The organism is Streptomyces sp. NEAU-W12 (genome assembly GCF_026242095.1).
In the GTDB taxonomy this organism is placed as follows: Bacteria; Actinomycetota; Actinomycetes; order Streptomycetales; family Streptomycetaceae; genus Streptomyces.
Genome location: NZ_JAPJDM010000005.1, coordinates 285,366 through 333,566, shown reverse-complemented (window position 1 = coordinate 333,566; position 48,201 = coordinate 285,366). Strand labels below are relative to the sequence as shown.

General features: G+C 71.6%; 35 protein-coding genes, 1 tRNA gene, 2 rRNA genes and 2 pseudogenes (1 of these 40 cut by a window edge). 29 read left to right on the top strand and 11 right to left on the bottom strand.

Annotated features, from left to right (window positions below; translation table 11 throughout):
• The 4 genes from ORI94_RS09140 to ORI94_RS09125 all read left to right on the top strand — a co-directional run.
• Positions 1-79: ribosomal RNA gene (locus ORI94_RS09140) — 23S ribosomal RNA — on the top strand; the annotation flags it as partial.
• Between the two features lie 99 nt (positions 80-178).
• A 5S ribosomal RNA gene (gene rrf, locus ORI94_RS09135) occupies positions 179-295 on the top strand.
• 114 nt (positions 296-409) lie between these two features.
• Complete coding sequence (locus ORI94_RS09130; protein ID WP_266073870.1) at positions 410-1,072, top strand: DegT/DnrJ/EryC1/StrS family aminotransferase; 663 nt, start codon at positions 410-412, stop codon at positions 1,070-1,072.
• Positions 1,073-1,162: 90 nt separating this feature from the next.
• Positions 1,163-1,235, top strand: a tRNA-Thr gene (locus tag ORI94_RS09125).
• A gap of 60 nt (positions 1,236-1,295) precedes the next feature.
• On the opposite strand, the gene ORI94_RS09120 is transcribed toward ORI94_RS09125, so the two are convergent.
• Positions 1,296-4,046 carry a SpoIIE family protein phosphatase gene (locus tag ORI94_RS09120; RefSeq protein WP_266073852.1) on the bottom strand — a complete coding sequence of 917 codons (2,751 nt, stop codon included), beginning with the start codon at positions 4,044-4,046 and terminating at the stop codon, positions 1,296-1,298.
• A gap of 445 nt (positions 4,047-4,491) precedes the next feature.
• On the opposite strand from ORI94_RS09120, the gene ORI94_RS09115 reads away from it, so the two are divergent.
• From ORI94_RS09115 to ORI94_RS09075, 9 genes are all read left to right on the top strand, one after another.
• Entirely contained in the window at positions 4,492-9,981 is a 5,490-nt protein-coding gene (locus ORI94_RS09115; protein ID WP_266073851.1) for a HAMP domain-containing protein, read from the top strand.
• Positions 9,982-10,316: 335 nt separating this feature from the next.
• The gene (locus ORI94_RS09110; RefSeq protein ID WP_266073850.1) at positions 10,317-10,994 is read left to right on the top strand and encodes a response regulator; all 678 of its coding nucleotides are present in this window, start codon (positions 10,317-10,319) and stop codon (positions 10,992-10,994) included.
• A 312-nt stretch (positions 10,995-11,306) separates the two neighbouring features.
• A complete protein-coding gene (locus ORI94_RS09105) occupies positions 11,307-14,096 on the top strand; it encodes a DNA translocase FtsK (protein ID WP_266073849.1) in 2,790 nt (929 codons plus the stop codon).
• A 250-nt stretch (positions 14,097-14,346) separates the two neighbouring features.
• Complete coding sequence (locus tag ORI94_RS09100; RefSeq protein ID WP_266073848.1) at positions 14,347-15,207, top strand: helix-turn-helix domain-containing protein; 861 nt, start codon at positions 14,347-14,349, stop codon at positions 15,205-15,207.
• 101 nt (positions 15,208-15,308) lie between these two features.
• Complete coding sequence (gene rimO / locus ORI94_RS09095) at positions 15,309-16,784, top strand: 30S ribosomal protein S12 methylthiotransferase RimO (protein ID WP_266073847.1); 1,476 nt, start codon at positions 15,309-15,311, stop codon at positions 16,782-16,784.
• Positions 16,781-17,671 (top strand): CDP-diacylglycerol--glycerol-3-phosphate 3-phosphatidyltransferase, encoded by an 891-nt coding sequence (pgsA, locus tag ORI94_RS09090; protein ID WP_266073846.1) that lies wholly within the window; start codon positions 16,781-16,783, stop codon positions 17,669-17,671. Before rimO ends, pgsA begins: the two co-directional genes overlap by 4 nt.
• On the top strand, positions 17,668-18,213 hold the full coding sequence (locus ORI94_RS09085) for a CinA family protein (protein WP_266073845.1): 546 nt from the start codon (positions 17,668-17,670) through the stop codon (positions 18,211-18,213). The genes pgsA and ORI94_RS09085 overlap by 4 nt, the downstream gene beginning before the upstream one ends.
• Before the next feature lie 109 nt (positions 18,214-18,322).
• Entirely contained in the window at positions 18,323-18,703 is a 381-nt protein-coding gene (locus ORI94_RS09080) for a helix-turn-helix domain-containing protein (RefSeq protein ID WP_042173101.1), read from the top strand.
• 215 nt (positions 18,704-18,918) lie between these two features.
• The gene (locus ORI94_RS09075) at positions 18,919-19,389 is read left to right on the top strand and encodes a Dps family protein (RefSeq protein ID WP_266073844.1); all 471 of its coding nucleotides are present in this window, start codon (positions 18,919-18,921) and stop codon (positions 19,387-19,389) included.
• A gap of 677 nt (positions 19,390-20,066) precedes the next feature.
• Here ORI94_RS09075 and ORI94_RS09065 read toward each other — a convergent pair.
• Entirely contained in the window at positions 20,067-20,891 is an 825-nt protein-coding gene (locus ORI94_RS09065) for an Fpg/Nei family DNA glycosylase (protein WP_266073842.1), read from the bottom strand.
• A 354-nt stretch (positions 20,892-21,245) separates the two neighbouring features.
• On the bottom strand, positions 21,246-26,207 hold the full coding sequence (locus tag ORI94_RS09060; protein WP_266073841.1) for an ATP-dependent helicase: 4,962 nt from the start codon (positions 26,205-26,207) through the stop codon (positions 21,246-21,248).
• A gap of 79 nt (positions 26,208-26,286) precedes the next feature.
• Here ORI94_RS09060 and ORI94_RS09055 point away from each other — a divergent pair, with 79 nt between their 5' ends.
• The 7 genes from ORI94_RS09055 to recX all read left to right on the top strand — a co-directional run bounded on the left by ORI94_RS09055 (position 26,287) and on the right by recX (position 32,352).
• Positions 26,287-27,291 carry an AraC family transcriptional regulator gene (locus ORI94_RS09055; protein ID WP_266073840.1) on the top strand — a complete coding sequence of 335 codons (1,005 nt, stop codon included), beginning with the start codon at positions 26,287-26,289 and terminating at the stop codon, positions 27,289-27,291.
• Positions 27,243-27,947, top strand: coding sequence for an AzlC family ABC transporter permease (locus ORI94_RS09050; protein ID WP_266073868.1), 705 nt, complete (start codon positions 27,243-27,245; stop codon positions 27,945-27,947). Before ORI94_RS09055 ends, ORI94_RS09050 begins: the two co-directional genes overlap by 49 nt.
• Positions 27,944-28,252 (top strand): AzlD domain-containing protein, encoded by a 309-nt coding sequence (locus tag ORI94_RS09045; protein WP_266073839.1) that lies wholly within the window; start codon positions 27,944-27,946, stop codon positions 28,250-28,252. Before ORI94_RS09050 ends, ORI94_RS09045 begins: the two co-directional genes overlap by 4 nt.
• Before the next feature lie 232 nt (positions 28,253-28,484).
• On the top strand, positions 28,485-28,679 hold the full coding sequence (locus ORI94_RS09040; RefSeq protein WP_266073838.1) for a DUF3046 domain-containing protein: 195 nt from the start codon (positions 28,485-28,487) through the stop codon (positions 28,677-28,679).
• A gap of 169 nt (positions 28,680-28,848) precedes the next feature.
• Positions 28,849-30,036 carry an AI-2E family transporter gene (locus ORI94_RS09035; protein WP_266073837.1) on the top strand — a complete coding sequence of 396 codons (1,188 nt, stop codon included), beginning with the start codon at positions 28,849-28,851 and terminating at the stop codon, positions 30,034-30,036.
• A 312-nt stretch (positions 30,037-30,348) separates the two neighbouring features.
• A complete protein-coding gene (recA, locus tag ORI94_RS09030) occupies positions 30,349-31,482 on the top strand; it encodes a recombinase RecA (RefSeq protein WP_266073836.1) in 1,134 nt (377 codons plus the stop codon).
• Positions 31,483-31,485: 3 nt separating this feature from the next.
• A complete protein-coding gene (gene recX / locus ORI94_RS09025; protein ID WP_266073835.1) occupies positions 31,486-32,352 on the top strand; it encodes a recombination regulator RecX in 867 nt (288 codons plus the stop codon).
• A gap of 20 nt (positions 32,353-32,372) precedes the next feature.
• On the opposite strand, the pseudogene ORI94_RS09020 reads toward recX, so the two are convergent.
• The 6 genes and pseudogenes from ORI94_RS09020 to ORI94_RS08995 form a co-directional block, all read right to left on the bottom strand.
• Positions 32,373-32,769: pseudogene (locus ORI94_RS09020) on the bottom strand (sulfurtransferase); the annotation flags it as partial.
• 1 nt (position 32,770) lies between these two features.
• The gene (locus ORI94_RS09015) at positions 32,771-34,450 is read right to left on the bottom strand and encodes an FAD-dependent monooxygenase (RefSeq protein ID WP_266073834.1); all 1,680 of its coding nucleotides are present in this window, start codon (positions 34,448-34,450) and stop codon (positions 32,771-32,773) included.
• Positions 34,451-34,754: 304 nt separating this feature from the next.
• Entirely contained in the window at positions 34,755-35,663 is a 909-nt protein-coding gene (locus tag ORI94_RS09010) for an amino acid ABC transporter permease (protein WP_266073833.1), read from the bottom strand.
• Complete coding sequence (locus ORI94_RS09005; protein WP_266073832.1) at positions 35,660-36,337, bottom strand: amino acid ABC transporter permease; 678 nt, start codon at positions 36,335-36,337, stop codon at positions 35,660-35,662. Before ORI94_RS09005 ends, ORI94_RS09010 begins: the two co-directional genes overlap by 4 nt.
• A gap of 118 nt (positions 36,338-36,455) precedes the next feature.
• Positions 36,456-37,304, bottom strand: a complete 849-nt coding sequence (locus ORI94_RS09000) for a glutamate ABC transporter substrate-binding protein (protein WP_266073831.1) — start codon at positions 37,302-37,304, stop codon at positions 36,456-36,458.
• A gap of 107 nt (positions 37,305-37,411) precedes the next feature.
• On the bottom strand, positions 37,412-38,188 hold the full coding sequence (locus tag ORI94_RS08995; protein WP_266073830.1) for an amino acid ABC transporter ATP-binding protein: 777 nt from the start codon (positions 38,186-38,188) through the stop codon (positions 37,412-37,414).
• 285 nt (positions 38,189-38,473) lie between these two features.
• Between ORI94_RS08995 and ORI94_RS08990 the strand changes: the two genes are divergently transcribed.
• Both ORI94_RS08990 and ORI94_RS08985 read left to right on the top strand, forming a co-directional pair.
• A complete protein-coding gene (locus ORI94_RS08990) occupies positions 38,474-39,160 on the top strand; it encodes a response regulator transcription factor (protein WP_042173066.1) in 687 nt (228 codons plus the stop codon).
• A gap of 14 nt (positions 39,161-39,174) precedes the next feature.
• On the top strand, positions 39,175-40,608 hold the full coding sequence (locus ORI94_RS08985; RefSeq protein ID WP_266073829.1) for a sensor histidine kinase: 1,434 nt from the start codon (positions 39,175-39,177) through the stop codon (positions 40,606-40,608).
• Here ORI94_RS08985 and ORI94_RS08980 read toward each other — a convergent pair.
• The gene (locus ORI94_RS08980) at positions 40,587-41,582 is read right to left on the bottom strand and encodes a TAXI family TRAP transporter solute-binding subunit (RefSeq protein ID WP_266073867.1); all 996 of its coding nucleotides are present in this window, start codon (positions 41,580-41,582) and stop codon (positions 40,587-40,589) included. The two genes, ORI94_RS08985 and ORI94_RS08980, sit on opposite strands and share 22 nt — an antisense overlap.
• A 135-nt stretch (positions 41,583-41,717) precedes the next feature.
• Between ORI94_RS08980 and ORI94_RS08975 the strand changes: the two are divergent.
• The 3 genes and pseudogenes from ORI94_RS08975 to ORI94_RS08965 all read left to right on the top strand — a co-directional run.
• Positions 41,718-42,050: pseudogene (locus ORI94_RS08975) on the top strand (hypothetical protein); the annotation flags it as partial.
• Between the two features lie 107 nt (positions 42,051-42,157).
• Positions 42,158-43,675 carry a tRNA (N6-isopentenyl adenosine(37)-C2)-methylthiotransferase MiaB gene (gene miaB, locus ORI94_RS08970; RefSeq protein WP_266073828.1) on the top strand — a complete coding sequence of 506 codons (1,518 nt, stop codon included), beginning with the start codon at positions 42,158-42,160 and terminating at the stop codon, positions 43,673-43,675.
• A 144-nt stretch (positions 43,676-43,819) separates the two neighbouring features.
• Positions 43,820-44,542 carry a class III extradiol dioxygenase subunit B-like domain-containing protein gene (locus ORI94_RS08965; protein ID WP_266073827.1) on the top strand — a complete coding sequence of 241 codons (723 nt, stop codon included), beginning with the start codon at positions 43,820-43,822 and terminating at the stop codon, positions 44,540-44,542.
• Positions 44,543-44,678: 136 nt separating this feature from the next.
• On the opposite strand, the gene ORI94_RS08960 is transcribed toward ORI94_RS08965, so the two are convergent.
• Entirely contained in the window at positions 44,679-44,948 is a 270-nt protein-coding gene (locus tag ORI94_RS08960) for an antitoxin (protein WP_266073866.1), read from the bottom strand.
• 243 nt (positions 44,949-45,191) lie between these two features.
• Here ORI94_RS08960 and miaA point away from each other — a divergent pair, with 243 nt between their 5' ends.
• The 4 genes from miaA to ORI94_RS08940 form a co-directional block, all read left to right on the top strand.
• Positions 45,192-46,130 (top strand): tRNA (adenosine(37)-N6)-dimethylallyltransferase MiaA, encoded by a 939-nt coding sequence (gene miaA, locus ORI94_RS08955; protein ID WP_266073826.1) that lies wholly within the window; start codon positions 45,192-45,194, stop codon positions 46,128-46,130.
• 107 nt (positions 46,131-46,237) lie between these two features.
• Positions 46,238-46,741 carry a hypothetical protein gene (locus tag ORI94_RS08950; protein WP_266073865.1) on the top strand — a complete coding sequence of 168 codons (504 nt, stop codon included), beginning with the start codon at positions 46,238-46,240 and terminating at the stop codon, positions 46,739-46,741.
• Positions 46,742-46,829: 88 nt separating this feature from the next.
• The gene (gene dapF, locus ORI94_RS08945) at positions 46,830-47,723 is read left to right on the top strand and encodes a diaminopimelate epimerase (protein WP_266073825.1); all 894 of its coding nucleotides are present in this window, start codon (positions 46,830-46,832) and stop codon (positions 47,721-47,723) included.
• A 299-nt stretch (positions 47,724-48,022) separates the two neighbouring features.
• On the top strand, positions 48,023-48,201 hold the 5' portion of the coding sequence (locus ORI94_RS08940; RefSeq protein WP_266073824.1) for a RelA/SpoT family protein. 2,032 nt of this gene lie beyond the right edge of the window; only the first 179 of its 2,211 coding nucleotides appear in the window; the start codon lies at positions 48,023-48,025; its stop codon lies off the right edge, out of view.

The window sequence follows — 48,201 nt, the reverse complement described above, 5'->3', positions numbered from 1 at the left end:
GACTGGGTTGATAGGCCGGATATGGAAGCACGGTAACGTGTGGAGTTGACCGGTACTAATAGGCCGAGGGCTTGTCCTCAGTTGCTCGCGTCCACTGTGTTGGTTCTGAAACCACGAACAACCCCGTATTCCGTCGGTGTGCCGGCGGGGTGTGGTGCGGTTGTCTGTTTCATAGTGTTTCGGTGGTCATAGCGTAGGGGAAACGCCCGGTTACATTCCGAACCCGGAAGCTAAGCCTTACAGCGCCGATGGTACTGCAGGGGGGACCCTGTGGGAGAGTAGGACGCCGCCGAACAATCTTTGACAGGGTTGGACCCCGAACTTCGGTTCGGGGTCCAACCCTTTTTTGTTCTGCGTCACTTGAAGTTCACGTTGCGCAACGAACATTCATCCCATGGGTACTGCTGCACTGCTCAGGGCCGCCGGTGTCGGAGTCGGTGACGAGGTGGTCGTGTCCGCCTTCGGGAACGTGGAAGTTGCCGAGGCCGTCACCCTCGCAGGTGCGTTGCCGGTGTTCGCCGAGATAGATCCGGTGACCTACTGCATCGCGCCGGCCGCTGTGGAAGCGGCCATCACCTCGCGCACGGCCGCCGTTGTCGCCGTGCACCGTTTCGGCAGGCACGCCGACATAGCCCGGTTGCACGCGCTCGGACAACGGCACGGCCTGCTGGTGCTGGAGCACGGGGAGTCCGAAGCTCCGTACGACGAGGTCGCCCGGCGCAGGGAGCGTGCCGCCTACCTCGACGCGAAGCTGCGGGGGGTACGGACGCCCGACGGAGGCGACGGGCACACCTACCAGCAGTACGTCGTGCGGGTCCCCGGCAACGGACGACCGGACCGGGACGCCTTCGCGCGAGCCTTGCGGGCCAAGGGAGTCGAGTGCAGGGTGCCGGTGAAGACGCCTGTGCACCGGCTGCCGGAGTTCCGGCGGTGCGTGTCTCTGCCCGAGACCGAACAGGCCGCCGACGTGACACTCGCCCTGCCCGTGGACGCATCGTTGACCAAGCGGGACATGCAGCGCGTCGCCTCGGCGTGCAACACACTGGGCGGGCTGCTGCAGCCGGCTGTCTGAACCGCGGTCGCGGACCGGTGGTTGGGAGCACGGGGCTGCTCAGGGTATGATCTATTCCGTTGCCGGGCGGGAAACCGCAGAAGGCAACAGGCCCCTATAGCTCAGTCGGTAGAGCGTCTCCATGGTAAGGAGAAGGTCAACGGTTCGATTCCGTTTGGGGGCTCCGACAGAAAGGCCCCGCCCTCCCGGGCGGGGCCTTTCTCATGCCCTGATCCGATCAAGCTCAGTTCTGGTGGAGTTCCGGGACGCGCATGGTGAGGATCGCCATGTCGTCGGAAGGGGCATCGGAGGCGAAGCGTTCCACTGCGCGCATGATGCGGGCGGCGACCGCGCCGGCGGTCAGGCCCGTACAGGTCGTGAGAACGTCGGCGAGCCCGTCGTCGCCCAGCATGCGGGTGCCTTCACGGCGCTCGGTGACACCGTCGGTGACGCACAGCAGGACATCGCCCGGATCGAGCGTGACCGTCTGTTCGTACAGCTCCAGGTCTTCCAGGACGCCGAGGAGGGGCTGCGGGTCGGCGGCCGGTTCCACGGTGCCGTCCTGGCGCAGGCGCAGCGGCAGCGGGTGGCCGGCGCACACCACCTTCAGTTCCGCGCTGCCGTCCTCCTGCGGGCGCAGCTCGCCGTAGAGCAGGGTGAGGAAGCGGCTGCGTGCGCCCTCGTCGAGGATGGCGGAGTTCAGGCGCTCGAGGACGGCAGGGCCGCTGAGGCCCTCACGGGCGAGCAGCCGGAGCGCGTGCCGGGCGAGGCCGGTGACGGCCGCGGCGTTCGGTCCTGTACCGCAGACGTCGCCGATGGCGAAGCCGTAGGCGCCGTCGCTGATCGGGAAGAGGTCGTAGAAGTCACCGCCGACCTCGTTGCCCTCGCCGGCCGCGCGGTAGATGACCTCCACCTCGACGCCCTCGATCACCGGCAGTTCAGGGGGGAGGAGACTGCGCTGGAGGGACTGGCTGATGGCCGTACGCTCCGAGTAGAGGCGGGCGTTGTCCAAGGCCAGGGCGGCTCTGCGGGAGAGGTCCTCGGCGAGTTCGAGGATTTCCTGGCGGAAGTGTTCGTCGGCCGGCTTGCCGAGTGTCAGCATGCCGATGACGCGGTTACGGGCGACCAGAGGGAGGACCACCGTCTCGCCGCCGACCGCGGAGGCCGTGGTGAGGGTGGGGCCGATGCCGGGAGCGACCCGGGTGCCCGGACTGCTGCTCAGCCCCAGACTGCGCATGGACGTGCGCAGGGCCGCCTGATGGGCCACTTCGCCGGGAGCCGACCAGACACGGGCGCCGGGGGTGGGGACCGGGTCGGGCGGGGCGATCTTCGAGAGCAGGGACTTGATGCCGTCGATGAGCTCCTCGTCCTCGTGCAGCACATAGGAGAGGTACGGCTCGGAGGCCTGGTCGGCGATCGTGTAGACGGCACACCAGGTGGCCAGGGTGGGAACGGTCATCTGGGCCATGAGGGCCAGGGTCTGGTCGCGGTCCAGGGTGCCGGCCAGCAGGTCGGACGCCTCGACGAGGAAACTCAGCGAACCCCGGCGCAGTCGCTCCAGCTCTCCCAGGCGGGCCGACTCGACGGCCAGGGCGATGCGGTCGGCGGCGAACTGCAGGCGCAGCGCTTCCTCGTTGGAGTACCGGCCCGCTCCCTCCGCGGCGACGCCGAGGGAGCCCGTGAGACGGCCCTCGACCTTGAGCGGGACGGTGACGACCGAGCGCATACCGGTGCCGTTGAGGAGCGGGACCGCGCCGGGCAGGGCGGCGAGGTCGTCGTGGACGGCCGGCATACGGGCGGAGCTGTAACGGCCGGAGCCGGCTTCCACCGGAACGCGGGCGAAGCGCTGACGGGTCGAGGGCAGACCGGTGGAGGCACGTACCTCGAGTTCCGTCTCGTCGTCGGTGGCGAGGAGCAGGAAGGCGGAGTCGCCGTCGAGCATGTCGCGGGCCCGTTCCACCGTGCGCTGGAGGAGGCTGTCGAGGTCGTCCGGGGCGGGCGAGCCGATGAACACCTCGAAGGGGTCGGTGCTCTGGCTCTCGGAGGAGGCGGCCGAATCGGAGGGGACGCGCAACGGGGTCTGCAGGACCGCCCGTTCGTGGTCCCTGACGAGGAGGCACACGGTTGACGGGTCACCGTCCGTGTCGCGGACGCGCAGGTGCGAGGCGTAGACGGGGATCACCCGGCCGGTGGTGTCCCTTATGCCGTAACTGCCTTCCCAGCGGGAGAGCTGGAGCGCCTCCGCGATGCCGGTGCCGGTGCCGGGAGTGTGCGGCCAGGCCGCGAGGTCGGTGAGCGGCTTGCCGATGACCTGGTCGACCGTATAGCCGAAGAGTTCCTCCGCGTCCTCGTTCCAGGAGGAGATCGCGCCGATCCGGTCGATCTGCACGACGGCGACGCGGACCCGGGCGTCGGCGATCGGGAGGAGTTCGGACGGCAGCACCGGTCCGGCCGAGCGGGCGCCCACCGGGCGTTCGGGGACGTCGAGCTGGAACCAGACGGTCTTGTGGGCCGGTGTGTACTCGACGCCCCACCGGCCGGCCAGGGCCGCGCAGAGCTGGAGGCCGCGTCCGCCCTCGCGGTCGGGGCCGCCCATGTCGGCGGCCGGACCCCGGAGCGGGACCTCACGCTCCGGATACCGGTCGGTCACCTCGATCCGTACACCGGCGTCGCAGCGCAGGCACAGCAGGTCGGCCCAGGTGCTGGTGTGGATCACGGCGTTGGTCACGAGCTCGCTGGTGAGGACCACGGCATCGTCGACGATGTCGGCGAACCCCCACCCCTGCAGGGTGTCGCGGACAAAGGAGCGGGCACTCGCGACCGAGCGCCCGACGGGCTCGAAGCTGGCGGCCGCACGCGCGGTGATCACAGAACTCCTCGGCCGGTTCTCGACGGGCATGATCCCATGGCCGACCGGCTCACGCCACTGGTGCGGCAGGCCGCTCGTCGGCCGAGGGTCCGGGGGCTGTTCCCCCGGGATCAGTCCGGTGGTCATGTGTGCGGCTGCCCTCCGATGCCCGCTCGTCTCCGTGCCACCGCCCAGACCGGACGGACCGGTGTGGCTGGACAGCCGGATGCAAGGTTACTTACCTTCGCGGTCCGAGCGGATGCCGGTCTGCCGTGTTTCCGTCGGGAGGTGTCCGACGGCCGGGGGGTGCGGACGGTGTGCGAAGCTGCCGAACTGTTATGGCCTGGTTCGGTGGGGGTGAAACACTGGGCGGGCAGGCTGTCGCGAAGGTCCGGACGGGCGGGTGCCCTCCGGCCGGACGCACGGCTGCCCGGGTAGCGCCCCGGTAGGCAGGGCAGGTATCGCAGTAGTACACGCGTGTGCACGAGTAAGCAGAGCAAGTACAAGCAGTCAGCAGTCAGCAGTCACAGGTACGCCCGTGCGGTGGTACCCGAGCACAGCAGTAACGGTCGACCCCTGCGGGAGGGACACAGTGGAGTCTGGCGCAGCGACGCGGGGCACGAACACGCGCGCGAAAGGCGGACAGTCCCCTGGCAAGCAGGGCAGGTCCCGGGGTGGGACCACCGCGGTGGACACCGCGGCCCTGAACCGCCTCATGGTCGCCCTGGTGGCGATGCGGGACGGCAACTTCCGCAAACGGCTCACGGTGTCCGGCGACGGCGTGATGGCGGAGATCGCGGCGGTCTTCAACGAGGTGGCCGACCGCAATCTCCATCTGACGGGCGAGCTGGCGCGGGTGCGGCGCATGGTGGGGCGTGAGGGGAAACTCACCGAGCGCCTGGAGACGGGGGCCTGCGAGGGCTCCTGGTCCACAGCGATCGACCATTCGAACGCGCTGGTGGACGATCTGGTGCGGCCCGTCTCCGAGGTCAGCCGGGTGTTGTCGGCGGTGGCCGACGGTGATCTGTCGCCGCGGATGGATCTGCGGGCGCAGCTGGGCGTGGGCGACGGGCAGGGGCAGCCGCTGCGCGGCGAGTTCCTGAAGGTCGGGCGTACCGTCAACAACCTGGTCGACCAGTTGTCGACCTTCACCGACGAGGTCACGCGGGTGGCCAGTGAGGTGGGCACCGAGGGCAAGCTGGGCGGTCAGGCCAGGGTGCGGGGCATGTCCGGTTCGTGGAAGGACCTCACGGACTCGGTCAACACCATGGCGGAACGGCTGACGGCGCAGGTGCGCGACATCGCGCTGGTGACGACGGCGGTCGCCCGGGGTGATCTGTCCCGCAAGGTCACCGTGCACGTCGAAGGCGAGATGCTGGAGCTGAAGAACACCGTCAACACGATGGTCGACCAGCTCTCGGCGTTCTCCTCCGAGGTGACCCGCGTAGCGCGCGAGGTGGGCACCGAGGGTGCGCTGGGCGGGCAGGCGCAGGTGTCCGGCGTGGACGGTGTGTGGAAGGAACTCACCGACTCCGTCAACACCATGGCCGGGAACCTGACGGCCCAGGTGCGCGGGATCGCGGAGGTGACGACCGCGGTCGCCAACGGCGATCTGTCACGGAAGGTGACTGTTCCGGCGCGGGGCGAGGTCGCGCAGCTCGCCGACACGATCAACCAGATGACCGAGACGCTGAAGATCTTCGCGGACGAGGTCACCCGGGTCGCCAACGAGGTCGGGGCCGAGGGGCAACTGGGCGGTCAGGCGAACGTGCCGGGTGCCGCCGGTACCTGGAAGGACCTGACGGACTCCGTCAACACGGTGTTCCGGAACCTGACGACACAGGTGCGGGACATCGCCGCGGTGACGACGGCGGTGGCCAACGGTGACCTGTCGCAGAAGGTCACCGTGGACGTGGCCGGCGAGATGCTGGAGCTGAAGAACACCGTCAACACGATGGTCGACCAGCTGTCCGCCTTCGGTGCCGAGGTCACCCGCGTAGCGCGCGAGATCGGGGTCGAGGGTGAGCTCGGCGGCCAGGCCCAGGTGCCGGGTGCCGCCGGTACCTGGAAGGACCTCACCGACTCCGTCAACACCGCGTTCCGCAACCTCACCGGTCAGGTGAGGAACATCGCACAGGTGACGACGGCGGTGGCCAACGGTGACCTGTCGCAGAAGGTCACCGTGGACGTGTCCGGCGAGATGCTCCAGCTGAAGAACACCGTGAACACGATGGTGGACCAGCTGTCGAGCTTCGCCGACCAGGTCACGCGCATGGCCCGGGACGTGGGCACGGAGGGACGGCTGGGCGGTCAGGCCCGGGTGGACGGCGTGTCGGGCACCTGGAAGGAGCTCACCGACTCCGTCAACTCGATGGCGTCCAATCTGACCGGCCAGGTGCGCAACATCGCCCAGGTCACGACGGCGGTCGCCCGGGGCGACCTGTCGCAGAAGATCGACGTGGACGCGCGCGGGGAGATCCTCGAGCTGAAGAACACGATCAACACGATGGTGGACCAGCTGTCGTCGTTCGCCGACCAGGTCACGCGGGTGGCCCGCGAGGTGGGTACGGAGGGCCGGCTCGGGGGCCAGGCGCAGGTGCCCGGCGTCGCCGGTGTGTGGCGCGACCTCACCGACTCGGTCAACGGCATGGCCGGCAACCTCACCGCGCAGGTGCGCAACATCGCCCAGGTGGCGACGGCGGTGGCCCGGGGCGACCTGTCGCAGAAGATCACCGTGGACGCGCGCGGGGAGATCCTCGAGCTGAAGAACACGCTGAACACGATGGTGGACCAGCTGTCGAGCTTCGCCGAGGAGGTCACGCGGGTGGCCCGCGAGGTGGGCACCGAGGGCATTCTCGGCGGCCAGGCCGAGGTGCAGGGTGTCTCCGGCACCTGGAAGGACCTCACCCAGTCGGTGAACGGCATGGCGAACAACCTGACCCTCCAGGTGCGCAACATCGCCGAGGTCACCACCGCGGTCGCGAAGGGCGATCTGTCGAAGAAGATCACCGTCGACGCCAAGGGCGAGATCCTCGAACTCGTCACCACGGTCAACACGATGGTGGACCAGCTGTCGTCGTTCGCCGAGCAGGTGACCCGGGTGGCCCGTGAGGTGGGCACCGAGGGCATCCTGGGCGGCCAGGCGCACGTGCCCGGGGTCACGGGCATCTGGAAGGACCTGAGCGACAACGTCAACCTGATGGCCAAGAACCTGACCACGCAGGTGCGGAACATCTCCCAGGTGTCCGCCGCGGTCGCCAGCGGTGACCTCACCCGGCAGGTCACCATCGAGGCGCGCGGCGAGTTGGCGCAGCTCGCCGACACCATCAACATCATGGTGAAGACACTGAGTTCGTTCGCCGAGCAGGTCACCAAGGTGGCCCGCGAGGTGGGTACGGACGGCATCCTCGGCGGTCAGGCGCACGTCCCGGGTGTGGCCGGTACCTGGAAGGACCTCACCGAGTCCGTGAACCGGATGGCGTCCAACCTGACCGGTCAGGTGCGCAACATCGCCATGGTGACGACGGCCATCGCCAAGGGCGACCTGACGAAGAAGATCGACATCGACGCGCGCGGGGAGATCCTCGAGCTGAAGACCACCATCAACACGATGGTCGACCAGCTGTCGTCCTTCGCCGAGGAGGTCACGCGGGTGGCCCGCGAGGTGGGCACGGAGGGCCAGCTCGGCGGGCAGGCCCGCGTGCGTGACGTCGACGGCACCTGGCGGGACCTGACCGAGTCCGTGAACGAGATGGCGGGGAACCTGACCCGGCAGGTCCGTGCCATCGCACGCGTGGCGACCGCGGTGGCGCGCGGTGACCTGAACCTGAAGATCGACGTGGACGCGTCCGGAGAGATCCAGGAACTGCAGGACTACGTCAACAAGATGATCGCCAACCTGCGCGACACCACGATCGCCAACAAGGAGCAGGACTGGCTGAAGGGCAATCTGGCCCGTATCTCCGCACTGATGCAGGGCCGTCGGGACCTGGAGGACGTGGCCTCGCTGATCATGAGCGAGCTGACGCCCGTGGTCTCCGCACAGCACGGCGCGTTCTTCCTCTCGATGCCCCTGGCCGACGGGGAGGACGTGAGTGCCGCCGAGGACGACCAGTACGAGCTGCGCATGCTCGGTTCGTACGGCTACTCGCTGGGTTCGATGCCGACGTCGTTCCGGCCCGGTGAGGGGCTCATCGGGACGGCCGCCATGGAGAAGCGCACGATCCTGGTGGAGAACGCGCCCAGCGGCTACCTGAAGATCTCCTCGGGTCTCGGGGAGGCGCCGCCCGCACAGGTGATCGTGCTTCCGGTGCTGTTCGAGGGGACCGTGCTGGGCGTCATCGAGCTGGCCTCGTTCACTCCGTTCACCCACATCCAGAAGGACTTCCTCAACCAGATCGCCGAGATGATCGCGACGAGCGTCAACACCATCTCGGTGAACACCAAGACGGAGCTGCTGCTGGCGCAGTCGCAGGAGCTGACCGAGCAACTCCAGGAGCGTTCGGCCGAGTTGGAGCAGCGGCAGAAGGCGCTCCAGGCGTCCAACGCCGAACTGGAGGAAAAGGCCGAGCTGCTGGCCCGGCAGAACCGCGACATCGAGGTGAAGAACACCGAGATCGAGGAGGCGCGGCAGGTCCTGGAGGAGCGCGCCGAGCAACTCGCGGTCTCCATGCGCTACAAGAGCGAGTTCCTGGCCAACATGTCGCACGAGCTGCGCACCCCGCTCAACTCGCTGCTGATCCTGGCCAAGCTCCTCGCCGACAACGCCGACGGGAACCTCTCCCCGAAGCAGGTCGAGTTCGCCGAGACCATCCACGGCGCGGGCTCCGACCTGCTGCAGCTGATCAACGACATCCTCGACCTGTCGAAGGTCGAGGCGGGCAAGATGGACGTCTCCCCGACGCGCATCGCGCTCGTCCAGCTCGTGGACTATGTGGAGGCCACCTTCCGGCCGCTGACCGCGGAGAAGGGCCTGGACCTGTCGGTGCGGGTCTCCCCGGAGCTTCAGGCCACGCTGCACACCGACGAGCAGCGGCTGCTGCAGGTGCTGCGCAACCTGCTGTCCAACGCGGTGAAGTTCACCGACTCCGGGTCCGTCGAGCTGGTCATCCGGCCGGCTCGCGACGACGTCCCCCAGGCCATCAGGGAGCAACTGCTGGAGGCCGGTTCGCTGACCGACCCGGACGCCGACCTGATCGCTTTCTCGGTGTCCGACACGGGCATCGGGATCGCCGCCAGCAAGATGCGGGTGATCTTCGAGGCGTTCAAGCAGGCGGACGGCACGACCAGCCGCAAGTACGGAGGCACGGGGCTCGGGCTGTCCATCTCCAGGGAGATCGCCCAGCTGCTCGGCGGTGAGATCCACGCGCAGAGCGAGCCGGGCCGCGGCTCGACCTTCACGCTGTATCTCCCGCTGCACCCGAGCGAGTTGCCACCGCACGGCTACCAGCAGTCCATGCCTGCCCTGGAGAGCGGCGGCCCCGCCGCGTCGACCGGTTCCTCCGGTGCGGGGGTGGAGGCGCCGGCCGAGGTGACGTCCTACCGGGAGCCCCAGAACGGCCCGGCCGCGCTGTTCCGGCGGCGCCGCAGGCCCCTGCCCGAGCTGGAGCAGCGGCCCGCGCGGCAGCAGCCGCAGCAGTGGCCCACGGCGCCGGGCACGGAGCTGGAGCAGGATTCGGCGCCCCGGTCGCAGCGCGGTATCCGGTTCGGCGGACAGAAGGTGCTCATCGTCGACGACGACATCCGCAACGTGTTCGCGCTGACCAGCGTCCTCGAGCAGCACGGTCTCTCCGTGCTGTACGCGGAGAACGGCCGCGAGGGCATCGAGGTGCTGGAGCAGCACGACGACGTGGCGGTCGTCCTGATGGACATCATGATGCCCGAGATGGACGGATACGCGACGACGACGGCGATCCGCCGGATGCCGCAGTTCGCGGGACTCCCGATCATCGCGCTCACCGCGAAGGCGATGAAGGGCGACCGGGAGAAGGCGATCGAGTCGGGAGCCTCCGACTACGTGACGAAGCCGGTCGACCCCGATCACCTGCTGTCGGTGATGCAGCAGTGGATGCGGGGGGTGTGACCGTGGCGCCCCGCGGGAGGGGGTGTGAGGGCGGCGGCCGGGGCCGTGCGATGGTGGAGGGGAACTTCGCCGTTCATGCGGAGTTGCCGACGCGGTACGCGCGAAGTCGTGTAGAGGTACGGGATTCGGGGAACCTTCTGGTCTCGTTCCGCGTTTCTGCTACATGCCCGGTGACATCACGGTGACAGGGTGTGTCGACGGGCGGGGTGCGGCTACGATGACCGGCACAAGGACGGGCGGCGCAAGGGTGCCGTCCCCCTGGGTCGGCACCCGCCGGTGTCCACCCGGGACCTGCGGACAGGGGAGGCCCCAAGCCGGGGCGAGGAGGGCGGGCCATGGTGCAGAAGGCCAAGATCCTCCTGGTCGATGACCGGCCGGAGAATCTGCTGGCGCTGGAGGCGATCCTCTCGGCGCTCGATCAGACGCTGGTACGGGCATCGTCCGGGGAGGAAGCGCTCAAGGCACTTCTCACGGACGACTTCGCGGTCATCCTGCTGGACGTCCAGATGCCGGGGATGGACGGCTTCGAGACCGCGGCGCACATCAAGAGGCGGGAGCGGACGCGGGATATCCCGATCATCTTCCTCACCGCGATCAACCACGGCCCCCACCACACGTTCCGCGGGTACGCGGCGGGTGCGGTCGACTACATCTCCAAGCCGTTCGACCCGTGGGTACTGCGCGCGAAGGTCTCGGTCTTCGTCGAGCTGTACATGAAGAACTGCCAGCTGAGGGAGCAGGCGGCGTTGCTGCGGCTCCAGTTGGAGGGCGACGAGAAGGACGCCGGGGAGCAGAAGGAGTCCGCCGGCCTGCTCGCCGAACTCTCCGCGCGGCTCGCGGCCGTGGAGGAACAGGCCGAGGCCCTGTCCAAGCAGCTCAGCGACGAATCGACCGACGCGGCCGCGGTGGCCACGGCGGCCCATCTGGAGCGCAAGCTCACGGGGTTGCGGCGGGCGCTGGACGCGCTGGAACCGGGCACGGGCAGCGCGTCGCCGATGCCGTCGCAGAACTGACCGACGGCGTACGGGCCTTGCGGCTCCTCCGGCACAGTTTCGGGCCGTAGGGCCTGTCCGGCGGATCGGGCCGGAGACACGAGGGGGGCCGGCACCGCCCTCCCAAGTTCTTCGAGCAGAGGTGCCTTCAGCGGCGTTGTCGTCACCCGCTCCCGCTCGCCCCAGCCGCGCAGATACCGCCGGTCCCCTTCGACGCGATCCGCCGGACGGGGCCCTCCCCGCGTCAGTTCGGAGCCTCCACGGAGGCGACACGAACGGGTGAAGCGGCCGGCACGCGTGTCCACCGGCGTCTCCACCGGTAACCTCACCCCCATGGCCTCACGTCCCCCCGCAGCCAAGAAGCCGCCCGCGAAGAAGGCGGCTGCTTCCGCGAAGGCTCCGGCGAAGAAGGCCGCTGCCAAGAAGCCGCCCCCGAAGAAGGCTCCGGCCAGGAAGCCTGCGGCGAGGAAGCCCGCGCCCAAAGCGGCTCCCAGCCCGACCGGAGGCCTCTACCGGCTCGTGCGGGCCCTGTGGCTGGGCCTGGCGCACGCCGTCGGAGCGGTTTTCCGGGGGATGGGGCAGGGAGCCAGGAACCTCGACCCCGCCCACCGCAAAGACGGCCTCGCGCTGCTCCTGCTCGGTATCGGACTCATCGTCGCCGCGGGCACCTGGGCCGATCTCGAGGGGCCCGTCGGCGACCTCGTGGAGATCCTGGTCGCCGGAGCGTTCGGCCGGCTCGACCTGCTGGTGCCGATCCTGGTCGCGGTCGTCGCGGTGCGCTTCATCCGGCACCCGGAGAAGCCGGAGGCCAACGGCCGCATCGTGATCGGCCTGTCGGCGCTCCTCATCGGGGTGCTCGGCCAGATCCACATCGCCTGCGGCTCGCCCGCCCGCAGCGACGGCATGCACGCCATAAGGGACGCCGGAGGGCTCATCGGCTGGGGCGCGGCCACGCCGCTGTCGTACACCATGACCGATGTGCTCGCCGTCCCCCTGCTGGTGCTGCTCACCGTCTTCGGTCTGCTGGTCGTCACGGCCACTCCGGTCAACGCCGTTCCGCAGCGACTGCGGCTGCTCGGCACCAGGCTGGGGCTCGTGCACGACCGTGAGCCGCAGGAGTTCGGTGAGGACGACGAGCGCTACGACGAGCAGTGGCGCGAGGCACTGCCCGCGAGCCGCCGGGGCCGCCGACGGGCGCCCCAGGACCACGACCCCGACCTCGCCGAGCAGGAGGCGCTGTCCCGGCGCCGCGGCCGGCCGCGCAGGTCCGCGGTGCCCCAACCGGACACGAACCGGCCGATGGACGCCGTGGACGTGGCCGCCGCGGCCGCCGCCGCGCTCGACGGCGCCGTCCTGCACGGGATGCCGCCCTCACCGGTCGTCGCCGACCTGACCCAGGGCGTGCGTGGGGGCGACCGCGAGCCGACCACCCCGACGCCGGTGCCGGCCGCGCGCCCCCAGCAGGACCAGCAGGACGGGTCGCGGCAGGACAGGCCGAGGCCGGGCGTCAGGCAGAACGCGCCGAAGCAGGGCGGACCGGCCGAGCAGGAACGGAAGCAGACGGACTCCGGCGTCCCGGACCTCACCAAGACCCCGTCCGTGCCCCGCGAACTCCCCTCGCGCGCGGAGCAGCTCCAGCTGTCCGGTGACATCACCTACTCCCTGCCGGCCCTCGACCTGCTCACCCGCGGTGGCCCCGGCAAGGCGCGCAGCGCCGCCAACGACGCCGTCGTCGCCTCGCTCACCACCGTCTTCACCGAGTTCAAGGTCGACGCCCGCGTCACCGGCTTCACGCGCGGGCCCACGGTCACCCGCTACGAGGTGGAACTCGGCCCGGCCGTGAAGGTCGAGCGGATCACCGCACTGACGAAGAACATCGCGTACGCCGTCGCCAGCCCCGACGTGCGCATCATCAGCCCCATCCCCGGCAAGTCCGCCGTCGGCATCGAGATCCCGAACACCGACCGGGAGATGGTCAACCTCGGAGACGTGCTGCGGCTCGCGGAGTCCGCCGAGGACGACGACCCGATGCTGGTCGCCTTCGGCAAGGACGTCGAGGGCGGATACGTCATGCACTCGTTGGCGAAGATGCCGCACATACTGGTCGCCGGTGCCACCGGCTCCGGCAAGTCGTCCTGCATCAACTGCCTGATCACGTCGGTCATGATGCGGGCGACGCCGGAGGACGTCCGGATGATCCTGGTCGACCCCAAGCGCGTGGAGCTGACGGCGTACGAGGGCATCCCGCACCTGATCACGCCGATCATCACCAACCCCAAGCGGGCCGCCGAGGCCCTCCAGTGGGTCGTCCGCGAGATGGACCTCCGTTACGACGACCTGGCCGCCTACGGCTACCGGCACATCGACGACTTCAACCGCGCGGTGCGCGAGGGCAGGGCCAAGCCGCCCGAGGGCAGCGAGCGCGAACTCCAGCCGTACCCGTACCTGCTGGTCATCGTCGACGAGCTGGCCGACCTGATGATGGTCGCCCCGCGGGACGTCGAGGACGCCATCGTGCGGATCACGCAGCTCGCGCGGGCGGCCGGCATCCACCTGGTGCTCGCCACACAGCGGCCCTCGGTCGACGTCGTCACCGGTCTGATCAAGGCGAACGTGCCGTCCCGGCTCGCGTTCGCCACCTCGTCCCTCGCGGACTCGCGGGTCATCCTCGACCAGCCCGGCGCCGAGAAGCTGATCGGCAAGGGCGACGGCCTCTTCCTGCCGATGGGGGCGAACAAACCGACCCGCATGCAGGGCGCGTTCGTGACCGAGGAGGAGATCGCCGGCGTCGTCCAGCACTGCAAGGACCAGATGACGCCCGTCTTCCGGGATGACGTCGTCGTCGGGACCAAGCAGAAGAAGGAGATCGACGAGGACATCGGCGACGATCTCGACCTGCTGTGCCAGGCGGCCGAACTGGTCGTCTCCACCCAGTTCGGGTCGACGTCCATGCTCCAGCGCAAGCTGCGCGTGGGCTTCGCGAAGGCGGGCCGGCTCATGGACCTCATGGAGTCCCGGAACATCGTCGGCCCGAGTGAGGGTTCGAAGGCCCGTGACGTTCTTGTGAAGGCTGACGAGCTGGACGGCGTGCTCGCCGTGATCCGGGGGGAGTCTGAAGGGTAGGCAGTCGGGACACGGTCGTCGCTCGGCGCACCCGGGTGGCCGATCGTGACCCATCCGTGAGGGAGCAGCGCGCAACCGTTTCCCCCGGTCGCACGTCACCTTGGGGAAACGACGAAAAGCAGTGTCGCCATCGGCGTGTCGGGCCCTTCCGATGGCGTACAGAGTCCTACCGCCCGGTTGCCCCACCCTTCTGTCGCCCCCCTAGACTGAATCTCCAGCACAGGTGGCTAAACGCTCGAAAGGCGTCCCCGTGTCCATCGGCAACTCTCCTGAAGACGAGCGTCCGTTCGGCGACGTGTCCGACGTGTCCCACGCATCCGACGACGTCTCCGAGGAAGTCCGTCCCTCCGTCGGACGTGCGCTGAAGCAGGCGCGCATCGACGCCGGCCTCACCGTCGACGACCTCACCACCGCCACCCGGGTCCGTATCGCCATCGTGCACGCCATCGAGGCGGACAACTTCGAGCCCTGCGGCGGCGACGTCTACGCGCGCGGCCACATCCGAACCCTGGCCCGGGCCGTGCACCTCGACCCCGCCCCGCTGATCGCCCAGTACGACGCCGAGCACGGCGGCCGCCCGGCGCCCACCCCGGCCGCCCCTCTGTTCGAGGCGGAGCGCATCCGTCCCGAGCGGCGCGGCCCCAACTGGACCGCCGCCATGGTCGCCGCGATCGTCGTCGTCATCGGCTTCGTCGGATTCACGATGGTCAACGGCGGCGACGGGGACGAGGCGAACGTCGCCGACGGCGACGCCACCGCGAGCGCGTCCGAATCATCCACCCCCAAGTCCGAGAAGTCCGCCGCCCCCGAGCCGGACCCCTCCGACAGCGCCATCGCGGCCGCTCCGCAGGACAAGGTGATCGTCAAGGTGAGCGCCCCCGACGGGCGCAGCTGGATCTCCGCCAAGGACCACAGCGGCCGACTGCTCTTCGACGGACTGCTCAAGCAGGGCGACTCCAAGACCTTCGAGGACAGCATGAAGATCAACCTGGTGCTCGGTGACGCCGGTGCGATCGACCTCTTCGTCAACGGCAAGAAGATCGAGGACGACTGGCAGCCGGGCGCCGTGGAGCGCCTGACCTACACCAAGGGCGACCCGCAGGCCGGATAGCGGTACGGCACCGCAGAGGGCGCTTCGCCGAGGGGGGCCGGCCCGGGACCGGCCAACCCCGTCGACGTGGGGGGTCAGCGGGACGAAGTAGTCTTGAGCCCATGCCTGATCGCCGCACCGTCGCACTCGTCACCCTTGGCTGCGCCCGTAACGAGGTGGACTCGGAGGAGCTCGCAGGCCGTTTGGAGGCGGACGGCTGGCAGCTCGTGGAGGACGCCGAGGACGCGGACGTCGCCGTCGTGAACACCTGCGGTTTCGTCGAAGCCGCCAAGAAGGACTCCGTCGACGCCCTCCTGGAGGCCAACGACCTCAAGGGCCACGGGAGAACGCAGGCCGTGGTGGCGGTGGGCTGCATGGCCGAGCGGTACGGCAAGGAACTCGCCGAGGCGCTTCCCGAGGCCGACGGCGTGCTCGGCTTCGACGACTACACCGACATCTCGGACCGCCTCCAGACCATTCTGAACGGCGGCATCCACGCCTCCCACACCCCGCGCGACCGGCGCAAGCTGCTGCCGATCAGCCCTGCCGAGCGGCAGGAGTCCGCCGCGTCCGTCGCGCTTCCGGGGCACGGCCCGGTGGACCTGCCCGAGGGCCTCGCCCCGGCCTCCGGTCCCCGCGCGCCCTTGCGACGCCGGCTCGAGGGCACCCCGGTCGCCTCGGTGAAGCTCGCCTCCGGCTGCGACCGGCGCTGCTCCTTCTGCGCCATCCCCTCCTTCCGCGGCTCCTTCATCTCGCGCCGCCCCAGCGACGTGCTGGGCGAGACGCGCTGGCTGGCCGAGCAGGGCGTGAAGGAGGTCATGCTGGTCTCCGAGAACAACACCTCCTACGGCAAGGACCTCGGCGACATCCGCCTCCTGGAGTCCCTGCTGCCCGAACTCGCGGAGGTCGACGGCATCGAGCGGGTCCGCGTCAGCTACCTCCAGCCCGCCGAGATGCGCCCCGGCCTGATCGACGTGCTGACCTCCACCCCCGGGGTCGTCCCGTACTTCGACCTGTCCTTCCAGCACTCCGCGCCCGACGTGCTGCGCGCGATGCGCCGCTTCGGCGACACCGACCGCTTCCTGGAGCTCCTCGACACCATCCGGAGCAAGGCGCCCGAGGCCGGTGTGCGCTCCAACTTCATCGTCGGCTTCCCCGGCGAGTCCGCGGCCGACCTCGCCGAGCTCGAGCGGTTCCTGACCCACGCGCGGCTGGACGCCATCGGCGTCTTCGGCTACTCCGACGAGGAGGGCACCGAAGCGGCGACGTACGAGCACAAGCTGGACGAGGACGTCGTCGCCGAGCGGCTGGCCCGGGTCTCCCGGCTGGCCGAGGAACTCGTCTCGCAGCGCGCCGAGGAGCGGGTCGGCGAGACCGTGCGCGTGCTGGTGGAGTCCGTCGACGAGGGAGAGGGCGTGTACGGCCGCGCGGCGCACCAGGCCCCCGAGACCGACGGCCAGGTGCTGCTCACGAGCGGCACAGGTCTGCGTCCGGGTCGTATGGTCGAGGCGAAGGTCGTCGGCACGGAAGGTGTCGACCTGGTGGCCGAGCCGCTGTTCCAGGGTTCGCCCGCGCTGAGCGAGGAGGCGGGCAGATGACGGGTGTCCCGGCATCGGCGGCGGGAGGCTCCTCCGGTGCGAGGAGGGCGGCGGCGAGTCCGGCCGGCCGTCCGAGGCTCGGTGGGACTCCGGGCGGTGAGGCCTCCTGGGCCCGTACCCCGGCTCCCGCGAGCGCGACCGGCAGTACCGCGGACAGTGTTCCGGGCGGCGTCCCGGTCACGGGCAGCACGTCGAACAGCGACTCCCACGACGTTCCGGGCGGCGAGGGGCATGCCGGCGCCGGGCACGACGACGGACACCCGGCACGGGGCAGGAAGATCGCGGCGGCGGCCGTCGACCAGGCCAGTGTCTGGAACATCGCCAACCTGCTCACCATGCTCCGGCTGGTACTCGTCCCGGGCTTCGTCGCCCTGATGCTGGCCGACGGGGGGCACGACCCCGCCTGGCGCTCGTTCGCCTGGGCCGCCTTCGCCGTCGCCATGATCACCGACCTGTTCGACGGTCATCTGGCACGCACCTACAACCTCGTGACCGACTTCGGGAAGATCGCCGACCCCATCGCCGACAAGGCGATCATGGGAGCGGCGCTGATCTGTCTCTCCGTGCTGGGCGATCTCCCCTGGTGGGTCACCGGAATCATCCTCGGCCGGGAACTCGGCATCACGCTCCTGCGTTTTCTGGTCATTCGCTACGGCGTGATCCCGGCGAGCCGTGGCGGCAAGCTGAAGACCCTCACCCAGGGCGTGGCCGTCGGCATGTACGTGCTGGCGCTGACGGGGTGGCTGGCGACTCTGCGGTTCTGGGTGATGGCCGCGGCCGTCGTGCTCACGGTCGCGACCGGTCTCGACTATGTGAGACAGGCCATTGTGCTGCGCCGGCAGGGAATCGCGGAGCGGAAGGCCGCGTGGGAAGAGACCCGGTCGTGAGTTCCCCCGCCTCCGAAGTGGTGCGACTACTCACCGTGAAGGGCATGACGCTTGCTGTCGCGGAATCCCTGACCGGCGGCCTGGTGGCGGCGGAGATCACCTCCGTCCCCGGGGCGTCCAAGGCCTTCCGGGGTTCGGTCACGGCCTACGCCACCGAACTCAAGCGGGAACTGCTCGGCGTCGACGCCACCCTGCTGGCGCGGAGCGGAGCGGTGGATCCGCAGGTGGCGGCGGAGATGGCGGCCGGTGTCCGCAAGGCGTTGGGCGCCGACTGGGGAATCGCGACCACGGGCGTCGCCGGCCCGGACCCCCAGGACGGACAGCCGGTCGGGACCGTCTACGTGGCCGTGAACGGGCCGCGGGAGGCGGCTTCGGGTTCCGCCGGTGGCGGAAAAGTGGAGTGCCTGCGGTTGAACGGCGACCGGGCGGAAATTCGTATGGAGAGTGTACGGAGCGTACTCGCACTGCTTCTCGAGGAGCTTGCGGGCGAACAGGCCGGGAATGAGCGGACACAGGATACGGAACGAAACGGGGGGTTTTGATGTTTGCAGCCCAGAGTGAACACGACATCGCTCCCCGCACGGCCGCGGCGCAAGGCGGTACGGTGGGGCGAGAAGGATCCCGATACACGGCCCGAGGAGGGAGCCACCGATGATTCTGCTCCGTCGCCTGCTGGGTGACGTGCTGCGTCGGCAGCGCCAGCGCCAGGGCCGTACTCTGCGCGAAGTCTCCTCGTCCGCCCGAGTCTCACTCGGCTATCTTTCCGAGGTGGAGCGGGGGCAGAAGGAGGCTTCCTCCGAGCTGCTCTCCGCGATCTGCGACGCGCTGGACGTACGGATGTCCGAGCTCATGCGGGAAGTGAGCGACGAACTCGCCCTCGCCGAGCTGGCCCGGTCGGCTGCAGCGACCCCCAGCGAACCCGTCCCCACGCCGGTTCGCCCGATGCTGGGTTCCGTCTCGGTGGCCGGTGTGCCACCGGAGCGGGTGACCATCAAGGCGCCCGCCGAAGCGGTGGACGTCGTCGCCGCCTGACGTCGTCGCCGTCTGGCGCGGTGGGACAGTGTGACAGGCCCCGGTCGGGGCCCTTCCGGGAGATCCGGAAGGGCGTCGCCGGGGTTTCGCCTGTCCGCGTTCCGGGGCCGTGCTTCCTCCGGTCCCCGCGCAGGTGTGCGTTTGCCGGTCCGAGGCGTGACCGCCATGGTTGAGGGAACGAGGGACCATGCGGGGGACCAGCCACGGAGGTGCGGATGTACGTCGTGAAGAGCCCATTGTCCGACGAGAACCTGAAGACCGTGTCCGAGGCGCTCCAGGGAGCCCTCGTCGACCTGGTGGACCTCAGCCTCGTGTCGAAGCAGATCCACTGGAACGTGGTCGGGCAGCGCTTCCGTTCCGTGCACCTGCAGCTCGACGAGGTGGTGACCCTCGCGCGGACGCACGCCGACACCGTCGCGGAGCGCGCCGCGGCACTGGGTGTCTCACCCGACGGGCGTGCCGCCACGGTGGCCGTCGGCAGCGGCATAGGGGTGACACCCGAGGGCTGGGTCGACGACACGGTCGCGGTGGGCGCCCTGGTGGACGCGTTGGGCGCGGTGATCGCGCGGATGCGTGAACGGGTCGGTGCGACCGGTGAGGCGGACCCGGTGAGCCAGGACCTCCTCATCGCGGTGACGGCGGATCTGGAGAAGCAGCACTGGATGTTCCAGGCGGAGAACGGGTGACGTGGCCCCGGGCGCTGCCCTGAGCGGCAGCGAGCCGGGCCGGGTGGGCGCGCAGCACGCGGAGCCCGGGGGACGCGCGGGAGCACCGGTGCGGCGGCTTGCGAGGGGTCTGCTGCGTGCGTGTGCCGTCGGTGCGCCCCGGTCGCCCGGGTGAGCCGCCTCACGGCGTCCGGCTGGAGGTGGAGGCCATGAGGGCGCGGGCGGTTCACTGGGGTGCCCGGGGCGTCGTCCTGGGGCTCGGGGCCTTGTGGTGGTGGGCCGTGACGAGGCTGCTGCTCGCGCCCGACGCCGGGGTGCGGGAGGCGACACTCGCGGCCGGTGGATGGGGACTGAGTCTGATTCCGGTGCACTGCATGCCGAAGGGCCGGACGAAAGGCGCCCACGCGGACGGGCGGTGGCGGCGGGCCCGGCCCCGGGAAGCGGGAGACGGTGCCCCGGCCGCGGGCATCGCGGCCGGGGGCGGCTCGCCGCCCGCCCCCTCGCCGGGCGGCACTTCGTCCGGGGACGTCACCGAGGCAGCGCCACACCCCCGCTCGGGCTGGGAGTCCGGCCCGTGGTGAAGGCCGCCGGCGTCGCGGCCGATGCCGCCGGTGGCACCGGTGACGGAGGGGTGCGGACGGTGAGACCGTACGGTGCGGTTGCCGTGCGGGGAAGGCGCGAGGACACCTGGCGGGGCGTCACATACCGGTTCGGGGCGCCGGTTCAGGAGCCGGGGCCGGGCCCTGCTGGCAGACGGGGCACCAGTAGGTGGGGCGCTCGCGGGAGCCGTCGCCCTGGTCGGCCCGGCGGACCGGGGTACGACAGCGCAGGCAGGGGCGGGTCGCGCGGCCGTAGACGAAAAGGTTCTGGTCGCGGCGGCCCGTGGTGCTGCGGACGGGGCGGTCGCGGTTGTGCTCCAGCAGCTTCCTGGCGAGTCCGGGCAGCTGTGCGGCGCGTTCGGCGGGCAGGGCGCCGACGGGGAGCCAGGGCGTGTTGCCGAGCAGGAAACAGAGCTCGCTCTTGTACACGTTGCCGATCCCGGCGAGGTTGCGCTGGTCGAGGAGGGCCTCGCCGAGCGGGCGGGCCGGGTCGCGCAGCAGGTTGGCCAGTGCCAGGGCGGAGTCCCAGTCCGGGCCGAGGAGATCGGGGCCGAGATGGCCGACCACGCGGTCCTCGTCGGTGGTGCGCAGGAGTTCGAGGACGGGCAGGCGGTAGCCGACGGCGGTGCGGTCGGCGTTGCCCAGGATCGCGCGGATCTGGTGGGTGGGGCCGCCGTCCCAGCGGCGCCCGTTCGCGTAGACCCGCCAGGAGCCGTCCATCCGCAGGTGCGAGTGCAGGGTCAGACCGCCCTCGACGCGGGTGAGGAGGTGCTTGCCGCGTGGCGTGACGTCCAGGACGGTGCGGCCGGTGAGGTCGGCGGTGGCGAACCTGGGCACCCGGAGGTCGCTGCGGGTCAGCACCGTGTCCGCGAGGGCGCTGTGCAGCCGCTTCGCGGCCTGCAGGACGGTATCTCCTTCGGGCATGGGTCAAGGGTGGCATGCCGTCGTGGGGTGTCCGGGGGAGCGCGCGGCCGGGCGGGCCGCAGGGGCTGTCCGGCTGGGGTGAGCCGGGTCCGGCCCGGTTCTCCGCACGGGGGGAGGAAGCCAGCTCGAGGAAGACCACTCCCGGGCCGGGCACGGCCCCTCCCGGTCCAGTGGGCCCGAGCGCGGGGGAGTGCGTGACACCCCGTTCGCCCGGAGCGATCCACCGGACAGGCCGAACAGACCCGAGTGGGGCCGTGGACGGCCGGCAGGACCGGGTCAGGCGCGGAGGCGCAGACCTCTGGTCAGGCGCGGAGGCGCAGACCTCTGGTCAGGCGCGGAGGCGCAGACCTCTGGTCAGGCGCGGAGGCGCAGACCTCTGGGGGTGGCGACGAAGCCCGCGGCCTCCAGGAGCGCCCCGAGCGGGGAGGTCAGGGCCGGGGCACCGTTGACCCGCTCCACGGTGACCGTGCCGAGGGAGCCCGCACGGGCTGCTCCGGCGAGTGCCTCCGCCGCCACGGGGAGACGGGGGTCGTCGGCGGGTTCGCCGGCCTGGTCCGCGGACCAGGCCAGCACCGTCTTGCCGCCGCGCTCCACGTAGAGCGTCAGCTCACCGTCGACGAGGACCACCAGCGAACCCGCCTTGCGCCCCGGCTTGTGTCCGGCGCCCGTCGGGGGCTCGGGCCAGCCCAGGGCGGCCCCGTACGCGTTCGCGGGGTCGGCGGCGGCCAGGACCACGGCCCGCAGGGCGGGGTCGGGGCCGGTGCGCCGGCCCGCGAACGGGTCGTACGACGGGCGCCTCCCCTGCTGCCAGGAGCCGGGCTCCTGCGGGGCGAGGTCGCGCGGGGAGACGTAGTCGCCCGGCGACGGCCGCGGGTACGGTGCCCGGCCGCCGCCGCCGCCGCCGTCCGGGAGGTGCGGGAAGCCGTCGTGGCCGGGTGCGGGCTCGGGAGAGCCGTCGGCGGGATCGACGGGCGGAGCGAAACCGTGCAGAGCGAGGGGACCGGTGCCGCCGGCGAAGGGGACGCCCTCGAGCGGGTCCCCCGGGCCGGGCCCGGGCGGGGCGTCGCCCCGGTCGAGGGCGTTGGTCGCCGCGCGGAGGCGGTCCACGGCGCCGTCCATGGCGAACTGAGCGGCCCCCAGCCCTTCCACCACATAGCCGCGGCGGGCCTGCCCGGTCTCCTCGAAGGCCGACAACACGCGGTAGACCGCGGAGAAACCGCCTTCGACGCCCTCCGCGGTCACCGCGCCCCGGGTGACCACGCCGTGCCGGTCGAGCAGGGTGCGGGCCAGCGCGTGGGCGCGGACCGTGGGATCGGTCTCCCGGTCCGGCAGCAGCGACCAGCGACCGGCCACCGTCGGAGGGCCGGTACGGGAGGTGCTGCGGGCGGCTGCCGTGAGCGAGCCGTACCGCCCGCGCGGGGCCGGGCGCTTCGCGCGGTGGGCGGTGGAGCCCGCGGTGCGGCCCGAGCCCAGCAGCGAGCGCAGGGGGGCCAGCGTGTCGTTGGTCAGCCGGCCGGACCAGGCCAGGTCCCAGACGGCGTCGGCCAGCTGGGGATCGGTGGCCTCCGGGTGGGTGGTGGCGCGGACCTGGTCGGCGATCTGGCGGAAGAACAGCCCGTAGCCGCCGGAAAGGGCGTCGAGGACCGACTGGTGCAGGGCGGTCGTCTCCAGGGGGTGCGGTGGCAGCAGCAGGGCGGCCGCGTCCGCGAGGTGGAGCGAGACCCAGCCGTCCTTGCCCGGAAGGGAACCGGCACCCGCCCACACCACCTCGCCGGTGGCCGTGAGCTCGTCCAGCATCGCCGGGGCGTAGTGCGCCACCCGGGAGGGCAGGACCAGCTTCTCCAGGGCGGACGCGGGCACGGAGGCCCCCTGCAACTGCTCGATCGCCCGCACCAGGCCGTCGACGCCGCGCAGCGTGTGCCCCTTGCCGATGTGCTGCCACTGGGGGAGGAACTGGGCGAGCGCGGCCGGCGGCGCCGGTTCCAGCTCGTGCCGCAGGGCCGCCAGGGAACGGCGGCGCAACCGGCGCAGCACGGCCGCGTCGCACCACTCCTGGCCGATCCCGGCCGGGTGGAACTCGCCCTGGACCACCCTGCCCGCCGCCGAGAGCCGCTGCAGGGCGCCCTCGGTGACCGCCACGCCCAGCCCGAAGCGGGCCGCGGCCGTGGCCGACGTGAACGGGCCGTGCGTGCGCGCGTACCGGGCGAGCAGGTCGCCGAGCGGATCCTTGACCGGTTCGGTGAACGCTTCCGGCACACCGACCGGCAGCGCCGTGCCCAGCGCGTCACGCAGCCGCCCGGCATCCTCGATCGCCGCCCAGTGCTCGGTGCCGGCGACGCGGACCCGGATCGCACGGCGTGCCGACACCAGGTCCGCCGCCCACCGCGGCTCGGCGCCCCGCTCCGCCAGCTCGGCCCCGGTGAGCGGGCCGAGCACGCGCAGCAGGTCGGCCACGCCCTCCGCGTCCTTGACCCGCCGGTCCTCGGTGAGCCACAGCAGCTCACGCTCCAGCTCGGCCAGCACCTCGGCGTCGAGCAGCTCGCGCAGCTCCGCCCGGCCGAGCAGTTCGGCCAGCAGCCGCGAGTCCAGCGACAGGGCCGCCGCGCGGCGCTCGGCGAGCGGGGAGTCGCCCTCGTACAGGAACTGGGCGACGTACCCGAACAGCAGCGAGCGGGCGAAGGGGGACGGCTCGGGGGTGGTGACCTCGACGAGCCGCACCTTGCGGGACTCCAGGTCGCCCATCAGCTCGACGAGCCCGGGGACGTCGAAGACGTCCTGGAGACATTCGCGGACCGCCTCCAGGACGATCGGGAACGAGCCGAACTCGCCCGCCACCTGGAGCAGCTGGGACGCACGCTGACGCTGCTGCCACAACGGGGTGCGCTTGCCGGGACTGCGGCGCGGCAGCAGCAGCGCGCGGGCGGCGCACTCGCGGAAGCGGGACGCGAACAGCGCCGAGCCACCCACCTGGTCGGTGACCACCTGATCGACCTCCCCCTTGTCGAAGAGGACGTCCGACGCTCCCAGGGGCGCCTGGTCCGCGTCGTACTCGGTGCCCGCGCGCACCGGCTCCTGGTCGAGCAGGTCCAGGCCCATCAGGTCGGCGTCCGGCAGGCGCAGCACGATGCCGTCGTCGGCGTGCATCACCTGGGCGTCCATGCCGTACCGCTCGGAGAGACGCGCCCCGAGCGCGAGCGCCCACGGGGCGTGCACCTGGGCGCCGAACGGGGAGTGGACGACGACCCGCCAGTCGCCGAGCTCGTCACGGAAGCGCTCCACGACGATCGTGCGGTCGTCCGGGACGTGGCCGCAGGCCTGGCGCTGTTCGTCGAGGTAGGACAGCACGTTGTCCGCGGCCCGGGCGTCGAGCCCGGCGTCGAGGAGCCGGGGACGCGCCTCCTGCGGAGACAGCGAGCCGACCTCGCGCAGGAAGGCGCCCACCGCACGGCCCAGCTCCAGCGGGCGGCCCAGCTGGTCCCCCTTCCAGAACGGGAGCCGGCCCGGCACACCCGGGGCCGGGGAGACCAGCACCCGGTCGCGCGTGATGTCCTCGATGCGCCAGGAACTGGTGCCGAGTGTGAACACGTCGCCGACGCGGGACTCGTAGACCATCTCCTCGTCGAGTTCGCCGACCCGTCCGCCGCCCTTCTTGGGGTCAAAGCCCGCGAGGAACACCCCGAACAGGCCCCGGTCGGGGATGGTGCCCCCGGAGGTGACGGCCAGCCGCTGCGCCCCCGGACGGCCGGTGATCCCGCCCGTGACCCGGTCCCACACCACGCGCGGGCGCAGCTCCGCGAACGCGTCGGAGGGATAGCGTCCGGCGAGCATGTCCAGTACGGCCGTGAAGGCCGACTCGGGCAGTGAGGCGAAGGGCGCGGCCCGGCGGACCACCGCCAGGAGGTCGTCGAACTGCCAGGTGTCCATGGCCGTCATGGCGACGATCTGCTGGGCCAGCACGTCCAGCGGGTTCGTGGGAACGCGCAGCGACTCGATGGAGCCCGTCCGCATCCGCTCGGTGACCACCGCGGCCTGGACGAGGTCGCCCCGGTACTTCGGGAACACCACCCCCGTGGAGACCGCTCCCACCTGATGCCCCGCGCGGCCGACCCGCTGGAGCCCCGAGGCCACGGAGGGCGGTGACTCCACCTGGACCACCAGGTCGACCGCGCCCATGTCGATACCCAGCTCGAGGCTGGAGGTGGCCACCACCGCGGGCAGCCGGCCCGCCTTGAGGTCCTCCTCGACCTGGGCGCGCTGCTCCTTGGACACCGAGCCGTGGTGCGCACGGGCGATGACGGCGGGTGCGCCCCGGGCGGCCCCGGAGCCGCCCATCAGCTCGGCGGGGGAGTGGCGCTCGTCCAGGGGCTCGCCGGTGGCCCGCTCGTGGGCGATCTCGTTGAGCCGGTTGCACAGGCGCTCCGCGAGGCGGCGGGAGTTCGCGAACACGATCGTCGAACGGTGGGACTGGACCAGGTCGGCGATCCGCTCCTCGACGTGCGGCCAGATCGACGGGCGCTCCGCACCCCCGGCCCCCTCCGAGCCGTCCGCCACCGGAGAGCCGCCCAGCTCGCCCAGGTCCTCGACCGGGACCACGACGGACAGGTCGAACTCCTTGCCCGAATCCGGCTGGACGATCTCCACCCTGCCGCGCGGGGACAGGAAACGGGCGATCTCGTCGACCGGACGGACCGTCGCCGACAGGCCGATACGGCGGGCCGGCCGGGGCAGCAGCTCGTCCAGCCGCTCCAGGGACAGCCCCAGATGCGCCCCGCGCTTGGTACCGGCGACCGCGTGCACCTCGTCCAGGATCACCGTCTCGACGCCCGTCAGCGCGTCGCGCGCGGCTGACGTCAGCATCAGGAACAAGGACTCCGGGGTGGTGATCAGGATGTCCGGCGGGCGGGTGGACAGGGCCCGTCGCTCGGCGGGCGGGGTGTCGCCGGAGCGGATCCCGACCTTCACCTCGGGCTCGGGCAGCCCCAGGCGCACGGACTCCTGGCGGATGCCGGTCAGCGGGCTGCGCAGATTGCGCTCGACGTCGACGGCCAGGGCCTTGAGCGGGGAGACGTACAGGACGCGGCAGCGCTTGTGGTGGTCCGCGGGCGGAGGCGCGGCGGCCAGCTGGTCCAGGGCCGCGAGGAAGGCGGCCAGTGTCTTGCCGGAGCCGGTGGGGGCGACCACCAGCACGTCCGAACCCTCCCGGAGGGCACGCCACGCGCCCGCCTGGGCCGCGGTGGGCGCGGAGAACGCCCCCGTGAACCAGCCGCGGGTCGCGGCGGAGAAGCCGTCCAGGGCCGGGTGTGGAGTACTGACCATGCGTCCATCCTGCACCCGGGCACCGACAACGGGGCTGAGCCGGGCGGATGCCCGGCCCCCCGCGCGCGACAATGGCCGCATGGCGGAAACCGGCACGGAGCGCGCGCGGCACTGGCAGTACGCCGAACTGCCCGGCGTCGACCTGCTGCGGGCCCGCTACATCCGCAAGACGTTCGTGCGGCACACCCACGAGAACTTCGTCATCGCCGCCATCGCCGACGGGGTGGAGGTCTTCCACCACGGCGGGGCCGACCAGTACGCGGGCGCCGGAACACTCGCGCTGGTGAACCCGGACACCCCGCACACCGGACGGGCGGGGGTGCCCGAGGGATGGCGGTACGGCGCGCTCTACCCGCCGCCCGAGGCGGTCGCGGCCATCGCCGCCGAGACCACCACCCTGCGCGGCACCCCGGGGTTCGCGGCACCGGTGCTCGACGACCCGTACACCGTCCGCCTGGTGCACCAGGTGCTGCGGGCCACCGACGAGGGCAACGCGCTCGCCGCCGACACCCTGCTGAGGGTGGCCGTGACCCGGCTGCTCCGGCTGAACGGCGGCCCGCTGCCCCGGCGCCGGGTGCGCACGGCCGGTGCCCGGACCGCCGCACGCGCGCGTGCCCTGCTCGAGGAACGGATGCCCGCGCCGCCGACGCTGGAGCAACTCGCCGACGAACTCGGCACCAGCCCGTTCGCACTGCTGCGGGCCTTCCGCGCCACCTACGGGATGCCGCCGCACGCCTGGCTCACCGACGCACGGGTACGGCGGGCGCGCCGGCTCCTCGACGCGGGCACGCTGCCGTCGGAGGCCGCCGTCGCCGTCGGGTTCACCGACCAGCCGCACCTGAACCGCCACTTCGGCCGGATCGTCGGAGTGCCTCCGGGCGCCTACCAGCGTGAGCGCAAGAACGTACAAGACGCGGGGAGCACGCTCCACCTACCGTCCGGAGCGTGGCAGCAGAACAACGGACAGCACTCGCAGCGGCGCGCGACGGGGACGCCCCGGGGGAAAAACCGGACGGCACCGTCGTCCGGGACGCCCTGGGGGTCGGGATCGCCGTCGGACTCTCCGGATTCGCCTTCGGGGTGACCTCGGCCGGCAGCGGACTCACGCTGCTGCAGACCTGCGCGCTCAGCCTGCTGGTGTTCACCGGCGCGTCCCAGTTCGCCCTGGTGGGGGCGCTGGCGGCCGGAGGAGGCCCGTTCACGGCCGCCGCCGGAGCGTTCTTCCTGGGCGTGCGGAACGCCTTCTACGGATTGCGCCTGTCCCAGCTGCTGGCCCTCCCGCGCGCGGCGCGGCCCTTCGCGGCCCAGTGGGTCATCGACGAGACGGCCGCGGTCTCCCTCGCCCAGCCCACCCGGCGCAGCGCCCGGATCGGCTTCCTGGTCACCGGGCTCAGCCTGTACGTCCTGTGGAACCTCACCACCCTGCTCGGCGCGCTGGGCGCCGAGGCCATCGGGGACACCGACGCCTGGGGCCTGGACGCGGCCGGTCCCGCGGTCTTCCTGGCCCTGCTCGCCCCGATGCTGCAAACCGGCACCGAACGGCTGGTCGCCGGGCTCGCCGTCCTGCTGGGACTCGGTCTGCTGCCGGTCCTGCCCGCCGGTGTACCGGTTCTGGTGGCCGCCCTCGCGGCACCAGCCGTCCTGTGGGCCCGGGGCCGCCGCAGCGGCACACCGCGCGGCGACGTACCGGGGCAGGGCGACGCGCCGGCGCGCGGTGACGTGGCGGAGGAGAACCGTTGAACATCTGGATCGCGATCGGCGTGACCGCCCTCGGCTGCTACGCCGCCAAGCTGGCCGGGCTCCTGGTGCCCGCCGGCGCCCTCGAGCGGCCGCTCGTCCGGCGCCTCGCCGCCCTGCTGCCCGTCGCCCTGCTCGCCGCCCTGACCGCCCAGCAGACCTTCGCCGACGGCCGGACGCTCGTGCTGGACGCGCGGGCGGTGGGGCTCGCGGCCGCCTCCGCCGCGCTGGTGCTGCGCGCCCCGTTCCTGGTCGTCGTCGGGGCGGCCGTGGCGGTGACGGCGGGAGCCCGGGCCCTCGGCGGGTGAGACGGCGCCGAGGGGCAGACCGGGCGGCCGGGCGGTGCCGGGTCGGCCGATCGCGTGGCCGTTACACCGTGAGCGCGCGCAGCGCGTCGACGGTCGTCACCGGGCGGGTCTCCGGGGCCCGGGCGGGCGGGTCCGGTGTCCGGGTGCGGGCATGGGGCCGACCGTAGGCGCACAGCGGTGCCGGCAGGAGGTCGCCGTCCCGCCCCACCTCCGTGGACGGGATACTGGGGGCATGCGGTTGACGGTCTTCTGGGAACGGATGGCGGAGCACTTCGGCACAGGCGGCGCCGACACCTTCGCGCGCGATCACGTCATGTCGGAACTCGGCGGGCGCACCGTGCACGAGGCGCTGGGGGCCGGCTGGGCGGCCAAGGACGTCTGGCAGGTGGTCTGCGCCGTGATGAACGTCCCCCGCGAGAGGCGCTGATCGTCACAGAGACGGGTCGAGGGCAGACGCTGCCGCCGGCGTGGGCGAGACTTGGCCCGTGGCACCCACTGAAGAGACCGGGCAGGCAGCCCAGCACCCCTCCGCGTCAGGCACACCGCCGACCCCAGCCCCTCCGGCGGGTGGCTCGGCTCCGCCGCCGGGCTCCCGCATGCCGCGCTGGCTGCCGCGCGCCATGGTGCTCGCGCTCGCGCTGATCGCCCTGTTCCAGCTGGGCAGCTGGGCCTTCCACGAGCTCACCGGCCTGCTGATCAACATTCTCATCGCGTTCTTCCTGGCGCTCGCCGTCGAACCCGCGGTGAGCTGGATGGCCGGGCGCGGGGTGCGCCGGGGGCTGGGCACCTTCCTGGTCTTCCTGGGCGTGCTGATCGTGGCGGCGGGCTTCGTCACGCTGCTCGGATCCATGCTGGCGGGGCAGATCATAAAGATCGTCGAGGACTTCCCGGAGTACCTCGACTCCGTCATCAACTGGATCAACACGCACTTCCACACCGAGCTGCGGCGCGTGGACATCCAGGAGGGCCTGCTCCGCTCCGACTGGCTGCGCACCTACGTGCAGAACAGCGCCACCGGCGTCCTGGACGTCTCCACGCAGGTCCTCGGGGGCCTCTTCCAGTTGCTGACCATCGGGCTGTTCTCGTTCTACTTCGCCGCCGACGGCCCGCGGCTGCGCCGCACCATCTGCTCCGTACTGCCGCCCGCCCGGCAGACCGAGGTGCTGCGCGCGTGGGAGATCGCCGTGAACAAGACCGGCGGCTACCTGTACTCGCGCGGGCTGATGGCGCTGGTCTCCGGCATGGCCCACTACGTGCTGCTGGAGATCCTCGAGGTGCCCTACGCGCCCGTGCTCGCCGTGTGGGTGGGCCTGGTGTCGCAGTTCATCCCCACCATCGGCACGTATCTGGCGGGCGCCCTGCCCATGCTGATCGCCTTCGCGGTCGACCCCTGGTACGCGCTGTGGGTGCTGATCTTCGTGGTGATCTACCAGCAGTTCGAGAACTACGTGCTGCAGCCCAAGCTGACCTCGAGGACCGTCGACATCCACCCGGCGGTCGCCTTCGGCTCGGTCGTCATGGGCACCGCCCTGCTCGGCGCCGTCGGCGCGCTGATCGCCATTCCCGCGGTCGCCACCCTCCAGGCGTTCATGGGCGCGTACGTGAAGCGCTACGACGTCACCGACGACCCCCGCGTGCACGGCCACCGCAGGACGGGCCCCGGTGAGGGCGGTTCCGGCTCCGGCGAGGGCGGTTCCGGAGAGCGGCGGCCCCTCCTCGCCCGCGCCCGGCGCCTCCGGGACCGCCGACCGGCTCCGGCGCCCCTCGGGGCCGAGGACTCCTGAGCGCCGTGGTCCGCCGCGGACCGATGCGGACCGCCGCGGACCGCTCCGGCCGACGGAGCGGACCGTCGGCCGGAGGCGTTGCCGGAGGGTGAACGACTCGTGGGAGTGCCGGGTGGCGCGCTTGACACTAAAATCGAACATCTATTCTCATGAGTGTGCCGGTGGAGCCCGAGGACGAGCGGTTCGGCCCGGTTGGGGCAGGAATGGGCTTCGGTTGTCCACAGGCTGGAGGTGCGTCGGGGCGCGTTGTCAGTGGCAGGCGCTAGCGTCATTGACGTGAAGCGATCGACTCAAGCAAATCGGGTGGAACCCATGGCAGGAAACGACCGCGAGAAGGCGCTCGACGCCGCACTCGCACAAATTGAACGGCAATTCGGCAAGGGCGCGGTCATGCGCATGGGTGACCGGTCGAAGGAGCCCATCGAGGTCATCCCCACCGGGTCGACCGCGCTCGACGTGGCCCTCGGGGTCGGCGGCCTGCCGCGCGGCCGCGTCATCGAGGTCTACGGCCCCGAGTCCTCGGGCAAGACGACCCTGACCCTGCACGCGGTGGCGAACGCGCAGAAGGCCGGCGGCCAGGTCGCGTTCGTGGACGCGGAGCACGCTCTCGACCCCGAGTACGCGCAGAAGCTCGGCGTCGACATCGACAACCTGATCCTGTCCCAGCCGGACAACGGCGAGCAGGCGCTGGAGATCGTGGACATGCTGGTCCGCTCCGGAGCCCTCGACCTCATCGTGATCGACTCCGTCGCGGCGCTCGTGCCGCGCGCGGAGATCGAGGGTGAGATGGGCGACAGCCACGTGGGTCTGCAGGCCCGCCTGATGAGCCAGGCGCTGCGGAAGATCACCAGCGCGCTCAACCAGTCCAAGACCACCGCGATCTTCATCAACCAGCTCCGCGAGAAGATCGGCGTGATGTTCGGCTCGCCGGAGACCACGACCGGTGGCCGGGCGCTGAAGTTCTATGCCTCGGTGCGTCTGGACATCCGCCGGATCGAGACGCTGAAGGACGGCACGGACGCGGTCGGCAACCGCACCCGGGTCAAGGTCGTCAAGAACAAGGTGGCGCCGCCCTTCAAGCAGGCCGAGTTCGACATCCTCTACGGCCACGGCATCAGCCGCGAGGGCGGCCTGATCGACATGGGCGTGGAGCACGGCTTCGTCCGCAAGGCCGGCGCCTGGTACACGTACGAGGGCGACCAGCTCGGCCAGGGCAAGGAGAATTCCCGCAACTTCCTCAAGGACAACCCCGACCTCGCCAACGAGATCGAGAAGAAGATCCTGAAGAAGCTGGGCGTCGGCGTGCAGCCCGAGGAGCCGGCCGGGGAGAAGAGCGCGGATGCCGCCGGCGCCGCTGCTCCGACCGACTCGGCCGTGACTTCGGTCCCGGCCTCGGCTTCGGCGGCCAAGACCGTCAAGTCCAGGGCCGCCGCGGCCAAGAGCTGACCCGTGACCCGACGAACCGACTGGGCCGACTACGAGTTCGCCGCTTCCGGCGCCCCACGGGGGACGGGCGCGGCACGCGGCGACGACCCGGCCGCGCGCGGTGACGGGGCATACGGGGACCCCGGCGGCGGGGCGCACGGGGACCCCGGCGGCGGGGACGGCTTCTTCGACGACTTCTCCGGTGAGGACGCGGGCGGGACCCGGCGCCGGGGCGGCACCGGATTGTCCCGTCGCGCGGGGAGCTCACGGGGAGGCGGCTCGTGTGACGGCGGGCCGCGCGGTGGGCGCGGACGCCGGGCTTTCGGCGCGGCGGCCGCGGCGGACGGGGACGACTCCTCCGCGCCGGGGGCCGGGCGGGAGGAGTCTGCGGGGGACCCGGTCGAGCGGGCGCGGGCCATCTGTCTGCGCCTGCTCACCGGAACCCCGCGCACCCGCAAGCAGCTCGCCGACGCCCTGCGCAAACGGGAGATCCCGGACGAGGCCGCCGAGGAGGTGCTGTCCCGGTTCGAAGAGGTCGGACTGATCAACGACAGTGCCTTCGCGGACGCCTGGGTCGAGTCCCGGCACCACGGCCGGGGCCTGGCACGGCGCGCCCTCGCCCAGGAGCTGCGGACCAAGGGCGTCGACTCCACGCTGATCGACGCGGCCGTCTCCCGGCTCGACTCCGAACAGGAAGAGGCCACCGCGCGCGAGCTCGTCGCCCGCAAGCTGCGCTCCACCCGCGGACTCGACCGCGACAAGCGGATCCGCCGCCTCGCCGGCATGCTCGCCCGCAAGGGCTACCCCGAGGGCCTCGCCCTGCGCGTGGTCCGCCGGGCACTGGAGGAGGAGGGCGAGGACACGGAGTTCCTGGAGGGCGGCGGGTACTGAGGGCCCGTGCCCCGCGTCCGTACCGGCAGCCCCGCCGCTCGCCAGGCCCGGAAGCCACCGACCAGGCCGGTGGCGCGGTGGAGTCCCAGCCGGGGCAGGGGCTCAGCGGCCAGGCCGGAGACGTGGCCCTCGTCGCAGACCACGACGCCGCGCAGGTCGTGGCCGGCCGCCGGCCGCCCCGGGAAACGACGGCCGCCCCGGAAGGCCGAGACGCCGCTCCCGTCCGTTGCGCTCGACGACGAGGGCGCCGGGCACCGCCCCGTCCCGGCCGTGCAGGGCGGCCGCACAGCGGATGCCGTTCAGCAGGGTTCTCCCGTCGCGGGCGGGCTCGCGAGCGGAGACCGCCTCGATGCGTTCGTAGCCCGTGCGGGCCCGCTCCAGCAACTCGTCGACCGCCGAGGCGTCAGCGGCCACCACCTCAACGCGACCTGACGCCGGCCCCGGTCTCCGTCCGCGCTCCCGTCTCAGCCCCTGCCCCGGGGTCCGTGCCGGCGGCCCCCGTCGCTGCCTCGGTCGTCCCCGCCCGAGCCGAAGCCGGCCCGCCGACCGCCGTCTCGGCCGCCGTGTACAAGGACGCGGGACGGACCCCGCCCAGCGCCGTGACCATGCGCCCGTCGGGGCGCACCAGCAGCACGGTGTGGGCCGCCGCCCCCGGATAGCCCTCCGCGACCAGCAGCTCGGCCGGGTGCGGGAGTGCCGCCACCGCCGACGCGAGCCGGGGCATGATCCCGGCGGACACCCAGTGCCTGCGCTCCCACACCCCGGTGCCCGGCGCGATCAGCACCACCAGCAGCGCCCCCCGGCCCAGCCGCTCCCGCAGCCGGACGAAGGTGCCGTCCTCCGCCGTGACCCGTACATCGGTGACCGGCGCGCCGGCCGGCGTGTCCACGGGGACCTCGCCCTCGAGGAGCGGGGGCGTCAGGGGCGAGTCGGTGTGCACGCCCGGCGCGCCCAGCGTCCCCTGTCCCAGATGTCCCTCGACCAGGAACGCGTCATGACCGCGGGCGGTGCCGGGGACGTAGGAGCGCAGGCCTTTGCCGCCCCGTACCAGTGGCAACGCCTGGTCGGCGGCGCGCAGCCGGGCGGCGACGATCGCCCGCCGCTCCGTCTGGTAGCTGTCCAGCAGCGCTTCGTGCGGACCGTGGTGCCAGGCCAGGGCAAGCTTCCAGGCGAGGTTGTCCGCGTCACGGAGCCCCTCGTCGAGCCCGTGCGTGCCCAGGACGCCGAGCAGGTGCGCGGCGTCCCCGGCGAGGAACACACGGCCGGACCGCCAGCGCCGGGCGAGCCGGTGGTGGACGGTGTGGACCCCGGTGTCGAGCAGTTCGTACGGTGGTGTCGGGCCTTCGGCCCAGCCGGCCAGGGTCTCGCGGACCCGGGCGAGGAGCAGTTCGGGGGTGACCAGTTCCTTGCCCGGAGGCATCAGCCAGTCCAGCCGCCACACGCCGTCCGGCAGCGGGCGCGCGCTGATCTCCCCGGCGAAGGGGCCGGAGGTGCGCCACGGCGGCATCCGGTGCAGCAACGCCTCCTGGGGCCAGGGGAGTTCCGTGCGCAGTGCGGCCACGGCGTGACGCTCCACCGCCGTGCGGCCGGGGAAACGGATGTCCTGGAGCTTGCGCACGGTGGAGCGGGGGCCGTCGCAGCCGACCAGGTGGCTGCCGCGCCACCAGGTGCCTCCGGGGCCGCGGGTGTGCGCGGTGATACCGGAGGGCTCCTGTTCGAGGGAGTCCAGACGGCTGTCGGCGACGACCTCGACGAGCCGCTCGCCGGCGAGAGCCGCGCGCAGGGCGCCGGTCAGGACGTGCTGGGCGATGTGCACCGGGCCGGGCTCGGCGTCGTCGAAGACGATCTCGTGTGTCACCTGCTTGCGCCGCATCGACCGCCATCCGGCCCAGGGCGAACCGGCGGGGGTGAGCGGCGCACCGGTCAGTCGTTCCACGAGTTCCGTGGTGTCCTCGCGCAGTACCACGGAGCGCGCGGGACGCGGCTCGTCCTTGCCCGGTCCCTCGTCGAGGACCACGCAGGGCACCTCCTGACGTGCCAGTGCCAGGGCGAGCGTGAGCCCGACGGGCCCCGCTCCGACGATGATCACCGGGTCCACGGCGCGACGCCCCCTGCTCGAAGTGACGTCCGGAGGGACGAGGAGGAACAGGAAGAGGGAGCAGGGTGCACGATCACAGAACGTATGCAACCTATTGCCGGTGCTTGCGTCAAGTGACCGAAGGCCGGTGGCGATCATGAAGTGGGGCGGGCCGCGTCACCTCACGTGACTGCTCGTCACCTGAGTCCGGTTCATACCGCTCGTTCGCACCGGTGGCGTGGGCCTGCCCCCGGCATGACGAGGGCCCGCCGGGCAACGGCGGGCCCTCGTCATGCCGGACGACGTGCGCACGGCGGGGCGTGCGTCAGGCGGTGCGGTCCCCGCCCGCCTCGTGGGTGCCCCCGACCTCGGCCGCGTTCATCTCCTCGACGTCCTCGGCACCGAGGACCGCTCCCGTGCCGCGCTTGCTGCGGCGCAGCCGTCCCTCCAGCCAGGAGGCGAAGGAGGTGAGGAGGAAGTTCAGGAGGATGAAGACGACCGCCACGACGATGAAGCTCGGGATGACGTTGGCGTAGTTGGCCGCGAGCGTGCCGCGTGCGTTCAGCAGCTCGGTGAAGTTGAGCAGCACACCACCCAGCGCGGTGTCCTTCACGATGACGACGAGCTGGCTGACGATCGCCGGCAGCATCGCGGTGACGGCCTGCGGCAGCAGGATGGTCTTCATCGTCTGGCTCTTGCGCAGTCCGATGGCGTAACCCGCCTCGGACTGGCCCTTGGGCAGAGAGAGGATGCCCGCCCGGACGATCTCGGCGAGCACCGAGGCGTTGTAGAGCACCAGGCCGGTGACGACCGCGTACAGCGGGCGGTCGTCGCTGGAGATGCCCGTGGAGCGGACGTAGACCTCGTTGGCGAACAGCATCAGCAGCAGCACCGGGATGGCCCGGAAGAACTCGACCACGACGCCGGCGGGAACCCGTACCCAGCGGTGGTCGGAGAGGCGGGCGATGCCGAGGACCGCGCCCAGCGGAAGGGCGATGACCATGGCGAGCGCGGCGGCCTTCAGAGTGTTACCGAGGCCCGGCAACAGGTATGTCGTCCATGCCTGGGACTCGGTGAACGGCTTCCACAGGGCCCACTCCAGCTGGCCCTTGTCGTCCATCGTCCGGTAGACCCACCACAGGGCGAGGGCCAGGACGACGACGAACACGACCGAGAAGATGACGTTGCGCCGCTTGGCCCGGGGGCCGGGGGCGTCGTACAGAACGGAGGTCACCGCTTCACCGCCAGTCGCTTGCTCAGCCAGCCGAGGAACAGGCCGGTGGGCAGGGTCAGTACCACGAATCCGAAGGCGAAGACCGCGCCGATGAGCAGCGTCTGCGCCTCGTTCTCGATCATTTCCTTCATCAGCAGTGCGGCCTCCGCCACACCGATCGCGGCCGCCACCGTCGTGTTCTTGGTCAGCGCGATCAGCACGTTCGCGAGCGGCCCGATGACCGAGCGGAACGCCTGCGGCAGCACGATCAGGCCGAGGACCTGCGAGAAGTTCAGGCCGATGGCGCGGGCCGCCTCGGCCTGCCCGACGGGCACGGTGTTGATGCCGGAGCGCAGTGCCTCGCAGACGAAGGCCGCGGTGTAGGCGGCCAGACCGAGCACCGCGAGGCGGAACCCCTGGAGCGCGAAGTCGTCGGGCGCGCCCATGGTCATGCTGAAGATGTCGGCGAGGCCGAGCGAGGTGAAGACGATGATGACCGTCAGGGGGGTGTTCCGGACGATGTTCACGTAGGCGGTGCCGAACCCTCGCATCAGCGGGACGGGGCTGACCCGCATCGCCGCGAGCAGGGTGCCCCAGACCAGGGCGCCGACGCCCGAGAAGACGGTGAGCTTCACCGTCATCCAGAAGGCGCCCAACAAGGTTGGATCGTCATAGTCAGAAATGAAGTCGAACACGATCTCCCGCGCTTCCGGGTGTGTGGCGTACGTGGCGGACGCGGCGCGCCGCCGTCCTGATCGCGACGGACGGCGGCGTGCCTCAGAAACCCGCGTTACTACTGGACGGCCCGGGGGCCTACTGAACGATGTCGCCGATCTTCGGGGCCGGCTCGTTCTTGTACTCGGCCGGACCGAAGTTCGCCTCGACCGCCTCGTCCCAGGCCTTGTCGTCGACCATCTTCTCCAGCGCGTCGTTGATCTTGTTCACGGTCTCGGTGTCACCCTTCTTGACACCGATGCCGTAGTTCTCGTTGCTCAGCTTCAGACCGGCGAGCTTGAACTGGCCCTTGTACTGGTCCTGCGCGGCGAAGCCGGCGAGGATCGAGTCGTCGGTGGTCAGTGCGTCGACGGCACCACTCTGCAGACCGGCGATGCACTCCGAGTAGGTGCCGTTCTCCTTCAGCTGCGCCTTCGGGGCGAAGTCCCTCTTGACATTCTGCGCCGAGGTCGAGCCGGTCACGGAACACAGCTTCTTGTCGTTCAGGTCCGTGGCGTCGGTGATGTCCGAGTCCGCCTTCACCAGCAGGTCCTGGTGGGCCAGCAGGTACGGGCCGGCGAAGTCGACCTTCTCCTCGCGCTCGTCGGTGATGGAGTAGGTCGCCGCGATGAACTTCACGTCCCCGCGCGCGAGGGCGTTCTCGCGGTCGGCGCTCTTGGTCTCGACCCACTCGATCTGGTCGGCCTCGTAGCCGAGCTCCTTGGCGACGTAGGTCGCCACGTCCACGTCGAAGCCGGTGAAGGAGCCGTCGGGCGTCTTCAGGCCGAGACCGGGCTGGTCGTACTTGATGCCGATCTTGATCTTCTCGCCGCCCCCGGAGGCGGAGGACGAACCGCTGTCGCCGCTGTCCTCGCCGCCGCACGCGGTGGCGGTCAGGGCGAGGGCGAACACGGCGGCCGAGGCGGCGGTGACCTTGCGGAGCTTCATGGTGCACATCCTTTTGACTGGTGAGGTGATGCGGCCCGTTTCAGGGGGGGGCGATGCGGCCCCGGCCATCCGGTGACACACGTCGTCCGAGCGCCGGGCGCAGGACGTCAGTGGTGCAGGATCTTCGACAGGAAGTCCTTGGCACGGTCGCTGCGCGGGTTGCTGAAGAACTGGTCCGGCGTGGCCTGTTCGACGATGCGGCCGTCCGCCATGAACACCACGCGGTTGGCGGCCGAACGGGCGAAGCCCATCTCGTGGGTCACGACGATCATGGTCATGCCGTCGCGGGCGAGCTGCTGCATGACCTCCAGCACCTCGTTGATCATCTCCGGGTCGAGCGCCGACGTCGGCTCGTCGAAGAGCATGACCTTGGGCTCCATCGCCAGGGCCCGCGCGATGGCGACGCGCTGCTGCTGGCCGCCGGAGAGCTGCGCGGGGTACTTGTCGGCCTGAGAACTCACGCCGACCCGGTCGAGCAGGGCCCGGGCCCGCTCCTCGGCGGCCTTCTTGTCCTTCTTGCGGACCTTGATCTGGCCCAGCGTCACGTTCTCGAGCACGGTCTTGTGCGCGAAGAGGTTGAAGGACTGGAAGACCATCCCCACGTCGGCCCGCAGCCGGGCGAGCTCCTTGCCCTCGTGCGGCAGGGGCTTGCCGTCGATCGTGATCGACCCGTCGTCGATCGTCTCCAGCCGGTTGATGGCGCGGCACAGGGTGGACTTACCGGACCCGGAGGGCCCGATGACGACGACGACTTCGCCGCGGGTAATCGTCAGGTCGATGTCCTGGAGTACGTGCAACGCGCCAAAGTGCTTGTTGACGCTCTTCAGGACGACCAGATCGCCAGTCGCGGCCACATCCTCCTTGGCCACCGATACTTCGGTCATCGCTCTCAGGCTCCGTCCTCCTCGGTTTGGGAGGACACTAGTAATCCCTCAGACCTGCGTCATCACATCTGAGGGGAATCTGAGCATCACGATCCGGTAGCAATCGGACACGTGTCGTAGCGCTTGTGAGCTGGGCTCATTTCGGCCGGGTAACGGTACCGAAGAGCAACCGGAACCCCCTTGACGCCGTCCTCGTTCATCGGCGTCACTGCAGGGTGCGCACGCGCGTGTGCACGATTTTCTACACACCCGAATCGTACGGCCGATGAACCGAAGGGGGACCGGATGAGACTGCTTCTCGTCGAGGACGACAACCACGTCGCCGCCGCCCTGTCGGCCGTCCTGGCGCGGCACGGCTTCGACGTCACCCACGCGCGCAGCGGCGAGGAGGCCCTCCGGGCGCTCGTCCCCGATCCCGACGGCTTCGGTGTCGTCCTCCTCGATCTGGGCCTGCCCGACCAGGACGGCTACGAGGTGTGCGGCAAGATCCGCAAACGCACCGGCACCCCGGTGATCATGGTCACCGCCCGCGCCGACGTGCGCTCCCGCATCCACGGCCTCAACCTCGGTGCCGACGACTACGTGGTCAAGCCCTACGACACCGGCGAACTCCTCGCCCGGATCCACGCCGTCAGCCGGCGCACCGTCCAGGAGGACGCCCCCGGCAGTGGCGAGGGAGAGCTGCGGATCGGGTCCGTGCGCATCGAGCTGCCGACCCGGCAGGTCAGCGTGAACGGTGCGGTCGTCCCGCTGACCCGCAAGGAGTTCGATCTGCTGGCCCTGCTCGCCCAGCGCCCCGGGGTCGTCTTCCGCCGTGAGCAGATCATCAGCGAGGTGTGGCAGACCAGCTGGGAGGGCACCGGGCGCACCCTGGAGGTGCACGTCGCCTCCCTGCGTTCCAAGCTGCGCATGCCGGCCCTGATCGAGACCGTGCGCGGGGTCGGCTACCGGCTCGTCGAGCCCGCGGCCTAGGCGGGCCTGACCGGGTGCACACACGTCTGCTGCCCCTGCTCATCGTCCTGATGGCGGCCGTCCTGCTCGCCCTCGGCGTCCCGCTCGCGGTCAGCCTGGCCGGCGCGCAGCAGCAGCAGGTCATCGTCGACCGGATCGACGACACGGCACGCTTCGCGGCCCTCGCCCAGTTCGTCACCGAACCCGCCGATCCCGGCACCGGAGACGTCAACGAGCGCCGGGAGGCCCTCAGCAGCGAGCTCCACAGCTACTACGAGGTGTACGGCATCCGGGCCGGTGTCTTCCACCGCAACGACGTCCCGATGGCGCACGCCCCGGACGACTGGTACCTGCCCGGCACGGGGGAGGTGCGCGAGGCCTTCCAGGAGTCGCTGCTCAGCCGCCGCAGCCACGACCCCGAGCAGGTGTGGCCCTGGGAGCGGCGCAGCCTCGTGGTGGCCTCACCGGTCATCCGGGACGGCGACGTCGTCGCCGTCGTCGTCACCGACTCGCCCACCGGGCAGATGCGGTCCCGCATCCTGCGGGGCTGGCTGCTCATCGCGGCGGGCGAGGCGGCCGCGATGCTGCTGGCCGTCGGCGCGGCCCTGCGGCTGGCCGGCTGGGTGCTCAAGCCCGTACGGGTCCTGGACGCCACCACCCACGACATCGCCACCGGACGGCTGAAGTCCAGGGTCGCGGTGGCCGGCGGGCCGCCGGAGCTGAGGAGGCTCGCCCGGTCGTTCAACGAGATGGCGGACAACGTCGAGAGCGTGCTGGAGCAGCAGCGCGCCTTCGTCGCCGATGCCTCGCACCAGCTGCGCAACCCGCTCTCCGCGCTGCTGCTGCGCATCGAACTCCTCGCCCTGGAGCTGCCCGAGGGCAACCAGGAGATCGCCTCGGTCCAGGCCGAGGGCAGGCGCCTGGCACAGGTCCTGGACGACCTGCTCGACCTGGCGCTGGCCGAGCACCTCGAGGCCCAGCTCCAGCTCACCGACATCGGCGCCCTGGCCGCCGAACGCGTGGCGGCGTGGTCGCCCACCGCCGAGGCCAAGGGCGTCCTGCTGACCGGGGACTGCCCGCCGACCACGGCGTGGGCCGACCCGGTCGCCCTGTCCAGCGCGCTGGACGCGGTCATCGACAACGCGGTGAAGTTCACGCCCGGGGACCGGACCGTCGAGGTGGCCGTCGCCTCCAACGGGGACACCTCCACCGTCGTCGTCACCGACCAGGGCCCCGGTCTGACCGACGAGGAGCTGGCCCGCGTCGGCGACCGCTTCTGGCGCAGCTCGCGGCATCAGAACATCAAGGGCTCCGGCCTCGGACTGTCCATCTCCCGCGCCCTGCTCACGGCGGGCGGCGGCTCGATCGCGTACGACCGGCACGAGCCGCACGGGCTGAGAGTGACGGTGACGGTGCCCAGGAGCGCCCCCACGGGGGGAGCGACGGTTCAGGGCTTGACGGACCGGTAGTACCGGCGCGCGCCGTCGTGCAGCCGGAGCGGATCGGTGTAGATCGCGGTGCGCACGTCGACGAGCTGGGCGGAGTGCACGTGCGCCCCGATGTTGTCCCGGCTCCTGAGCACGATCCGGGTCAGCCACTCGGTGAGCCGTGGGTCCGTGTCCGCCCGTGTGATCAGCAGATTGGACACGGCCATCGTCGGGATGGTCGAGCCGTGCTGGCTGCCGGGGTAGGCCGACTCCGGCATGTCGGTGGCACGGTAGTAGCGCGTGGCACCGCCCTGCTCGTGCAGCTCGGCGACCAGATCGGCCGTGATCGGCACGAACCGGAGGCCGGCGTCCTCGGACAGCGTGCGCAGGCCGTCGGTGGGCAGCCCGCCCGACCAGAAGAACGCGTCCAGTCCCTTCCCGAGCCGCCCGGGGCCGGAGTCGATGCCGTCCGCGGAGGGGCTGATGTCCTTCTCCGGGTCGATGCCGGCCGCTCTGAGCACCCGGTTGGCGATGAGCCGCACCCCCGACTTGGGCGGTCCTATGGCGACCCTCTTGCCCCGCAGGTCGGTGACGGAGCGGATGTCCGATCCGGGCGGGACCACGAGCTGCACGTAGTCGTCGTAGAGACGGGCGACCCCGCGCAGTTCACCGGCTCCCGGCCGGCCGTCCAGCCTGTACGTCTCCACCGCGTCGGCGGCGGCGATCGCGAAGTCCGCCTGCCCGGTCGCCACCCGCCGCACGTTCTCCTGCGAACCGTCGCTGGTCCGGAGCCGCACCTCGAGGTCGGGCATGTGCGTACCGAGCGACGCGTGCAGCAGCGCCCCGTACTTCTGGTAGACCCCCGCGTGCGTCCCCGTACTCAGCGTGACCGACCCGCGCGGCGGATCCTCGCGCCAGGGCGCCAGCCACCACAGCAGCAGCCCGAGCGCCACGAGGCCGGCGACCGCGCCCCGCAGGACCCGGCGCCTGCCGGTACGGGACAGCGCGATGGACATGTGTGCGATCCTGCCAGCCGTGCGCCCCTGTGACCAGGGCGGGAGAGGCAGGACGGTGCCCGAGGCGGCCGCTGGAGTCACGGCACGGGTGCTTCGCCCGCCGACCTCGCCCGTGAGTTCCACCGTGCCTTCGGGCTGGACGAGCGGGAGACACCGACCGAGGTCTCGCCGGAACTCGCCGCCCACTGCGGTGAGCTGCTCGCCGAGGAGGCCGCCGAGGTGGCGGTGCACGGCCCCCTCGACCGGCTCGCGCACGAACTCGCCGACGTCGTCCACGTCGCCTGCGGCACGGCGCTCGTCCACGGCATCGACCCCGACGCGGTGATCCCCGAGATCCACCGCGCCGACATGAGCGGGCGCGGCCCCCGCGGCGAGATCGCCCGCCGCTTCGACGGCAAGGTCCTCGAGAGGGAGCACTACGAGGCACCGGACGTGTCCCGGGTGCCGCGCCGGCAGGGGTGGGCGCCGGACGCGGAGTCCCGGGCGGCCGACTGGGCGGAGCCCCGGGCGGAGGCCGGAGGCCGGTCGCGGACGGAGTCCCGGGGGTGTCGTGGCGACCGCCTACCCTGTAGGGCATGAGCAGCATCGACCGGAGCCAGTCCGTGGGCGGCACACGCACCTATGAAGTACGCACCTACGGGTGCCAGATGAACGTCCACGACTCCGAGCGGTTGTCCGGGCTGCTGGAGGACGCGGGCTACGTCCGCGCCCCCGGGGACGCCGACGGCGACGCCGACGTCGTCGTCTTCAACACCTGCGCCGTGCGCGAGAACGCCGACAACAAGCTCTACGGCAACCTCGGCCACCTCGCCCCCAGGAAGGCACGGCGTCCCGGCATGCAGATCGCGGTCGGCGGCTGCCTCGCGCAGAAGGACCGCGACACCATCGTGCAGCGCGCCCCCTGGGTGGACGTCGTCTTCGGCACGCACAACATCGGCAAGCTGCCGGTCCTCCTGGAGCGCGCCCGCGTCCAGGAGGAGGCGCAGGTCGAGATCGCCGAGTCCCTGGAGGCCTTCCCGTCCACGCTGCCGACCCGCCGCGAGAGCGCCTACGCGGCCTGGGTCTCCATCTCCGTCGGCTGCAACAACACCTGCACCTTCTGCATCGTCCCCGCGCTGCGCGGCAAGGAGAAGGACCGGCGCCCCGGCGACGTCCTCGCCGAGATCGAGGCCCTGGTCGCCGAGGGCGTCTCGGAGATCACCCTGCTCGGCCAGAACGTCAACGCGTACGGCTCCGACATCGGGGACCGGGAGGCGTTCAGCAAGCTGCTGCGGGCCTGCGGGAAGGTCGAGGGCCTGGAGCGCGTCCGCTTCACCTCCCCGCACCCGCGCGACTTCACCGACGACGTCATCGCCGCCATGGCCGAGACGCCCAACGTGATGCCGCAGCTCCACATGCCGCTCCAGTCCGGCTCGGACCCGGTCCTCAGGGCGATGCGCCGCTCCTACCGGCAGGAGCGTTACCTCGGCATCATCGAGAAGGTCCGTGCCGCCATCCCGCACGCGGCGATCAGCACCGACATCATCGTGGGCTTCCCCGGCGAGACCGAGGAGGACTTCGAGCAGACCCTGCACGTCGTGCGCGAGGCCCGCTTCGCCCAGGCCTTCACCTTCCAGTACTCCAAGCGTCCGGGCACCCCGGCCGCCGAGATGGACGGCCAGATCCCCAAGAAGGTCGTCCAGGAGCGCTACGAGCGGCTCGTCGCCCTCCAGGAGGAGATCTCCTGGGAGGAGAACAAGAAGCAGGTCGGCCGCACCCTGGAGCTGATGGTCGCCGAGGGCGAGGGCCGCAAGGACGGTGCCACCCACCGTCTCTCCGGCCGTGCCCCGGACAGCCGCCTGGTGCACTTCACCAAGCCGGAGCAGGACGTGCGCCCCGGCGACGTCGTCACCGTCGAGATCACGTACGCGGCGCCCCACCACCTCCTCGCCGAGGGCCCGGCCCTGCAGGTGCGCCGCACGCGTGCGGGCGACGCCTGGGAGAAGCGCAACGCAAAGGAGGCGGCGCAGCCCGCGGGCGTGATGCTCGGTCTGCCGAAGATCGGTGCCCCCGAGCCGCTCCCGGCCGTGGCGAGCGGCTGCGGCTGCGACTGACACCGGCCGGCCGACGGCGTCACGGGCAGCGCCCGGGACGCCGTACGGGCGTACGGGCATCGCGCCGCGGCTGAGCAGGCGGGGCGGGCCGAGGCGGCGGTGGGCGTGGCGGTGGGGCGGTCCGCGGGGGCTACGCTGCCGATCATGATGGTCGCCGCCGCAGTCTGTCCCTGTCCGCCGCTGCTCGTGCCCGAGGTCGCCACCGGGGCCGCCCCCGAGCTGGACGCCGCGCGGGCCGCGTGCGCGGACGCGGTCGGTGTGCTCGCCGCCGCCCGGCCCGACCTCCTGGTGGTCGTCGGCCCGGCGCCGGACGGCGTGGACACCGAGCGCTACCCGCAGGGCAGCACGGGGTCCTTCCGCGGCTTCGGGGCCGGCCCCGACGTACGGCTCGGAGCGGACCGCGGCACGGCGACCGGCCGGGAGCTGCCCGCCGCACTCGCGGTGGGCGCCTGGCTGCTGGAGCGGGCGGGATGGGCGGACGCACCCGTCGAAGGACTCGGAGTGGAGGAGTCCCTCGCGGCCGGAAGGTGCCTCGACGAGGGACGGGACACCGCCGCCCGCGCGGAGCGGGTCGCGCTGCTGGTCATGGGCGACGGGAGCGCCTGCCGCACGCTCAAGGCGCCGGGCTACCTCGACGAGCGGGCGGCGCCCTTCGACGCGGAGGCCGCGCGGGCACTGGGCGCGGCCGACACGGCGGCCCTGGGGGCGCTGGACAGCGGCCTGGCACACGTCCTCAAGGCGTCCGGCCGGGCACCCTGGCAGGTCCTGGCGGGCGCGGCCGAAGCCGGGGGACCGGCTCTCCGGGGCACGCTGCTGTACGAGGACGCTCCGTACGGGGTGGGCTACGTCGTGGCCACCTGGTCGTAACCGCCTGGTCGTGACAGCCGGCTCCGCCGGACGCCGGACCCGGCACGGGGGCGGCCTGAAACAGCCGTCCGAAACGGCCGTCGGCCGGGAGCGCCCGATGCCCGTCGGTGCTCCCGGCCGTACGCCGATCCACCACTCACTGAGCGGGCGGCGGCCCCGCCGGGGGAGTGGTGTCACCCGCGCCCGGACCGGGGTCGTCCCTGTGGGCGAGCCGGCCCATGGCGTCCTTGGCCCTGCCGGTGCCCTTCTGGATCCTGTCGCTGTACTTGCCCTTGGTCCGCTCGTCGGCGGTCCTCGCGGCCTTGTCCAGCCCGTGCTGGATCCTGCCCTCGTGCTGCTGCGCGAGGTCCGAGACCCTGTCCTTGGCAGGACCCAGCCTGGCCTTCATGTTGTCCAGGAGACCCATGGTCCACCTTCCCTCGCGGTGCGGTTCACGTGCACTCGTGCTCATGCGGGATACGTGCGGGACCCATGTGGGCTCGTACGTGAAAACGCCCATACCCCTCCCATACGGTACCCGCGCGAGTGCTCTCCCGCCCTGCCGTGCGGTGCTCCGGTGGCCGGAACCCGACCAGGGGCGAGGGGGCCGTGCCCGTCGTGCCACGCAACTCGTTGGAGGGCCGGCTGTGAGGTTTGCGAGACTGGACCGGTGAGCAGCGCACCCCCCTCCCCCCGGGTCATCGCCGTCGTCGGCCCCACCGCAGCCGGAAAGTCCGATCTGGGCGTGTTCCTGGCCCGAGAGCTCGGGGGTGAGGTCATCAACGCCGACTCCATGCAGCTCTACCGGGGAATGGACATCGGCACCGCCAAACTGACGCCCGAGGAGCGCGGGGCAGTCCCTCACCACCTCCTGGACATCTGGGACGTGACCGTCACCGCGTCCGTCGCCGAGTACCAGCGCCTCGCCCGGGAACGGATCGACGCGCTGCTCGCCGCAGGGCGCTGGCCCGTCCTGGTCGGGGGCTCCGGCCTCTACGTCCGCGGAGCCGTCGACCATCTCGAGTTCCCGGGCACCGACCCCGACGTGCGGTCGCGCCTGGAGGGCGAACTCACCCTGCGCGGACCCGGCGCGCTGCACGCCCGCCTCGCCGCCGCCGACCCCGAGGCCGCGCGGGCCATCCTGCCGAGCAACGGCCGCCGTATCGTCCGGGCGCTCGAAGTGATCGAGATCACCGGACTGCCCTTCACCGCCAACCTCCCCGGCCACGACTCGGTCTACGACACCCTCCAGATCGGTGTCGACGTGGCACGCCCCGAGCTGGACGAGAGGATCACCGGCCGGGTCGACCGGATGTGGGACGCGGGTCTCGTGGACGAAGTGAGCGCACTGGAGGCGCAGGGGTTGCGCGAGGGGCGTACGGCCTCGCGCGCGCTCGGCTACCAGCAGGTGCTCGCCGCGCTCGCCGGGAAGTGCACCCTGGAGGACGCACGGGCCGAGACCGTCCGTGCCACCAAGCGCTTCGCGCGCCGTCAGGATTCATGGTTCAGGCGCGACCCGCGGGTGCACTGGTTGAGTGGGGCCGCGGCGGACCTGACGGAACTTCCGCGACTCGCGCTGTCATTGGTCGAACGACCGGTTACAGCCTGATCACGTCATGGCATCGGGACGCCCAGGCCGTCATCCGGGCCTCCGGTGCCGTGCCATCATCGAGCTTCGATCGACCAGTGGAGTCCAAGTTGGGAGGGCGCGTGGTGATGGAGGCCGGCCCTCGCGACACCGCACACGGCACCGAACACCTCACCACCGAGCGGGGTGCACCGGAGCAGGACCCTGACGGTCTCAGCCCCGACGGGCCGGACGAGACCCAGGGCCAGGTGACCGACGACGGTCCCGAGCCGGAGGAGATGTTCGCGGGCGGCGACGAGGTCGAGGTCGAGCTGCGTCCGCAGCGTCGGCTGCGCCTCTGGCAGCTCGCGCCCATCGTCGGCCTGGCCGCGGTCGGCTCCCTGATGTTCGCGTTCCCGCTCGCCTTCGACTTCGGCGACAGCGGCGCCGTGATCGCCATGCTGGGCCTGCTGATCTGCTCCTGCGCGGCCGGCTGGGGCATGATGGCCGCCCGCAGGGTCGGGTACACCTGGCCCGGTCTGCCGGCCCGGAGCTCCGGCCGCAGACCCGACTGGCGGGTCATGGCCGCCTACGCCGTGCTGGTCGCCGCGGTGGTGGCCCTGGCCGTCTGGCGGGTCGCCCGCCTCCGCTGAGGCCCGCCCTCCGCCGGCCCCCCGCGCGGACTCCCGCGCGCAGCGGTGGCCGGTACGCGGTGCCGCGGTCACCCCGTACGATCGGAAGATGAGCACGCGGATCGCCTTCCTCAAGGGACACGGCACCGAGAACGACTTCGTGATCGTCCCGGACCCCGAGAACGCCGTCGACCTGCCCCCCGCCTCCGTCGCGGCCCTCTGCGACCGACGCGCGGGCATCGGCGGTGACGGACTGCTGCACGTGGTGCGGTCCGCGGCACACCCCGAGGCGCGGCACCTGGCGGCCGAGGCCGAGTGGTTCATGGACTACCGCAACGGCGACGGCTCGGTCGCCGAGATGTGCGGCAACGGCGTGCGTGTGTTCGCGCGCTACCTCCAGCACGCGGGACATGTGAGCGAGGGCGACATCGCGGTCGCCACGCGCGGGGGCGTGAAAGCGGTGCACATCGCCAAGACCGTGTCCGGCAGCGGCTCCGCCGCGGGTGACATCACCGTCGGCATGGGCCGGGCGCTGCTGCCCGACGACGGCGTCACCGTGCACGTCGGCGGGCGCAGCTGGCCCGCACGGAACGTGAACATGGGCAACCCGCACGCCGTGGCCTTCGTGGACGACCTCGACCACGCCGGCGACCTGATCACCGCGCCCCCGTTCAGCCCCGCCCCGGTCTATCCGGACGGCGTCAACGTCGAGTTCGTGGCCGACCGGGGACCGCGACACGTGGCGCTGCGCGTCCACGAACGGGGAGCCGGTGAGACCCGTTCGTGCGGCACGGGCGCCTGCGCGGTCGCCGTGGCCACGGCCCGCCGGGACGGCGTCGACCCGCGGGTCACCGGAACCCCGGTGACGTACACGGTGGATGTGCCCGGCGGCACCCTGGTGATCACGGAACGGCCCGACGGGGAGGTCGAGATGACCGGGCCGGCGGTGATCGTCGCCGAAGGAGTGATCGAGAGCGAGTGGCTGGAGAACCTGCCCCGCTGAGCCCCGTACCGGCTTGGTATCCAAGAGCCGAGTGGCCCGGCCACCCGCACCCGTCGGGTGCGCGGCCCGATCGGGCTTCGGGAGCATGGCACGCCGCCCGCCCCCGTGGCGTGAAATCGCCGCCGTGAGGGCCTTCGCTCAATGGGGTGATCCGTTTCACGCTCCGCGGGAGGCGGTCGGTCGCGCATGCTGGGCTCGGTAGCATCAAGCACCGGCCCGGACGGGAAACGAACACCGTCTTCTCAGCCCGAGTCCGCCCTGGGCACACGTCCGCCGGTCAACGCAGCCGGAGGTGCCCATTGAATGCGGAGGCCGCGAAACCTGCGACCCCAGGTCCTGTGCCATCGGGGTCCGTGCCGTCGGGCCGTGCCACGCCCGCAGGGACACGCAGGAAGGCCCGCTCCCGGCTCGACCTGCGCCGGCTGGGTCGCGCCGCGTTCCTCGGCCCCACCTCCCGCGGCCGGCTTCCCGACGCCAT

What these genes read in the sequence shown, in the direction of transcription:
- rimO (WP_266073847.1), top strand. Translation starts at nt 15,309, where the DNA reads ATGCCTGATCGCCGCACCGTCGCACTCGTCACCCTTGGCTGCGCCCGT.
- pgsA (WP_266073846.1), top strand. Translation starts at nt 16,781, where the DNA reads ATGACGGGTGTCCCGGCATCGGCGGCGGGAGGCTCCTCCGGTGCGAGG.
- ORI94_RS08995 (WP_266073830.1), bottom strand. Translation starts at nt 38,188, where the DNA reads ATGACCGAAGTATCGGTGGCCAAGGAGGATGTGGCCGCGACTGGCGAT.
- dapF (WP_266073825.1), top strand. Translation starts at nt 46,830, where the DNA reads ATGAGCACGCGGATCGCCTTCCTCAAGGGACACGGCACCGAGAACGAC.
- ORI94_RS09110 (WP_266073850.1), top strand. Translation starts at nt 10,317, where the DNA reads ATGGTGCAGAAGGCCAAGATCCTCCTGGTCGATGACCGGCCGGAGAAT.
- ORI94_RS08980 (WP_266073867.1), bottom strand. Translation starts at nt 41,582, where the DNA reads ATGTCCATCGCGCTGTCCCGTACCGGCAGGCGCCGGGTCCTGCGGGGC.
- ORI94_RS09000 (WP_266073831.1), bottom strand. Translation starts at nt 37,304, where the DNA reads ATGAAGCTCCGCAAGGTCACCGCCGCCTCGGCCGCCGTGTTCGCCCTC.
- ORI94_RS09065 (WP_266073842.1), bottom strand. Translation starts at nt 20,891, where the DNA reads ATGCCCGAAGGAGATACCGTCCTGCAGGCCGCGAAGCGGCTGCACAGC.
- ORI94_RS09120 (WP_266073852.1), bottom strand. Translation starts at nt 4,046, where the DNA reads ATGACCACCGGACTGATCCCGGGGGAACAGCCCCCGGACCCTCGGCCG.
- ORI94_RS08990 (WP_042173066.1), top strand. Translation starts at nt 38,474, where the DNA reads ATGAGACTGCTTCTCGTCGAGGACGACAACCACGTCGCCGCCGCCCTG.
- ORI94_RS09040 (WP_266073838.1), top strand. Translation starts at nt 28,485, where the DNA reads ATGCGGTTGACGGTCTTCTGGGAACGGATGGCGGAGCACTTCGGCACA.
- ORI94_RS08960 (WP_266073866.1), bottom strand. Translation starts at nt 44,948, where the DNA reads ATGGGTCTCCTGGACAACATGAAGGCCAGGCTGGGTCCTGCCAAGGAC.
- miaB (WP_266073828.1), top strand. Translation starts at nt 42,158, where the DNA reads ATGAGCAGCATCGACCGGAGCCAGTCCGTGGGCGGCACACGCACCTAT.
- ORI94_RS09060 (WP_266073841.1), bottom strand. Translation starts at nt 26,207, where the DNA reads ATGGTCAGTACTCCACACCCGGCCCTGGACGGCTTCTCCGCCGCGACC.
- recA (WP_266073836.1), top strand. Translation starts at nt 30,349, where the DNA reads ATGGCAGGAAACGACCGCGAGAAGGCGCTCGACGCCGCACTCGCACAA.
- ORI94_RS09055 (WP_266073840.1), top strand. Translation starts at nt 26,287, where the DNA reads ATGGCGGAAACCGGCACGGAGCGCGCGCGGCACTGGCAGTACGCCGAA.
- ORI94_RS09075 (WP_266073844.1), top strand. Translation starts at nt 18,919, where the DNA reads ATGTACGTCGTGAAGAGCCCATTGTCCGACGAGAACCTGAAGACCGTG.
- ORI94_RS08950 (WP_266073865.1), top strand. Translation starts at nt 46,238, where the DNA reads ATGGAGGCCGGCCCTCGCGACACCGCACACGGCACCGAACACCTCACC.
- ORI94_RS09035 (WP_266073837.1), top strand. Translation starts at nt 28,849, where the DNA reads ATGCCGCGCTGGCTGCCGCGCGCCATGGTGCTCGCGCTCGCGCTGATC.
- ORI94_RS09105 (WP_266073849.1), top strand. Translation starts at nt 11,307, where the DNA reads ATGGCCTCACGTCCCCCCGCAGCCAAGAAGCCGCCCGCGAAGAAGGCG.
- ORI94_RS08965 (WP_266073827.1), top strand. Translation starts at nt 43,820, where the DNA reads ATGATGGTCGCCGCCGCAGTCTGTCCCTGTCCGCCGCTGCTCGTGCCC.
- ORI94_RS09080 (WP_042173101.1), top strand. Translation starts at nt 18,323, where the DNA reads ATGATTCTGCTCCGTCGCCTGCTGGGTGACGTGCTGCGTCGGCAGCGC.